Source organism: Parabacteroides sp. PFB2-10 (genome assembly GCF_029893085.1).
GTDB lineage: Bacteria > Bacteroidota > Bacteroidia > Bacteroidales > Tannerellaceae > QVMG01.
Genome location: NZ_JARXWI010000022.1, coordinates 1 through 46,366, shown reverse-complemented (window position 1 = coordinate 46,366; position 46,366 = coordinate 1). Strand labels below are relative to the sequence as shown.

The window sequence follows — 46,366 nt, the reverse complement described above, 5'->3', positions numbered from 1 at the left end:
GGATCAATTTCAATTGGCAAACGGGGGCAATTTCAATTGGCGGAGGGGATCAGTTTCGATTGGCGAACAGGGGTCAACGAGGAGAGGATTTTCCAACTAATCAACAGAAAGGCGAAACACACCCTTTTTTACAATTTGCCCGAAAAAAAATACACCTGCACTTTTTCCTGGGAAACAGGAAGAAATACAGGTTAATTTCGTCTTGATTTTGCTTTATGACAGCAATACCCAGGCTGGGTATAATAATGCGTCAGCGGCTTTATTTTCAGCCATTTTCCAGACAGCCGCAGATACGGTCGGCTGTGTAATGTAACTGTACCACTCCATTACTGTAAATAGTGTGATTTTGAAGCGTCCAGTCCTGTATCTGTTTTACATTGCTGAACATCGGCAGGCCAACGCCGAAGGTTACAGGAAGAATATTTAAGATAATTTCATCTATCAGCCCTTGCGACATAAACCGGGTAATAATACCCTGGTCGCCAGCCAACCAAATATCCCCGTCCGTTCTCTCGCGTAATTGATCGACAACCTTTTTATAGTCATAACCATTATCATCCGTAATGATAAAGTCGGCTTTTACATCCGGGGCAAGGTTGAAACTCCGGGGCGTAAGTATATAACACATTTTATCCCCAAAAGGCCAAACATCCGAAGCCTGTAAAGTTGCATGATATATTCCACTCATTACAGCGCAGCTTACGGAATCCCGGAATTGATGAAAGCCGTAACCGTTCTCAATCGGTTGGCTGCCTTCCGGGAGCCAAGCGGTATAATCTCCTGCCTTTGGCACATACCCATCCAGCGACATAAAGGAGAAGGTCTTAATCTTATTTGTTTTGTTCATTGCATTGTCATTTACCCAAATTATTCCCGATAATAAAAGAGGCGTGGAAATCACGCCGCTTATCGGGAGGTACTGACAATACCTTAAACGAGACAACGCAACTCCACGCCAAAATGCGTGAATATCGCGCTTGTTAATCCTCGTTTATCCGTTAAATGTCAGTTTTCCCGATAAAAAGAAAAAGCGTATATTCATTTCCGGCAGCCCCAAGCGGATAAGATTCGCAAGGTAGCATACCGTATCATATCTTTAATTTACATCATAAAGGCAAATTTTAATTGGTGGTACAAATTTACATTATTTTCTCCATATACGCATTATCTCCTTCTCCTTTCATTACTCCGCTTCATTCTCTGCAATAGTGCATCTTTCAAAGCGTCCAGGAAAGGTGTCGGGTCGTTGCGTGTTCTCATTTCCGCAAAGGCACTCGATACATTACCCAAATCCACACCGAGAAGCCGTTGAATTACTGTAACTACCCTCTTTAGAGGTATGCTGCCAAAAGCCCGAAATGAATCGAGAGCATAAAGAAGTTCGATCAAAAATGTTTTTTTGGTAGTCCAGGATAGTTGTGCCTTATCTTCATGCGGACGCTCCAATTCATCCAGTTGCGATTTTATTAATATCTCCAACCGTTCATTAGCTATCATCTTCGCCATTTTATAATCACAGTTGGTTGAATATTTAGGTTCTCGCTCACTTAAAGAAGGCTCCAAATACTGTAAACCCAAAACAAACTTATCACGGGTAAAATAATTTACATCGTTTTCAGTTGCCCCTAAACGATAATAACTGTAAAATTCCGGCCTCCGGTCAATATAGTCCTGCAAATTCTCCAGTTCTTTGTTAAGGTAATCTCGCTGTATTGACACGCCACCCACAGGACGGTTCATTTCTATATTATATATCTGGCAATAGTAAATCATTTGTGATATTAAGGAGGGTTTAGCGTTCTTGAAAAAGTGAATTTCTTCCTGTTCATCCTTAAAATCATACTCGATGATAAAGGTTTTTAATTCCAAATTAGCCTCGGCAAGAACAAGGGCGCTCGAAAACGCCCTTTTCAAAACATCTTTTTCCACTGTTTCTAATTGACGGATTTTTTGTGCCGTTTCTTTATTCAAATTATGCAGGAAGTCATCTAACATATTATTTACAGGTTATTAGTATGTCCGCTTAAAAGTTTTCTTTCCGGCAAAAACGGAATTGCCTTTAAGTCGTTTTTCAATACGCAGGAATTGATTAAATTTCTCAATCCGTTCTCCTCGGCATCCGCTTCCAGTTTTGATATGTCCGGCGTTCAATCCTACTGTGAGATCAGAAATGAATGTATCGACAGTTTCTCCGCTGCGGTGCGAAACAAAACAGTTATAGCCGTTTTGCCTTGCTAATTCCATAGTTTCCAGCGTTTCGCTAACCGTGCCGATCTGGTTCAGCTTTATAAGGATAGAATTGGCAACGCCTTTGTCTATGCCCTCCTGTAAAATGGCCTTATTAGTGCAGAAAATATCATCCCCGACAAGTTCCACGCGATTACCGAGGGCTTTTGTAAGGTTTTGCCAACCCGTCCAGTCATTTTCTGCCAGTCCGTCCTCTAACAATACTATCGGATATTGGCGCACCCAATCCTCCCACAGTTTTATCATTTCGTCGCTTGTAAGCAGTTTCCCTGTACTTTTGAACAGTTTGTATTTGCCGTTCTCCCATAATTCGCTCGTCGCCGGATCGAGGCAAATACTAACGTCAGTACCAGGCGTGTAGCCTGCTTTTGTAATTGCTTCCAATATTACTTCTACCGCTTCCTCGTTGGATTTAAGATTAGGCGCAAAACCGCCTTCATCACCTACGCCCGTGCTGTAACCTTTGGCGTTCAACACTGACTTTAACGTATGGAAAACCTCTTCGCCCATGCGGATAGCCTCGGCAAAAGACGGGGCATTATGCGGGGCTATCATAAACTCCTGAAAGTCCACATTATTATCGGCGTGTTTACCGCCGTTTATCACGTTCATACACGGCACGGGCAATACATAGGCGTTGCTCCCGCCGAGATACTGATATAGCGGCAGCCTCATACTTTGCGCCTTTGTACGTGCATAGGCCATTGATACCGCAAGAATGGCATTTGCTCCTAATTTCGCCTTGTTAGGCGTTCCGTCCAGTTCGATCATAGCATAATCCAGTTCCCGCTGACTGGCAAAACTTTCTCCAACTATTGCCCTGGCAATGGTTTTGTTTACATTTTCAACGGCTTTTAATACCCCTTTACCGCCATAGCGTTGTTTATCGCCGTCCCGTAATTCTACGGCCTCACGTTCCCCGGTCGATGCACCGCTGGGAACCATTGCCCGTGCTTGTGTTCCATCCTCTAATGTAATGTCCGCCTCAATAGTCGGATTGCCTCTTGAATCGAGTATCTCGATTGCTTCTAAATTCGTAATTTTCATGACATTAATTTTTTAAAAATTATATTTCATTCCGAGCGTTACCACTTGCGTTTCGTAGTAATTCTCTTTCTGCATTGTTAAATTCTGCCCGTTAATTGTCTGTTTGATCTCAAAGGTATTAAGTATGTCTGTAGCCGATAGGGAAAATTCCGCTTTGCCGCCAAAAGCCTTTTTGCGAATACCTAAGTCGAATGAACCTCGTCCGGCAATCTCCCCCTGCGGAATAATATCTTTTGCATAATAGATATAAGAGGCTTGCAAGTCGAAATCTTTAGGGAGTTTTACCGAAGTATTCAGTTTCAAATTCCATGTATTACCTTTGGTTTTCCCGAACGAGAAAGGTTGATCGACAGGGTAAATTATAGTGCCCTCGAAAGCGTCTATAATATTTCTGTACCAATTAAACCCTGCATTGAAATTCCATTTTTTGGTTATCTGCTGTTCAATTATTACCTCTGCCCCATAGTTTTGCCCTTTGTTGAGGTTTTGTGTTACAGCATTTATTATTTCCGGCTGAGACGGGTCGCTGGCATATATTCGAGTAAATATATCGCTGATGTCTTTATAATAACCCGAGACGAACACCGAGCCTCCGTTCCAGGAGGTTTTGTACGCGATTTCAAAAAGCTGGGTAAACTGCGGTTTCAGATATGGGTTGCCCGTTTTCAATATTTCCGGATCATCATATTTAGGAAACGGTCGCAGGTCAAATTCTCCCGGACGATCTACCCGGCGATTATAGAACAAGGATAATTTATGATCTTCGGCCAAACGGAACGAAACGCGAACATTGGGAAACAGCGAAAGTTTATCGTATGACTGATTGCGGTTATAATAGGCGTTGGCGGGGTCGATATGATATTTAATAACCGCTTCTTCCGCCCGTAATCCCGCCTCCACATCAATAAATTTGGACTCGAAAACATAATTGGCGTACAGAGCATAAATATCTTCCTTATATTCAGACCATTTGCCGAGGTCAGGGTCGAGAATGGAATTTGCGCCGGGGAATATATCATAAGTGATAGGGATTGAGCGCAACTGCACTTTCGTTCCGGCTTCGATGCGACCAGCAAATAGTGGCTTAACGTAATCTATATTAAGGCTGGCTATTTTTTCCTTGGCGATAAGCCGGGTTTCATCGGTCGAATTGCGCACGGCGGTCGAATCCGTAAAAGGAAATAACTCATCTTCCACGCCGTGAGTGTAAAGGATCGTGGCTTCGAGTACGTGCCCTGCCTGTGCGAATTTGTGCCTGTAGTTCGCACTGTAATTCATGGCCCAAGTGCGCTCGTCCTCCGCCCACGTCCAAAACCTTTTACGCCCGCTACCGTCCACATAGTCATAAGGTACATGACCCCGATCTATATGGTATTCATCCTCGAACAGTCCGAAAAACGTAAGCTGGTCGTTATCGCCGATGAACCAATCCATACCGAATTTTACGGTATATTGTTGCTGGCTTCGGTTTTCGAGAAACTGGGAGATAACGTCGTCCGTCCCGTCCGTATATTTCCGGGTGGTAAACTCGTTGCAATTCACTTTCCGGCGGAACATTGCGTCCGATTGCAGGAACAGGTTTACTTTATCGGTACGGTAGTTAAGACTGACGGAAGGGTTGTATTTGGGCGTGAGCGAATACTTATCCATTATGCCGGGCAAATTGCTTTTTCTCTTTGTCAGTTCGCCCAACCCGAAATTAAACCCGACCTCGCCATTAAATCCGGTTTTTGTTTCTTCCTTATATATGATATTGACGATGCCAGCCATTCCTTGCGCGTCAAATTTCGCTGACGGGTTATTGACTATCTCTATGCGGGCAATATTGGAGGCCGAAATATTATCAAGCCCTTTTTGATTGCCAAATCCGGTCAGCGACGATTGTCGTCCATCAATCAACACCAATACTTTGTCGCTTCCCCTCAACAATACCTTACCCTCCTGATCAACCGTAACACCCGGTAGGTTGCGCATTGCTTCAAGTACCGAACCGCCGGATTGCGATATATTATCTTGCAAACTATACGTTTTCTTTTCGAGCCTGCCCGAAACAATATCCGCCCGTCCTGTTATGACAACCTCGCCGATTAAAGCGACATTCTCGGCAAGCATTATATCGCCGATGTCATAAATATTGTTTATCTCACCAATCGCTACCGTCAGGCTGTCCGAGTGATAACCAATATAAGAAAACAGGAATGTATAAGTACCTTTTTTAAGGTCAGTTACAGTAAAACGACCGTCAGTTCCGGTAATTACCCCTGTTAACATACTACCATTATTATTAAGAACCGAAACAGAGGTATAATCCATAGGAGTTTTGGATGCTTTATCCATTACCCTGCCGGAAACGACTGATTGCGCATAAAGACCAGAGAACATTCCACAAAACATGAAAAAGAAAATAATTTGGAGTTTCATTTTTTCGATTTTATAAATTTGACAATTCGATTATTTCCTGTTTTTCCACCGCAATTATCCGGGTATTTTCCAGCAGTTGTTTGGCGGTTTTTAGAAATGTACTAATGTTGTCGGCGGTGTCGGTTATTTCAAGGCATTGCGGCTTGCGGGGCGAAGGAATTTCACTAATGCCCCATTGGATTGCTTGCCCATTCAGGTAGCCCGCCTCAACATTAAAGAATATTACCTGTTGTAACCCTGCCTCTTTGCATCGTTTCATTAAGCGATTGGCAAGCCTGTTGTTCCATGCACGTTGCCATCGGGTAAGTCCCCCGGCTTTCGTGCCGTATTCAAAATAAATTCGTATTGTTCTCATACGCTATATGTTTTATTCGTTGCGGTTTTCTTCGCCAAATTCCCCTAAAGTGTCGGACGGTATCGGCTCGTCAGACTCTTTTTTGCTGTTATGGATAAGTAGCTTTTTGTAGGTCATATCTATACCAAATGCACCGAGGGGAGCAGTTATCAATATGGCAAGCACAGCAACGGTAAGTACGATTTTACCACAGGGCAACCCCATCGCCAGCGGGAGCGAACCGATTGCCGCCTGTACGGTGGCTTTGGGAATATAGGCTATCATACAAAATAGCCGTTCTTTCATGTTTAGTTTGGTTTTAAGCATGCACATAAACACCCCGACCATGCGGAACACGAGCGCAAAGAATATCACGGCTACCGCCGCCACACCTGCCGCCGTTGCGAATTTTATATCGACAGTCGCGCCCACCATGACGAAGAGGATTATTTCCGCACCCACCCACAATTTCGAGAATTTGGGCGATATGCGGTTAGCTAATACGGGATAGAATTTTAATATAGTAGCCCCCATAGCCATAACCGACAGCAGACCGGAAACGGCAACCGTTCCTTTCAGCCACCCTTCCACAGCGAGAAACAAAAAAGCGAAACTCATCATTATAAGCACCTTTATCGAATCTCTCATATGGAATCGTTTGAAGAATTTAACCAAGCCCCACCCGGTAGCTATGCCGAGGAAAAGTCCGGTAATAATGGAAACAGGTATTTGAACGAAACTCCCCGCCGAAACCTCGCCGCCCGTTGCAAGCGTTGTAAAGGCCGTAAACATCACAATAACGAAAACATCATCTACCGACCCCCCGGCCATAATCATTTGCGGAATACCTTTTTTTGTCCCGATTTTGTTTTCCATGAGATACAGCATTTTCGGGACTATGATTGCAGGGGAAACGGCGGCAACCACAGCACCCATAATAGCGGCATCCAAAACCGAAATCCCTAATAATTTTGGTGCAATCAGTATCATTCCGGCAATTTCAAAACAGGCCGGAAGGAAACACATCAGGATAGCTGGGCGGCCGACCTTTTTCAGATCCTTAATGTCGAGCGCAAGCCCGGCACGCATAAGTATTATGACGAGAGCAACCTGCCGCAATTCGACCGAAATACCAAGCAGCGAGGGAGAAATTAGATTTAGCACATACGGGCCGAGAACAATACCCGTAATAAGCATCCCCAGCAGGGCGGGTAGCCGCAGTTTATTAAAGATATAACCCAACGACAACCCTAATAGAAATATTAATGCGAGACTTGTTAGCATGATTTTGATTTTAATATGATACGTTGAGAAAAAGGCATAACGGGGCTATCCCGCACAGTATCGCCCGGCGGGTCATTGCCTGTTAAAGAATGTTTAAAAAGTTGTCCGCAAAAGAATGGAAAGCTATAAAAATAAAATATCCTACCGATCATAATCTTCTAAGATTAAGTTTCAGTAGGAACTATCAGCTTTTAAGCGGTTTTAGGGAAGTCCCATTCCCTTTTTGAATTACTGTGCAAAGATATAAAAATTATTGGATTAGTCAATCATATTATTATATTTTATACTATGATAACAGAACAAAATTTCTGTAAGTATAAGAGTTGCATTTTTACTAAAACGTCCTTGCGGGAGGGTAAATATGTAGTTGAGTGTGGAGGATTTTTTTGCAAAGACAAGAATATTGCACAATAAAAGTTTGGTTTAATTATGCAAAGTCGTGCATTTTGACTACCTTTGTAATAAGTTATTTGAAGTAGTGCAAAATATTGTGGTTCATAGTTGCTTAACTGTAACTTATCCATAACCGCCCTGTCAATCCAACTACGCGCACATTCTGATTTTCAATAACCTACTTTTCTATTTCTGATATTATACAAAGATAGTGAATGCTGAGTGCAGAGCCAAACTTGTTTGTTTCACGCTTCGACAATAGAATCCTGTGAATACAAAAAACCAGGGAAACCGCCCCCTCCCTTACTGATATTTTTTTCTTCCTCCCTTGCATAAACCGATTTTATGTCGTAATATTGCACCCGATTTCAGAACAACCTTCTGATCCGGTCCTATAGCTCAGTTGGTTAGAGCACCTGACTCATAATCAGGGAGTCCCTGGTTCAAGCCCAGGTGGGACCACCACCTAAAAGGAAGCACTTACAGTATATATTGTAAGTGCTTTTTGTTTATGGTTAGTGTGATAGAGCTAAATATAAGTTCTTTTATAAAAAGAAAACCCTATCTACATAAAAGTGGATAGGGCTGCTCTCATATTTGTTGTCTCACAAGGATTCGAACCTTGACAGGCAGAACCAAAATCTGCAGTGCTACCATTACACCATGAGACAATCCTCTGCTTTACGAAAAAGCGATGCAAAGGTAAGGTTTTATTCTTATTCTGCAAATATTTTGTTGTTTTTGTGTTTGAAAGGCAAACAGATCGGCTACTTTTAAAAGTCGCCCTCGGTCAACCCAAGTGACAACCTTATTAGGGAATCGTTATCTATGGTGTCAACTTTTATAGTAAACAGTGACAAAAAATGACAACCAATTTCAGGATAAGTCACACTTTTATACGGAGTATTCTATCGTCGATGCGCCTCGACAGTACTGTCCATGCCCTTCGACAGTACTGTTCATGCCCATCGACAGTACTGTCCATGCCCATCGACGATAGAATACTGGCAGAATGATTTGCAAAAACTCCCGGCAATTTTCCACTATTCTCGGGCGATTTTGACAAAATGATATTATATATCGCAACCAAAACAGTATATTTGCCCATTACTATGGGATGAAACTTAGCCGCGAACATCTTCGCTTGGCCGAGCGGGAGAAAGAGAAATTATTTTGTAAAAAACCTAAATAGAGAAAAATGGTATGAAGAAGTTATTTATGTTAGTGATGGTTTCCTGCTTATTGCTGTCATGCGGAAACAAGAAAACAGAACAGGCAAATGGCGCCGAAGCAACTAAATCGGAAGTAACCACCGAAGTGTATAAACTGGACGACCTGTTGGCCAATGCAGACCAGCTGGTTGGAAAAACGGTGAAAGTACGCGGTAGCGTGACACACACCTGCGCCCATTCCGGCAAGAGATGTTTCCTTGTTGGCGACAATGAGAATGTAACCATGCGTGTGGAAGCCACAGGAAAAATCGAAAGCTTCAACAAAGAATTGATAGGCTCTGAGCTGGAGGTAACCGGCATCCTGCAGGAAAACCAATTGAGCAAAGAATACATTGATCAGATGGAGAAGGATACCGAAGCCAAAATGACGGAAGAGGATGGTTCGGCAGAGACTTGTGAAGCGGAACTGAGCAATATCAACGACATGCGGGAGTGGATGAAGGCCAACAACAAAGATCATTACTCTATCTACTACCTGGATGGACAAGAATATGACATCGTCGACTAAAAAAACATTCAACAAACAACTCACCAAGTGGGCGCGTATCCTCCATCGTGACCTGGGCTATCTGATGGTAGGGCTCAGCCTGGTGTATGCTATTTCCGGCATCTTACTGAACCACATGGACGGGAAAGATCCGGCCTTCCGTACGGAAACAGGCTCGATCACCCTTTCGCCTTCGCTCGATAATGAAGGGGTAACGGCTGCCTGGAACGGGCAGGAAGGATTGCCCGCGCTGCGGAAAGTGCAAAAGGTCGACGACGAACACTACCGCCTTCTGTTGGAAAGCGGGATAGGTGTCTACAATAAAAAGAGCGGCGCTGCGGAATATGAGAAGTACACCAAGCGTGAGTTCGTTTATTGGATCAACCGCCTGCACTACAACAAAGTGAAAGGATGGAGCCCGATGGCGGATTTCTTTGCCGGCGCGCTTATTTTCTTCGCCCTCTCCGGACTGATTATGGTCAAAGGAAAGAATGGCCTCGGCGGACGCGGCAAGTGGTACCTGCTGATAGGTATACTGATTCCGATATTGTATATTTTGTTTTCGTGAAAGAAGAAGTTAAGAAGTCAGAGAAGTTAAGAAGTAAGAAGCCAGGCAAATTATGCATTTTGCCTGGCTTCATATTTATATCGACTTAACCTCTCTAACTTCTGACTTCCTCTCACTCCCTCTTATCCAACCGAATGGCAGAAGGGGTAGTGAAGGAGACAATTCCGACAACCATAATAATAACCCCGCAAACAATGAAGCTGGTCGTCACGCCCAGGCTATCGGCAAAGAACCCTATCCCAACAAGCCCTACCAGCGAGGGGATAATACTGAAGGTGTAGAACATAGAGAAGACACGTCCCAGGGCTTCCGGCCGGATATGGGTCTGCACCAGCGCCGTGAAGGAGGAGTTGTAGACCGCACCCGACACGCCGGCAATGGCTGTCAGGATAACAAACAACACAAAGCCATTCGGCGATAAGACCCCCGACAGGGCAAACGTAGCCCCAATCAACAGATACATCAGATTGACTAATACCACCCGGTTCACCTTATAGACCTTCGCCCCCATAACAGCGCCTCCCAATAGGGCACCCACGCCCCAGATCACCTCGATCAGGCTCACCTGGAAGGCGTTTCCCTGGAAATGCTCCAGCGTCATCAAGGGGAACAACACGCTGACCGGCATCAGGAAGAGGGTGACCAGAATAGAAAACAGGAAGATCCAACTCAGACCCCGGCTTCGCAAAACGGTCATAAGCCCCTCTTTCATCTCCTTGAATACATGAGGCGTATGCCCTTCTGCCTTCTCCGGATTGGGGATATGTACGAAAAGCAAAGAGAGACAGGCCACAACGGCGCCAACTACATCCAACAATAAGACATACTCCATATCCCATATCGTAATAAACAAAGCCCCCAAAGCCGGTCCGGCAATATTCCCGACCGAACCGATAATCTGGCTAACCCCCGCAATGCGCGTCAACTGCTCCTGGGGAGCCAACAGGGGAATGGATGCCTGCATCGCCGGCATGTGGAACGCCGAGCCCACCGAACGAAAGGCAAGCAATACGAAGATATGCCACATCTCGGCCACCTCGAGCCAGAAGAGAAGCGACATAATAATCGTACAGAAAGCAATAAAACTATCGGCCAGGATCATAATCGCCTTCCGGTTCCAGCGATCGATAAACACCCCGGTCACAGGACCCAATAACGCCTGTGGCAACATAGCCGCAATAGCCGCCCAGGCCAGCATCTCAGCCGAACCGGTTTCCATACTGATCCAGAGGATCACTGCGAAATTGACAAGAATACTCGTCAGAATGGACAGGAATTGCCCTGTCCATATAATGGCAAAAACTTTTTTCCAATTTTCCATACATACACGAATTTGACCATACGCCCGATGCGTATTTCATCATGAAACAATACGAATAAATACTAACAGAAAGGGACACGTGTAGTAACGGTACACGCATCAGGCCGGAGAGGAAGGTTGTCCGGACACGGTCTTATCTTGTGCGATAAATGCCTGCCATTGGTTTATGGATATAATTCATAAAATAATTTGATGCCACAAATCTATGAAATAAATACAAAATTCCAAATCATTCCGAGAAAAACATTCTGATAACCAGATCATCATGCTCTTGTAATGAAAATAGCGAATGAAACAAATAACAAAGCGGCTGCCTTTCACAAAGACAGCCGCTATTTTGAAGGAGGTACCCTTCGGTTGATTAATATGAATAAGTAGTCTTATCGCAAGACCATCACTTTTTCTCTGCCAACGATGTAAATGCCTGCCGGAAGGCCTTCCGTAGCCTTGCTCTTCAAAACCTGTGAGCGTACTTTTATACCGGTTATGGTGTACACGTCTACCGGCAGGTCTTCCTGTGGAAGAATATCTTTTTCTATTCCGGTGGGGTCTTCGTAATTGTCGGAATTGGTTACATAGGCTTTTTTAAAGTCTATCGGTCTATTGCCATGCGACCAGAAGCAGATATAATACAAATGGGATGGATCGCACACCTGGTTGGCATTTTCGCCTTTACGCATGGCATGGAGGTCGACCACCACGCGCAGATTCCCGTCGAACCGGTAGCTGGCACAGGAGCTCCAGTAGGAGTTTTCGTCGAAAAGACGAAGTTCCGTTCCGCAGTCTTGCACGGCATCGAGTTCTACCACTAAGTATTTGAACGCCGACAAGTCGACGCCATTGCTATAACGCCAGCCTCCCGCTCCCCATTGGCTGGTGATTAAGGTGCGGGTAGCTTGGTCGAACGTGCCGTTGCCAAATATAGACGGATTAAATAAGCCGCTGATAAAGGGGAAGGTATGTACCGCCACCTCGAAAGTAGTACGTTGTGTATTGCCCAACCGGTCGCTGAAGCTGGCGGTAACGGTGGTAGTTCCTTCGCTTATCGAAATCAGTTGACCGTTGGCAATCGAGGCTACCTTTCCTTCGGAGATGGTATAAGTGGCTTGTGTTGTAATGTTTTCCGTATGCCCGTCTTTAAAGCGTGCCGAGAGTTTGAGTGTCTGGCTGGTGCCGATCAACAGGTCGATCACAGAGCTGTCGGTATAAATCTTGTCGATGGTGATCTCGTCTTCGGTATAGCCTGTGAAGGAATCGTCGTAATAGGTCGACTCTTCGAACGTCTCTTCGGTACTGAACCAGTCGACATCCACATAACCGCCTGTTTGAGCAGTGGCGAAATTGAAAATGCCAAACCGGATTCCTACAAAGACAGACAGTTTGAATTGCATGGTGTATTCATCGCCAAAGGGGAGATAGGTCGAGTTGTCGGTGCTGTAATAGAAGCGGGCTTTGCCTGTTCCGTAGTTGGCTACGGCGCGCAGATAGATTTTCGATCCGCAATCGATGGCCTCTGTTTGGGTCACATCGGCAACGGTTTCTGCCTGCTCTATTTCGCATTTCTTCCAGATTAACTTCTTCTGTCCGTTCTCTATCTGAATGCCTATATAGGCATACGGATCCTGAAATACCGTTAATCCGGCGATGTCGCCTTCTTTCATGTGGGATATGTCCAGACTGATGGTTCCGTAGGAGTTCTTTGTCGACGAATGATAGCCGAAGACACGCTGGGTCAGTGTGTTGCGTGCCTCGAGCAGGTTGGAAACAACAGCACCTGTTTTCAATCGGAGATGGCCGGGGTTTTCGAACAACGACCAGTTGGCGTTATCGGGATTGTGGTTCCATCCCCATTGCATGCCCAGTTTGTAGTTGCGGAAGTTGTCGTTGGTTGGCAGCGTTGTGATGGGGTATTCTTTTCCTACGTTGGGCTTCCGGTAGGTTTTTACCGCCGTTCCGTTCACCCCGATTACCGGCCAGTTGTCTGTCCAGCTAACAGGTTGCAGGTTGGGCAGGCGGCCATAAGGTCCTTTGTCGTAGAACAACATGGTCCACCACTCGCCGGTTTGGGTCTCCACAAGCGCACCCTGGTGAATGTTTTCTTCGTCCAACAGCTTTTTCTCTTCGTAAGGACCGAAGATATTGGTCGAACGGAATACGGTTTGCGAAGCAGGCCATCCGCCATAGGTGGCATAGATGTAATAGTAGTCGCCGATCTTATACAGATGACTTCCTTCCAGTCCGGTGTTAGGACGGCTAACTACCTCCTGCTCGTTCAAGGCTTCGAAGTTCTTATCCAGTTCGGTCATGGTCAATGTGTTGATGCCATGTACCACATAGACCTTCCCATTGTCGTCGAAATGCAAGCCCGGATCATAAAAGCCTTTCGTGAGATGGCGCAGATCCCACGGCCCTTCTGGATCGGTAGCCGTAAGCAGATAGCCCCCTTCGGACAGGGTATTGAAGAGGATATAGAATTTCCCGTTGTGATATTTCAGACTCGATGCCCACTGTCCTTGTGAATAGCGATCTTTGCCGTTCAATAGGTTGTAAGCGTCGCTCGATTCGATCAGTTCCAATGGGTTGCTGCAATAACTCCAGTTCACCAGATCGTAGGATTTCAATAAGGTGGCTCCGGGGAATATGTGCATGGTAGTCGACACCATATAATAGACATCGCCTACACGGATCACGTCGGGATCGGGGAAATCGGCATGGATCACCGGATTGGTGAATGTGCCGTCGCCATTATCGCTATGCGACTGATAGCTGAATGCCGGGCGCGGATATTCTGTTTTTGCATACTCCTGATACCAATGCCAGGCAGGCCAGGGACAGGCTTCGGGGTCGTTCAAAAAGGTATAGGGTACACCTTGGGCAGGCGGCGTGGGTGAGAATTGTGCCAATCGGTTGGCATCGGTAAAGATCAGCCAACTCACATTGCCCGAGTCGTCGGTGATCTTCTTGAAATTGGCGCCAAAGCCATCTCCTCCGGCTGTGCCGGTATGTCCTTTTCCCCACGAAGCCTCGTATTTCTCATCGGCCCAGTCCATTTCGGTCACGGTGATGGGAGCGAAGTCGGCCACGGGTTTCACATTCGCATCCCATTCCTTTTTAAACTCGGCATAGCCGTTGGCGCTTCCGAACCATCCCGGATAGATATGTATGGCATAGCCGATGTTCTCCCCTTCGATGGGGTTCACGGCATAACCTTTGTATTGCGACTGATAGCCCGATCCGGGTATCCAGAGCACATTGTGGAAACCATTTGCCCGAATGCGGTCGACGATCGGTTGGAATATCTCTTTCAATACATCAAAGTGGGGCTGTGAGTTAGCGCCGACGGTTCCATCGGCCAACCGGATGCGTATCGGTTCGTTGGCCAACTCAAACATCACCGCCTCCATACTTTTTATCTTAGGGTGTGAAGAGACAATATCCCATACCTTCAACAGATACTCATTGTACACATCGCCTTTCCCCATCTCTTCAGGACAAACCCCCGGCGGGCGCATGATAACATACAATCCTTTCGAGATCGCATATTCGGCCATGGGAATGAACACCTCGTCGAGGTATTTGCGGAAGCGTGTTTCGCTGAAACATTCTTCGCCTTCGTATCGTCCCGAGCAACCCGGTTCGCTGCTCCAGTAGGGATCCATATGCAAGCGCAGAAAACTCATCTTCCAATCGGCCGCCATAATGCCGTCGATCATCGATTTATTATAGCGCAGGCAGCCGGCCACATCGTAGTTGTTCCAATATTGTCCTCTCTCGTTGAAGTAAGGGCTATAGGTCTGGGCAAAGCCATGCAGGTTTACGGTGTTGCCATGTGGGTCTTTCAGGTAACGCCCCTCTACGTGGAGGCGCGGGGTGGGCATTCCGGGCCAGGCATGAATCATCATACTCCACAACAAGAGGAGTCCGGTCAATAGTACTCTGTTTTGTTCCTTCATATTTTATAAGATTTTTTCATTGTAAAGGAACAAATAAATCTTCCGGAAACAGTAGCATCCTATAACAGGCATCTTTGCCTGAATTACATCTTTCCACATATCCCTTTGGCCGATCTTTCCTCATGTTACATAAATCATTGCTCATGTTACACATGTTAAAATGTAGTCTCTTTTTTAACCTAAAAAGTGCTTATCCTGAGACGGGAGGCATGACCCTGGCTTATACGGCTGAAATAAACAATCAAATTTCAGTTCTATTATCTTTTTTATGATGTGAAAAGAGGGCGTTTTTGAGAAAACCTCAAAATAGCGATTGTAAGCAAAAAGGCCCTTTTTGTAACAAATCCATACGTTAAAAAATGTTTCTCCCGGGAGTTTGTCAAAAAAGTCCCGCCTTTTTCCCAAAAAAGTCCTGTCGAAATTACAAATCGTAAAAATGGAAAGTTTTCGAAATAGGCCGTTATTTAGATTGTAATTATTATATTTGCAATAATTACAAACCCAATAATCTCAAACCAATAATTACAAACCTGCTCCATGCCGCCGTCGAATCCTACCGAACTATTTATCAAGGTATGCTTTCGATGCTGCCCGAACGCCAGAAAGAGGTTCTTTTTGCCATTGCCAAAGAAGGGAAAGCGGCGGAGATCACTTCGGGTGACTTTATTAAAAAACATGCACTAAACTCTGCCAGTTCCGTGCAGTCAGCCGTGAAACAATTACTTGAAAAAGAACTGATCACCAAAGAGGGATCCCTCTATCTGGTGTACGACCGCTTTTTTGGCTTATGGATCTCTCAGGCATACGGCACAGGCTATCGCCTTTAGCCAGACTCTATTCGCTTTTATCGGGTGATGACAATTTACAAATGTAACCAATCAAATGGTCGTCGACGAAAAGCTATTGAAAAACCGGGGTGTTTGAGCAGGTAGTGTTGATAGAACTTAGTACATTTGTAACGTCCCTTCACGCCGGGGGCAACCTATTCTAATCGCAGATGGATTATATTGAACAACTGATTATTCTTTGTCCGCTGATATTTATCAGTGGTTTTATCGACAGCATTGCAGGCGGCGGCGGACTTATCTCCCTGCCTTCGTATAATGTAGCGGGACTGACACCTCATTTATCGTTGGGAACCAACAAGTTCAGTAGTTGCATCGGCACTTTTTTCAGCACCATGCGCTTTGTGAAGAATAAGAGCTATAACCTTACCAGTGCTATCCCTTCGGTTATTTTTGCCCTGATCGGCTCGGCTATCGGTGCGAAGATTGCGGTTTATATGGAGGCGAAAATATTGCAGTACGTACTTATTGCCGGGGTACCGGTGATTGCTTTCATTGTGTTTAAGAAAAAGAACCTGGCGGTGATCACACCGAAACAGCTATCAAAAGGGCGGATCATCTTTCTGTCTTCCGTGATCGGCTTTGTGATCGGGGGCTATGATGGCTTCTTCGGGCCGGGAACAGGCACTTTTCTTATTCTGGCTTATACCTCAGTCCTTGGTTTTGACCTATTGACCAGCATGGGGAATGCCAAACTGGTGAACCTGACATCCAACCTTGCCTCCTTAGTGGTGTTTCTCATAGAGGGCAAAATTCTGTTTGTTGTGGGGATTCCCGCTGCCTTGTGTGCCATTGCCGGTCATTATATCGGCAGCGGTCTGGCGATTAAAAATGGGCAAAAGATCGTTCGCCCGATACTGATACTGGTGTTAACTCTTCTGATGATCAAATTGGTGTGGGATATATTTGCCTGATCCCCTCTTTCTCTTAACGCCTCAAAACTACGCTTGGGTTACAACCCATGCTTTAAACTCGGAGGCTTTGTTTTTACTAATGTATATTCTTTCCGGGGTGTCGATACAAAGGTTGACAAGCAGGCGGTTGTCGAACCAGATCGTGATGTTCTGGATGCTATGGCGGGCGACAAGAAATTGTTTGTTGGCCCGGAAGAATTGGTTCGGATCTAAATTGAGTGATATCTGTTCGAGGGGCTTCGTATAGGGGTAGGAGGAACCGTCTTTCATATAGATCTTTGTGTTTTTATCGGATGTATAGAAACAGGCCACCTCTTTGAGGTCAATGGGGATCAGTTTATCCCTCACCTGAATCAACAGGCGGTCTTTGTAGCGGGGCGAGGGATTGACCTGCGTCATTCGTGTAAGGTATTCAACCACTTCGGTTCTTGTCCATTTACTGAATTTACGCAAGGCACGGGTCAACTCATCTGTTTTAATGGGTTTAAGCAGATAGTCCACACTGTTTACTTTGAATGCTTCGATGGCATATTCATCATACGCCGTGGTGAATATGATCGCTGTTTCTACCTGTATGCTGTCGAAGATCGAAAAAGCTGAGCCGTCGGAGAGGTGTATATCCATCAGGATCAGGTCGGGTGCCGGGTTGGTCTGTAGCCAGTGAACGGTCTGGCTGATACTTTCGGTATTGCCCACTACCTCAATATTGTGATCTATCTCGGCAATGATATTGATCAGATTCTCGTATGCAACGGTTTCGTCTTCTACAATCAGGATTTTCATACGATGTTATTTGAGTGGTAAGTAGACTGTATAGGTGTTTCCGTCGTCTTCGATGCGGATCTGTTTGTTCATAAGCAGGGCGAAGCGGTTCTCCAGGTTCTTCAATCCGGTTCCATTGGTCTCCGAGGGAGAAAGTTTGGGGTATATCGGGTTGGTAATCACCAGCTCGTCGTCCTGGTTGAGGTAGATGGAGACCTCCATCTTATGCTCGCTATCGATCGTATTATGTATGACGATATTGTCGATAAGGGGCAGAATAGACAATACCGGCAGCTTGAGATTCTGCTTTTCCGGGCTTACATCGATGTTGAAAACAAGTTTGTTAGCAAAACGAACCTCCATCATATAGCGGAAGGATTGGGCGAATTCCAATTCATCGGCCAATGGCACCAGTCCTTTCTTATCGCTTTGCAGGATGTAACGGAAGACATCGGATAGTTTGTTTACAAAAGCCAGGGTGTTTTCATCCTCTTTCTTGCGCACCAAGGCTGTCAGGCTATTCAATGAATTGAAGAAAAAGTGCGGGTTGATCTGATTGGCCAGCGCGTCACACCGGCTTTGCAGGTTCTCGATTTTCAGTTGTTCGATCTCCTGTTCTTTCTTTCGCTGCACATGATACAACATAAAGACATGCCCCACAAAGGTGCAAACAATAAACACCACAAAGAACTGGAAGAGCAGTATACTTCCAAAGCCACACGCCTTCCCGTGCCAAACACACATGAAAACCACAAACAGGCCGTAGGCTACAGCCGTAATGGCGAACGTCCTCCATGCCCGCTGCTGGAAACAAAGATTTTTGATTTTATTCAGGTTATAGATCAACAACCCCCATATCAATCCGACAAAGAAGAAATAGCGGATAAAGAAAAATGTCCAATGGGTAGCATGTTTCGATTCATCAAGAAAACTAAGCTCCCAGGGAAGGCAGGCAATGTCCGGATAGACAATAAACACCGCACTGACAAAGCTGATCAGACATAATTTGAAAGCACTATAATTATCTAATATTTTCATGACACATCTTGTTTTTACAAAGATAACATCCTAATTAGATTATTGTACCACTTTTACGCAAACCATTTTAGCCTGGTCGCGGATCAATAGTTTGCCGTCGGCCAACGCGATAGGCGCCCAATTCTGTGTGCTACCACCCATGCGTGCCATCCCCTCGCCGGCACCGCCTTCGGTCAGAACGTCAGCTTTTGAGATCATCTTAAAGGCTTCCGGGCTGGGTTCTATCAGATAGAGCGTCTTCAGTCCGTCGGTTGCCAACAGTAGCCCATCGGCCAGGATCATACTACCGCGGTCGAAGTTGGGATTACGTCCGGTCTTCCATTTGATATTTCCCTCCATATCCATACAGACAAGCCCGTCGCGTTTCTGATTTGTACGATACATGGCGTAGAAATGTCCATCGTGGTAGAGGGGTGGCTTTGTCTGGTCGCCGAACTCCAGTGTCGTAAAGAGTTCGGTGGTGTCGAAGCTGCCGTTAGCCTTTTTGTTTATCTGTATCATGGTTGCTCCACGCTCGTATCCTCCGATAATCAGTAGTTTGTTGTCTGCAGTAACCACCGGACAGGCTACGGAGATATGACAATCCCAGTTGCTGTATTGCCAGAGTGTTTTGCCGGTATGCGGATCCAGTCCGACCACATTACCTTTGGTCACTTCCGCGTCGCGGTTCTGAAACGTATTGGTAGAGGAAGTGAGCCATACGACCTGATCTTCCCCATGGATCTTCAGAATTTTCGGACTCACATAGCTTTCATTGCCGAGATTAGGCGTTTTCCATACTACATCCCCCGTTTGTTTGTTGTAGGCCACAACACCCGCTTCGGGAGCTTGTGAAGCCACAATAAGCAGATCGCCGTAAAGCACCGGACATTGCGAAATGGCCCATAAAGGAATCGTTTTGCCACCGAAATCAGTCCATACGTTTTTCTGCCACACCGGCTTCCCGGTTTTGACGTCGAAGCAATAGAGGTCGCCGTAAGGACCACAGGAGTACACATGGCGATCGTCGACTACCGGCACACTCCGTGAACCCGGAAAAGGAATGTCTCCCGGAGCGTCATAGCTGTATCTCCAGAGCTCTTCTCCGGTCTGCAGGTTGAAGCAACGCATAATATCTCCTGTTTCCTCATCCCGGTCGAGCAGATAGGCTTTGCCGTTTTTCACAACAGGACCGCCATATCCTACGCCTACCTCTACGGCCCATAATACTTCCGGACCTTCTTCCGGCCAACTTCTTAACAACCCTTTCTGGGGTGATTTGCTATCTCTGTCGGGGCCGAGGAACTGAGGCCAATCCTGCGCCTTGATAGACGGGCAGAAGAACAAAATAGAAGCAATAACTACTATACAAAGAGACTTCGTTTTCATGTGTTGTTGTTTTATTATGATAAAAATAGGACAAATTCAAATTCAACCCCTTCTCTTTCCCGTTAAAGCGAAAAAAAGAAGGGGCAAAACGAAAAGGGAAGGGATTGATAATCAATCTACCGGCGGCAGATAGCCAAATTCCCTAAGCATATTCCAGGCAGCGGCAGGTGTGAACCCACGGTTTTGTTCGGTGTGGCTGTCGGTATCGTGTGGATTGGCGCCCACTTCGGCATATAATTGGTTGACACCCGCCATAAGAGCGGCCTGGATGGGTTCATGTACGTTCATGGCGCGGGAGGGATCGACCACGAGATTGGTCACGGCAACAATCTTTGTCAGTTCGGGCGCGGATATTTGTCCCTGTTCATACAAGGGAGTCCCTTTCACGGCTGTACGGCGCATGGCGGCCATCACTCCGATATTCAATTCTTTGGCACGAAGGATCTCGGCTGTTATCTCTTCATAGGAATGCTCGGGACCTATCGGCTCGATACAATAATAGAGTTCCAAGCCCGCCTCCTGTATGGCGCGAAGGGTTGCCTCGCGCTCTTGGGGATCGGCCATTGTATCGATGCCTTCGCGCAGGCGGTTGATATGGTAGGCACCGGTAAAGCCGGCCTCTTTCAGTTGGAGAGCCGTTTGCAGATCGAAATCACCAATATTAGCTACTAATCGCTGGTCCTTTCGCAGTAACGGTTTGACGGCTTTGCCTACCGATAGGAATTTATCCTGCGGATAATCAGCGGTGGTCATCAGGAAAAAGTCGTCGAAATAGCCCTCCTGCAACCAGTTCAGTTGTGAACAGATCTCGCCGGCCGTCTTTTCCCATTGAGAGTCCATCGAGTAATGGGCGGCTCCCATAGAGCAAAACTTACAATTAATCGGGCAGGGCTCGGCATTGATTCCGATCTGGGTAAACACATACCCGCGGTTGCCGAATTTCTGCCGGGAGCGATCGTTGGAGACGGCAAGCAATTCAAAGAATTCTTTGCTGAGAACCTCTATACGCAACAGGTCGACTATTTCGTATTCAGACAAATGAAAGTCTGTTGATTTAATTTTTTGTAGTGCATTCATCTTGTAAATATTTAATTTAATCATCCGGAATCGGGTTGGCTCAAAATATCATTTGCTTTACGCTCCGCTAAGCGATTTGACAATTTGCTATTTCCGCGGGAGAATTTTTCCAAAAAGGCAGGACTTTGCGAACAAACTCCCGGGAGTTAGTATTTGTTAACATTTGAAGTGTAAGCAAAAGTGCCTCGTTTTGGGCAAAACGAGCCCTTTTTGCTTACACTTGTGTTTTGGGTTTTTCGTCTCATTCCTGAAGAATTTCCCGGACAGATTTCCGGATAAAGACAATCACCCCTATTACAAAAAAGGCGGTAAAGAGTCCCGCAAGTAGCCACACCCATACGCTTGTATGCATAAAGTTGAGGCTTACGCCAACCAGCGAACTTATCACCCCCGTGGCAATGGCGTACAGCGGAACCAATCGGTTCTCGCGGTAGAGAAGCTCTTCTATCTGTAGGTCGGTAAAACCCAACGTACGGTACAGGTCGATTTCCGGCCGGCGCATGGATAGGTTTTTACGAACGACAATAATGAAACTCATAATGCCCAACAGAAGTCCTAATCCGCCCAAGGTGAGGAAGATGGTCAGGTAGGTGTCAGTTACGGTGTTGAACTGGCGGAGGCGGTCGTTGGTGGTCGAAACCCGCACGCCATATTCGTTTAATGCCTGCGACAGCAGGTTTTTGACCTCTTCTTTTTCCGTTTCATTTACTTTCAACAGAAATACCTCGCTCCCCGTTGTTTCGGGCCAAATATGTGAAAAATGGCGACGGTCAACCAGTAGATGTCCCTGGAAGATGGAATTGGAAAGTGTGCCGGCTAATTGTATGGCGACTGTCTGCCCTTTGTCGTTCTCATAATGGAGGGTATCGCCGAGGTTCATCATCAATCCCCAGGTCAATACGGTTGCATCGATCAGTGCCGGATAGACCGAATCGGTCGCTGTTTGCATGCGTTTGAAAACGGCATCTCTATCACTTGACCAGATGTTTTGTTCGATCTGAAAATCGCTTTCCAGTAAGCCATTCATATCGACACCTAATACGGTCGGGGTGGTGACCCTGTTCAGGTTCAGGCAGCTCGCGTCGTCTGCCCCGTAACGGAGACATTGCAGGATTTGCGCATCCCCCGGCAGTCCGGTCAGCGATAGTTTTTCTTTTCCTGCCGCTGTTGTCATATTATGATATACAGGAACGCTGCTTTCGCACCAGAGGGAATAGCCGCCGGTGCCGGTTCGTATCTGCGAGCTATCGGCAAAACCTTTGCGGTTGAGGCCGACCGAGAAGACAATGAATACGCCGGTCGAAAGGGCAAAGAAGGATAATAACGCCTGTTTGCGGTTAGCCAATAGGGCACTCCAGATCATTTTGCCGGCTTGAAAGTGGGGCGTTGAGGCGGATCCGTTGCGGCGAATCAGGTAGTCGCCCCATAAGGCGGCAGTCCCTATCAGAATAACTCCCGCCACCACAAAAAGAATAACATTGTGCAGGAAGAACAGATTGATCACGATCATGCCAATGGCCAATAAGGAGGCCATGCCTTGCGCCCGTGCATTGGTGGGGGGCAGAGATGTCATGCCTTGCGTCCGAGCGGGAATAATTGATTTCCTGATCCGCCACCACAATAGTCCCAAGGAAAGGGCAACGCCTATAATAAAGCCGATAAGGATAGTCATCGCCCCGGGATACACGGCAAAACCATCCGTATGGGTGGCTCCTTTCCATACATTTCCAAGCAGCCACATGATCAGGGTGGTATAGAGCAACCCGGCGATGACGCCCATCAGGGAGGATAATAAGACAACCGGTGCCGATTCCCTCCAAAGTATCCGGGAAATCCGTTGGCGGCTAAAGCCCAGCGATTGCAACAGGGCTATCTCTTCTCGCCGTTGCCAGAGCATCTCTGAGAGCGGAACAAGCATCAACAGTATGGCCGATACAATGATAAAGAAACCCAGAGCCAGAAACAGACTGGAAAAGTCAACACCGTTCTTCGCGGCGTAAAGCCCCGTTTCACGCGGATGAATCACCTGAATGCCGAACATCTCGGCACGAAGCGCCGAGAATACAGGGTTCCTATCGTTGATCCGCAGGGCAGTTGCATTGCCGTAGCCATTGCTCCAATCGGTCGCTATGGCATCGTAGGCAATAATTGCTTTCGGAGTAGTCCGATAGAGCTCCCAATATTTTTCATCTTCATCGGTGATCCGGTCCATATCGATCGGCAGGTCACTGTCCCAGTCGGTACATCGTTCGACATCCGACAGGCCGGGGAAGTCGGCGCTCAGGGTCTCGTCTTCCTGCAGGACGGCAAGCGGAACGATCTTCTTAACGCGTAATTTTACTTTCTTGGTTACTAAGGTTTTCAGATCTTGTGAAACAAAATAGCTCACCTCGATATGGTCTCCGGGTTTTGCTTGTAAGCGTTTGGCCGTGTAGTCCGAAAGGATGATTTCCTCTTTCCCTAAGGTTTCGCCCTGAAAGCGATCCATCGCCGTCACGAAGGAATAAGGAACAGACACGCCCTCCCGCTCGATGGAATTGGCCAGATAGGAAAACAGGCGGTTCGTTCCGGCGTTGTCCCTCCTGATCGTATGGGTCACCTCTTCGGGCAGGAAGACACGGTCGGAGAGGATTTCCGTGAAGCCTTCCCGGGGGTTGACAGACAATCCGGACATACGGTAATTCCATTCGTGGTTCAGTTCGTCGGATGTAATTTCTTTAGGAGTAAGTATCAGGTTTATTTTTCCGACGGTCTCCATAGCTTCGGCCAGCTCTTCGCGGTTCACGAACAGATTGAATGGGATAGTTTGCTCATTCTTCATACTGAGATTGCCTCCCTGTTCTGCCTCGACAATGCCGCCGAAATCGAGGCGGAGACTGCTGGTATAATTCTCCGTAACAAATAGCGATCCCGAAGGTATCAGCCCCGTAGCCGGCAAGCGGAGAATGATTGTTGAAATAGCCTCTCCGCCCAGCTCTTTTGCCAATGCCTGATTGGGCTTGGCGGTTCCTTTGGCGAGTGAATATTCGTCGGTTCCCCACACAAAAACCGGGATTAGTTTGCCATTTTGAGCGATAAACCCGTTGGTAAGTAGAAAGCCTTTGGCCGACTCTCCCCAAAGCGAGGCATCCAGCCAGGCTTCGTCCATAAATGAATTTCGGGAAAAGATAATGGTTTCCGTATCGCCCAACCGCTCATTTACTCTTTTGACAAGTGTCGTACGCACCGAATCGCCTACCACCAGACTACCGACCATAACGGCAACAGTAATCAACACCGCGATGGCCACCAGCCGGTAATAGCGAGTGAAAAAAGAGATATTGGCTCGTATCAGTCTGGAGAGATTCATTGCAGGATGCCTTCTTTTAATGTAAACGTACGATGGGCAGCGGCCGATGTTTCATCCGAATGGGTCACCATCACAATGGTTGTTTGCAGGCTTTTGTTGATCTCGGTCAACAGAGCGGCCATGTTTCGGGCGTTCTCTATATCGAGTTGCCCGGTCGGTTCGTCGGCTAATAACAGTAAAGGCTTCATCATCAAGGCGCGGCAAACGGCTACACGGCTTGCCTCTCCGCCCGATAAAGTTTGCGGATACTGCCTGGCAACGGATGCGATCCGGGTTATTTCCATCAGTTGGCGGGCATAATCGGTCTCTTCTGCCGTCGCTTTCGCTTTGGTAGCCAACGTAGGTAATAAGATATTTTCCAAGGCGGTGAGCTGTGGCATCAAGCGATGATCCTGAAAGACGAAGCCAATCTGCCTGTTTCTTATTTCCGCATGGTTCACCATGGCTGTCTTCATTTCGAATCCGTTCAATCGGTAACTACCCGAATCGGCCGGCAATAGCGTGCCGAGAATAGACAATAAGGTCGTTTTGCCGGAACCGGAGCGGCCTTTGATAGCAACAAATTCGCCTTTTTCTATCTCCATATTCACGTCACGAAGCACATGGTTCAACCGGTTTTCACCGTCGCGATAGCTTTTCTGTATATTGGATAATTGGACTAATGGCATAGTGTGATAAATTATTTATTTTCTTTTCCAAAGCAAAGTAATGTCCCCTTCGCTGTTAATATCATGAAATGATCCTTGATAACGGCAGGCGATCCGACAATCTGTTCGCCGGTATCGTATTCCCAAAGCAGTTCGCCATTGTCAGCATTCAGGATAGAAACAATGCCTGTCTTGGTGCATACAAGTATCTTATCCTTGCATACCACCGGAGAGCTTTCGCCCACATTCCCTTTCAACATATACTTCCAGTTCAATTTTCCGTTTATGCGACTTTTAGCATGCAGGTATCTCTCGCCGGAAAAGAAGTAGAAGGCATCGCTTGAGATGGCCGGAACAGAGACGAACGACGCGTTTTCACTGTCTTCGGATATCATCTTTTTGTGTCGAATGATCTTTCCGTTTTCAAGCATTAATTTGTAGATGTTTCCGGAGTAATCGCCGATGTAGCAGTAATCGCCCATGATAGCCGGAGAGGCCGGCACGTAGGCTTCCAGTTGCAAGGAGTCGGTCTGAACGCCCGTTTTACAATCGATAATGCGCACCCAGGCATCGCATCCTCCGAATATGACATGATTTTTCCACAAGGCGGCAGCGCCGTTGAGGTAATAGCCAGACTCGAATTTATTTAGTATTTCGCCTGTCTTCGCGTCGAGGCAATAGAGATAATTATCATAGCTGCCAAACACAATCGCTTTCCGGTCGGCAAACTTCAACAGATTGGGCGAAGCGGATATCTGTCCTTCTGTTTCATAACTCCAGAGCATATCTTGACGAGCCAGTGAAATGGCTGTCATAAAGCCATCGATTCGCCCGATATAGAGCGTTGAATCGTAGATCATAGGAGTGGCTTCTACGGCTGTTTTGAGATCGTAATCGAAGCATAATTGCCCATTTATATCAACTCCTTTTATGCGTCCTCTTTTATCGCTCCAATAGGTGGTGCCGTTATCTACGATAGGCGAAGAGACAGTGCGGGCGTCTCCTTTGTAGCTCCATTTCAATACCGGTTTCGAAGGAAGAGATGTCTCGGTATGTCCGCTCAGTGCAGGATCTCCCCGGAAAAGTTTCCAGTCCATACTGCCCGAACCGGAAGAGTCGGTTCCGGACGAACAGGCAACCAACAGGCTGATTATGAATAGGGACACTAACTGTTTCATTTGGGTTGTTGTTTTAAGTAGATAGCTCCGGTGGGACATAAATCTGCCAGTTCCCGACGGATGTTTCCGCGGTTCTCTTCCGGCAAGACGACCTGCATGCCGAATCCCCGATCCTTGAAGGTAAAGCCGTTGTCGCTATTATAAACACAGAGTCCGCAACGAATACATTTTGCCTGCTCAAACCACAGGTCTCCGGCGATATGTTGTTTCTCCATCACCGGAAGGGTAGAAGAGGTATCGTAGCGCGGGCGCTTGATTCCTTCCGCCGTGGCGTAGAGGCGTAGCTTGCATTTGCTTCGTCCGGCACAGGCGCAATGCAGGCAGCGGGATGGAGTGGTGACTGTTTCTTTCAGTTGCTCCTTCTCTTTGGGGGTGAATCTGCCCAGGCGGGAATAGAAGGTGTTTTTGTCGTTCTTCACCGAAGCATCCAACTTTTCCACTGTAGCTTGCGACGGTTTAGCCCCATCTACCACCTCTTTGATAATCGCCCGTATCGACACCGACGTATCGATCGATCCCCTTCGGCATGCTTTTTCACAAGGGACTTTACAGTTGTCACAGCCTATTTCAGGAAGCGTAAAAGCAGATGCAATAAGCAGGAAAGCCTTTTCGTGATCTCCGGCATCGTAATGGCTGAGCATACGTTCCACATCTAATCCTTTCGGGCAAACCATCGAACAGGGCGCTTCGCAATCGGCTTTGTGGTCGCTCAATAAGAGTTCGAGCGAAAGGGTGCGTATCAGTTTCACCTCATCGCTCTCCGTATCTATCTGCATGCCGTCGGTCGGGTAGGTGGTGCAAGAAGGGATTACCTGTCCGTTGGCACTGTTTCTGACAGCACATACCATGCAGGATGATTTGTGGCGTGCCCCGGGAGCATAACAAAGGGATGGAATGGTATATCCTATGCGCCGCGCTGCCTCCAGGATGGTTTCGCCCTCCCGGATCTCTACCGGTATATTGTTTATTGTTATCTGCATAATGGAACCTTTTTAATGGCATCGTAACTGCATTCATCGATACAAAGACCACATAATACACAATCCTGCACGTTTATCGTATGTATCTCATAAGGAGTATAGGGTATGGCGTTTACCGGACAGGCTTTGGCGCATTTGGTGCAGCCAATACAATCATCGGTAACCACATAGTGTACCATCTCTTTGCAGGTGCCTGTTTTGCAAAGGCCGTTCACATGCTCTTCGTATTCATGACGGAAGTATTTCAACGTGGTAAGAACCGGGTTCGGGGCTGTCTTTCCCAGTCCGCAAAGAGATGATTTCTTTACGTTCAAAGCCAATTCCTCCAGTTTGTCAATATCTTCCATGGAGGCTTTTCCGCTACATATCTTGTCCAGCATATCGAGCATCCGGCGGATTCCTACCCGGCAGAAGGTGCATTTGCCGCACGACTGGTCGCAGGTGAAGCTCAGGAAGTAGCGTGCCATATCGACCATGCAATCATTTTCACTTAATACCACCAATCCGCCCGATCCCATCATGGCGCCCATCTGGTTGAAAGCGTCGAAGTCGACCTGCACATCGCAAAGATGAGCCGGGATGCACCCGCCCGACGGGCCTCCGATCTGTACGGCTTTTAGTTTCTCGCCGCCTTCTACGCCACCGCCGATCTCCTCGATGATCTGGTTCAATGTGATACCCATCGGCACTTCAATCAGTCCGCCGTGACGGATCTTTCCGGCCAAGGCAAACACTTTGGTGCCTTTACTGCTTTCAGTACCTATTTTAGTATAGTTATCAATATCGTTACGGATGATATAAGGGATCTGACTCAATGTCTCCACATTATTCACAAGCGTGGGTTTACCATGCAGTCCTTCTACGGCGGGGTAGGGTGGACGCTGTTTGGGAAACCCGCGTTCTCCTTCGATAGAAGCGATCAAGGCCGTCTCTTCCCCGCAGACAAAAGCCCCGGCTCCCTCGAATATGGAGATATCGAACGAGAAATCGCTTTCGGCAATGCGCTCGCCAATCAGGTTCCGCTCGCGGCATAATTCAATAGCTTTGCGGATACGCGTTACCGCCAGCGGATATTCGGCACGGATATAGAAGATACCCTTATTGGCTCCTACCACATAACCTGCGATAAGCATGCCTTCGATGATACGAAACGGATAGGACTCCAGCATCATCCGATCCATAAAGGCACCGGGGTCGCCCTCATCGCCGTTACAAATAACATATTTCTCTTTTTGACCGGAGGCGGCAACGATTTCCCATTTCTTCCCTGTTGCAAATCCGCCACCACCGCGGCCGCGGATACCACTGGCGAGGATATTGTTTATCACCTCTTGTCTGTCGGGAGTCGAAAGCACTTTATGGAGTCCTTTGAAACCACCGTGCCCGATATATTCCTCGATATTCAATGGAGCAAGAAAGCCATAGCCCTCGGTGGAAATATGTTTCTGTCCGTTAAGAAAGCTATCGATCACCCCGGTTCGTTCCTCTTCCGGCTTCCAGATCACATTGTCCCAGGTTATATCCGTATGGAAGGTGTCTATATGATTGAACAAGTTGTTCTTCAATCGCTTTAATCGTCCGGCAGGTTTGAAATGATGGTGCAGTATCTCTTTTATTTCGGTTGCCTTCACGTTGGGATAGCGGGTGATTGTCCCGTCGGGCAATACCACATCGATCAGAGGTACTTTGTTGCATACGCCGACACAACCGACCGGTTTGATATGGATATCGATAGCCAGATCGTTGGAGGCTGTTTGCAGTTCTTTATAAATATCCGCCGATCCGCTTGCCTGACAGCACGAACCCATGCCAAGACGTATCTCACCGGCCACCTGCTGTTTGCTATTTTGCGCTGACGCAACGCTCGCTGTCTCTACGTTTGCCAGGAAATCTTCAATCACCTCGTTGACCTTTCCGGGGAGCACATGACCATATATCTTTTCGTCGATCTGCACCACGGGCGCCAACGTGCAGCAGCCCAGGCAGGCTATCTTTTCGATGGAGAAGAGTTGATCGGAAGTGGTAATGGAATCCTCTTCCATTTTCAGTTCGCGCCGGAAAGAATCATACACATTGCCGGCACCTTTCACATGGCAGGCCGTTCCGGTACATACCTTTATCAGGTGTTTCCCGTAAGGGATATGGCGAAACTGGGAATAGAAGGTAGAGACACTGATGAGTTGCGCCCGGTCGATCTCCGTCCGTTCATAGATGCGATCGATCGCCTCCGCCGGCAGGTAGCTGAATTCATCCTGCAAGGCCTGCAACAAAGGAATAATAACCTGTCGCGATCTGCCGATACGATCGATCAGGGCATCGACCCTGTCGATCATCGCCTCTCTGGATTCTCCTATATTATTTTCGCAATTGCAAGCCATATTAATTTGCTGATACACAATAAATACTCTTTTCAGTCCGTACCACGATCTTGCCATCGGTAAAGGCAGGAGTCGCAAAGGTTCTCTCTCCGGTTTCAAATGAATCGATCAGGTTGAACTCGTCGTTGGCAGCGAATATATGCATCTTCCCATCGTTGCTGAACAGGTATATTTTGCCTTCCGCAATGACCGGAGAAGAATAGAATTCGGTGTTCAGCTCATGTTCCTTACGCAGTTCCCCCGTTTGTGTATCGAAGGAGACGACCACCCCGTAGCTGGTTGCCAGGTAGAGGTTGTCTTTGGTGGCAACGGGACTGGACACTTCCGGCAGGTATTCAACACTTTCCCATAAGAGGCTGCCGTCGGCACCATTGATAGCCACCAGTTTGGAATACTCGCTTGCTCCGAAGATAATGCCGTTGGCACTGCAGGCGCTGGAACCTACCTCGCCGCTAAGGCATTCCACCCGCCAGAGCTGTTCGCCGGTTTGGGGATTATAACCCGTAATAGCCGGATTGCCCATCAGAACTAATTGCGAAGCATTGCCTACAGAAGCTATGATTGGAGAGCTCCAGGTTACTTTCTCCGTACGGCTTTTACTCCACCGTTCCGCCCCCGTAGCCAGGTCGAATGCCATGACTTTCGGGGTGTTTCGGTTGTCGTATTGCACGATAACCGTCTGACCGAAAATAAGGAGGGAGGAGGCATATCCGTAATGATTGTCGGGAACGCCCAAGTTCTTGGCCCAGAGTTGCCGGCCTTCCATATCGGCACAGATGATATCGCCTGTGGCAAAGATGGCGCAGACCTGGTTCCCGTTGGTAGCCACTGTTGAGGCTGCCAGCCCGGTGTCTTCCGTTGTCTGGGGCATCTGTGCCGGCGATCCCGGAATATTGGCAGCAGTCAGCGTCCATAGTTTTTCACCTGTGGTGAGGTCATAACAATAAAGCTCGCGCGCCTCTTCGTCCGCTCCGGAGAAGAATACCCGGTTTCCGCTTATCACGGGGGAGTTATATCCCCTACGCGGCACCTCCTGTCGCCAGGCAATATGGGTTCCATTACTGAGATCCCATCGTGCCGGCAGGCCTTTTGCCGACGAAATGCCGTTGGACTGATTCCCACGGAAGGCATGATGGGTCACTTTGGATACAACAGGCTGCGGAGCCGCTTCGACAGCGGGTGCTTCTACCGCTTCAGCTTCTATATCCTGAGAGGTGGTATCTTCTGTTATGAATTCCTTCTCCTCTTCTTCTGTCGGGGCATCCGGTATCGCCTCTTCCGTTACTGCCTCCTGAGGCATCGCCTGCTCATCGGCATCCACTGCCTGAACGATCATCTCGGTTTCCTTGTTTTCTTCCCCACTTGGTGGTTTCTGAAGATAAGGAGAAGTCATCACTACCATGATAAGTGCGATAGCCGCCAGTCCGACCGCTGCCCAGACAACATATTTCCGGGCTTGCGTTTTAATGGCCCATTCATCGATCGGGTCGATCTCTTTGCCGGGGATCTCTTTCTCATGGGCAAAATAGAAACGGGCAGAAATAATAAATACCGCCAACATACCCAACAGGATATAAACACCTGTCATCAGATGATCCATCCGCACGAAATAGGCTTTCCGCGCCAATAGGTCGAGTTGGCGGATCTGCTCCTGCAGAGCCGGGTTTCCGGCCTGTTGGTCGTTCAATTCCTTTAATGTCTCTACCACCTCCGCTTGCAAAGGGGTGGTGCCTCTCACCTGGAAATAGTTGGTGATCAACATAATCGAGAAGGTGACAATAAAGATGGCCGAAACAATGGCTATATTTCTGAGGATCGCTTTCTTCATGTTCATATTTTATTTTGCGGACAATAGCTGAAACATTTGCCACAGGCTACGCAGGCGGCATGATCTATCTCATAGAGTGTGCGGGTGCGTTTGAGGGAGAGGCTTATCAAGGTTAGACCAATCACCAATCCGATCAATGCCCCGGCAATCGCGGCATAGAGTCTGAAATCAGCCTGCACCGCGTTGTATGCTTCCGTTAGCTCTTCCAATGTGCCTCCCTGCCCGTAAAAAGCTTCGAGCTCTACCGAGAGGATATCCTGCGGATCGGCTTCGTGTTGCATCACCATATCATAGAGTTTCACCTCTTTATGCACCCGGCTAAGCTGGCCACTGAACGACTGCATCAGAAAAGCTCCGGCTACAATGATCAACGGCAGGACGATGCAGTAGTGCATAATTCGTTTCACTCCCTCCAGGCGGGTTTCTTTCACTTTATTGTCGTAGGGCGCCCGGATGGCATCCACCGGACAGGCATGGTGGCAAAGTTCACAATTGATGCAGGGCTTTTGGGTGATCTCCACTTTCCAGATCGATACCCGCGAAAAGAGGCTCAACAGCGCACCATAAGGGCAAAGAAAACGGCAGAACGGCCTTCCGATAAAAACAGAAGTAATCAACAATAAAACGCCGAAAAGGATGAGCCCGATATCTCCGCCCAGGCGGAATATCCCGATAAAGGGGTCAAAGCGGCAGATGATAAAGCTACTACGAGTGATGGCATACAATAGGGCGAAAACAAGGTAGATCCAGGGAATCATGCCCAGTGCCGTTGTAACGGCTTTCGGCAATCGGTAGTTTTTTAGATTGACCAGTTCCTGCAGGGCACCGAACGGACATACGCCGGCACAGAACACCCGGCCGAAAAGAAAGGCAAACACCACCGGAAGCATAAAGAATAAGAAAACGGAAATCGGTAACACATAGCTGTTGTCGACCAATGCCAATGCCACATTCTGAATAGAACCTATGCTACAAACGCATCCGCTGCGAAAAAAACCGAAATAAGCGACCGAGATAATAGACACCCAGATAATGGGTTTGCGGGTGCGCTTTCGGATGACAGCCCATGCCACAAAGCTCATCAATGCGATGAGGAGAAAAATGTCGAGCGCAGTCCACAAGGTCTCATCCGGGATGGGATAGGTCATATCCGGGTATTGGTATCCCGACTCAAAATCGGGTTTGGGAAACCTGTTCTGAGCAAAAGCCATTCCCACAGCCATAAGGAGGGAAGACAATAAGCCTATTTTTCTACAATTCTTCATTATTTATCTCTAAATGTTAAAAAGCAAAATGTAAGCAAAACCGCCTTTTTGCTTTACAATATGATACGTTAAAAAATGTTTCTCCCGGGAGTTTGTAAAAATACTCCTGCCATTTCGGAAAGAAACTCCCGCCAAAATATCAAAATGATATTTTGTATTTCGGCCGAAAACAGTCCGCTTAACGTTCGTTAACTAATCCTTATTCGATCGATTTTCCTACAATAAGTCAAGATCAACCGTTCAATCCTTCAGTTTATAGGCGACGCTCAACGGCACACGCGTGATGGCATTTGATGCGCATACGGTGGCAATTTTACATTCGTTGCAATCGGTACACAGATCACGCTTGATCTGCAGGTAGAGCGAACCGTTTCCGAACGAGCTACAGCCTTTCACACATTTCCCGCAGCCGTTGCAGAGGTCTTCGTTGATCGTATATTCAAAATAGGGATCTTCCACATATTTGCGTGTGATGGCTCCTGTCGGACACATCAGGTTTTCGGCAGCCGTATTGAGTTCCTTGACGTTGGAACGATAATAGCCGCCACACAAATCGCAGTATCCACATACTTTATTGGCATGGATACATTTCACGGCCGATATGGGCAATACGCAATGAGTCTCGCAGCGTCCGCACTGAGTACACTTCTGCGGGTCGATCTGCCAGTAAAGGCTAGCCTCTTCTCCCCGTGCTTTCCCTATCAGCCCGCCGGTAACAGCCAGGATGCTTCCCCCCGCCACCGCCGACCCGAACAGCCGCAGAAACCTCCGGCGCGCTATGGGGCTGTTTTTATGTTCGTTCTTTTGCTTCATAATCACACACAAATAAAAAAACGTGTAAACTTTGGATATGGGTTTACACGTCAGCTAAAGCAGACGGCAATTGATCAATGAATAAAACAAATATATTGCTCAGTGATTAATTGCTGTGATCAATTGCCGTCGGTTTTAACCGACGGACAAAAGATGCCCACTCTTTCGGCTTTAGCCAAAGTCTTAATACTTTTAGCTATTTATTTCGCATGAAGTTGTGTTTATTGATAAACTCTTCACTCTCATCATTGAAGTTCTTCCTTTTGTGATGCTCTTCCTGATTTAGAATATATGCCCGTACTTTTGAAAGTTGACTTTCACTGACCGAAACAACAAAATAATCGTCCTGCCATTCAAGCCTTTGTCCAAATATTTTATTGAACCAATGGGAGGATTCTCCTTTTATTAATTGAATGATTTTTGAGATGTTTTGCTCACAGCCAAGAGATATCAAACAATGGACATGTTCTTTCTCTCCTCCAATATGGTCAATAAAGATGCCTTTCTCCCGTGCATTCGCCAGAATATGTTTGAATAATTCATGCCGGATTGTTTTGTCGGATAAAAAAGGTTCCCTGTTTTTAGTGCTCCAAACACAGTGAAGCATGATTTTAATGAATGGCATAAGGTTTGGTTTATTTAGTTTTTGGTTCTTTTTGAGATTTCTCAGTAATAAATTGCCTTCGGTTTTAACCGACGGACAAAAGATGTTCACTCTTTCGGCTAAAGCCTTCTTTGTTGTTTTTTATCACCGTCAGCTAAAGCAGACGGCAATTGATAGAACAAGCATACATTCGATAAAGATACGAATAAAACGTGTAAACCAATATGTCAAAGAACACTTATCTTCTCTCTGTTACACAGAGTTACATATTAAATTGTTAGTCCTTTTCGCAGCGGGCAGTTACTTACTCCGCAGACGGAACAGGCTGTTTTTGCAGCCAATGTTTTATCGTACCGGAAAGTCGATATCTTATTCTTGCCGGCAACGAAGAGGCGGTCGCCGGATACTTTCACGTCGTAAGCTACATTGCCTCCTCCGAGGGTCTTGCTGTCGAGAAGAACGCTCCGGAACTCTCCGTCGGGGCTGTAACAACTGATGCGCGGGTTCCCTTTTTCGGAAGTGATAAGCTCGCCGGAAGCGGTATAGGCTAAACGAGCCGGATTACAGCATCCGCAGAACATGCCCGCCGCATCTCCTGCCTGCCCGAAGGCGGCGATATATTCACCGTCGACGGTGTAGCTTTCTATCTGATGACGTCCGGAGTTGGAACAATAGATCACGCCATCGGCATAGGTGATATCAAACGAATAGCTGGGAATGATAAAGCGATTAGGGCTTTGAATAAACCTCCGGAAACCGCCTTCCAATGTGTATTGGCAGATATTCTTCGCGGCTGCATCCGTGACGAAAACAGCTTCGGGGGTGACTGCCAAAGAGCAGTAGTCGGACTCATCGCTACAGGCTTCCCAGTTGCGTATAGCGTCACCGGATTCGTTGTACACTTCGATACGGGTAGGAAACAGGAGGTAGATCAATCCGTTTGCCACAGCGATATCGCGCAGGTGACTGTCTATGATAAAGTTATTCAATAAGGCGCCATCCTGTGCATAGATATAGAGCTGACCGGCAGCGGCGGCGATTAATTTGTCGTCATACAACTCAAAGGCTTCAATCGGATCGGGCACCGTGAATGCCGACACCTGTCGATAGGGTGATGTCCCGGTTGTTTCACGCGAGGAGGCTGTCCCCACCTCCGCCAGGTTGGGGTTACCCCTTTTTGCCAGCAACAGCGCCGAGCCGCCCAATATGCTGCCGCCTGCCAGGATCGAGCCACAAACCTGAAAAAACTCTTTTCGTGAGATCGTATTCTTTTTCATCTTATCCGATTTTAAGACATTTAACCACATGGGCATCCCTGACGATCAGCCGTCCATCGGCATAAGCCAAGGGACCCCAGGCGTCGGCGCCGTCCATGATGCGTTGCTTCTTGAGCAATTTTAAATCCCGTTGCCCGACCTCATACACATAGAGTTCGCCATCATCTTTGAAAACGAAGAGATGGTTATTAATCATCAGGTAAGGACCGAGACCGAAACGTTCGTCGGCAGCCGATGTCCAGATGGGCGAGCGTAGGTTGGAAGGAGAATAACAGACTAATTTGCCCCGATGCCCGCCTCCATCCTTTGGCATCACACTGATGATCATATTGTTGTAGAATATCGGTGTCTGTTGCTCGCTGGATAAACCTTCATTGGGTTTATACTGGTCGGTCACCGTGGCTGTCCATGCGTTGCCCGAACGGTCGACCTGCAAAAGTGCGCCCCCGGTGCCGTAGCCGGCCACCAGAAAGAGCTGATTGCTGGAGACCTGGAGAGGAGAAGGAGCCACGACCGAAGGCTGCCATTTGGAGGTGTTCCACAAAAGAGTTCCCCGGTCATTTTCCTCTGCCGACACGCCGCAGACACCGCCTACGCCTATATAAACATAGGTCTTCTTGCCGCCGAGTGTCATCGGCATGACAGAAGAGTGCGACATCTTATAGTTCAATGTGTTGGGCGTAGTCCAAAGCGTTTCTCCCGTTCGGCAGTCGAGCCCGGCCAATAAGACCTCTTCGCCGGCAGGAGCCAGGATAACTACGCCGTTGTCAACCCGTGGGCATTGGCCGGTGTACCAGAAGGGCACTTCCGTTTTGTATTCTTTTTGCATATCGAGCGACCATTTCATATCGCCTGTCACCGGATCGCAACACATCACATGCCCTTCGGGGCCGATGGTGATAATATAATCATCACCAATGGCAGGCACCGTGCGCGAGAAACCATGATTGCGCTTGATCGGTACGCGATACCAACGGCGCCATAACTCCTGTCCCGTTTCTAAGGAGAAACAACGGAGAGCGTCCGAATTGAGCTGTTCGTTGTAATCCAATAGGTAGACCCTGCCGTTATAGATAACGGGAGCGGCATGCCCTTCCCCTGTCTCTATGCTCCACATCTCAGGGTATGCCTCTTCGCCCGTATGAATGATATCGTCTGTCTGAATGATATTGTTGGTTTGCTCTCCCCGGAAACTATTCCATTTTCCTGTCAGGGAACCCACGTCGGCATCCTCTTCATACTTCATAAAGAATTCACCGATCAACACATCGTCGGCCTTCCGGGCGGTTCCTTCGGGACGATTGTCGGCACCGGGGGCTTGGATAGTAAGATCTTCATAAGGGGTATACAGATGCCACCCGATGATAAGACCGGTATATAGAAGAACCGTGAAAACGGTAACGATCACTACTATCCTGTTTTTCTTCATATGGACAAATATGGACAGAATCCTTTTCTCTTCTTTTACTTTCGTCGTGAAATAGAAAAATCAATGGGTGAACACGAAATTGTTATTTGATTTTATAGGCCATCAGCGTATCTCCGTGACGCACATACATGACACCTTGATAGATTACCGTATGCGCCCAATGCTGTCCGGTTCCCATGGTGATAGGGAATTGACTGATGATTTCAAATTTCTCCGGGTTGGGTTTGACCAAAGCCATCTCTCCTTTTTCGGAATAGCAATACAACAGACCGTCGGCGGCAATGATATTACCTACGGCTATATTGTTGTCGGAATACATGACTTTCCCGGTTTTCCAATCCACACAATGCCAGTGTGTACGGTTTCCGGAACCATAGACGTAATCTCCAAACTTCATCGCATGGCCGTAGCCATGTGCCAGTTCTTTTATCTCCCAAACGGTCTCTACTTTCCGACCGCCATCAGTCAGGCGCAGCGTGAGCGCGCCTTGCCCGTATCCACTCATGAAAAACAACTGGTTATCACTGTAGACCGGCGTATTGGGATGTTCGCTGAAGCGGTTCGTGTGATCATACGACCAAAGCATTTTGCCATTCGTTACATCCAATCCCAGAATATGGTCGCCCATCATAATGACAATCTGTGGCACCTCCTGGTCGTCGAGAAAGATCGGCGTTCCATATCCCGATATACCTTTCATGCCTTCGGAACTCCAGATGATATCGCCGGTTGCTTTATGCAATGCCAGGACATTATGTGTGGGGCATCCCGGTGCGATGATCAATTTCTCACCGATGATCAACGGTGGCCCGTTCCAGCCATGCTTGGTGTTTTCGGCGCCATAATCCGCTGCGTAATTCTTTTTCCACAATAGTTTCAGGGTTTGCATATCGAAGCAAAACAATTCGGCAATGCCGCTTACGACATATACTTTCCCTTCGTGAGGAATTGCCGTACTGCGTGTGCCAAGATAGTTGTCGCCGGTAAACTCCGTGCCAAACTCCACCTTGTTCAACAGCTTACCGTTCATATCCAATACATACAGATAACCTTTCGCATCGGTAAATCCGGTGACAAACAACTTCCCCTCGTCTATGGAGACGGAAGAGAATCCGAGATCTAATCCATCGTAATGCCAAAGCAATTTAGGCCCTTCTGCCGGCCAGGACTTCAATAAACCGCTTTCGTTATATACGCCCGTATGGTCATTGCGCCAACTGATCTGTGCTCTTGCACACAGAATAGAGCATGCCAATAAAATCAATAAAAGACTCTTTCTCATATCGCTTGTTTTACTCATTATGCTTATAATCTTGGCTAAGATACTAAACTATTGCTTAATATGGTAAGCCATCAGTGTATCCCCATGACGCACATACAATACGCCCTGGTAGATCACCGTATGTGCCCAATGCTGCTCCGTACCTAAGGTGATAGGAAATTGGCTTACGATGTCGAACTTTTCAGGAGTAGGTCTTACCAACGCCATTTCTCCTTTGTCGGAATAGCAGTACAGCATCCCATCGGCATAGATGACATTACCCATAGCCAATCCTTTTTCTTTATACTTGTTCACACCGGTTTTCCAATCCACACAGAACCAGTACCGGTTGTTATCGCCCGAAGCATATACATAGTCGCCTAACTTCACCGCTCCGCCGAATTTAGAATCAAGCTCTTTGTTTTCCCATACCTGTTCCACTTTACGGCCGCCATCCGTCAAGCGCAGCATCACTGATCCTTTGCCGTAGCCGTAGATACACAACAGCATATTGTCACTGTAGATAGGGGTGTTGGGATGAATATCACGTTGGTTGTTGTAAGGGAACGACCATAGCTTCTCGCCGGTTTTAATATCAATGCCCAATACATGTTTACCCATGATCGTAACTACCTGCGGAACTGCTTGATCACCCAGATACAGCGGCGAACAGTAGGCAGCCAGGTCGCCCTCTCCGGCACAACTCCAGATCACCTCTCCGGTGTTTTTATTCAGAGCGACTACGTTATTCTTTTTGCCCGGGGTGATAATGACTTTGTCGCCGACCACCAAGGGTGATTCATTGATGCCGAAACGCAGGTTCTCTCCTTGGAAATCATTGATAATACTTTTCTTCCAAAGAATATCCAAATTGCTTTCGTTCATACACACCAAATCTCCCTCGCCACTATAATGATAGATCTTCCCTTCGCTGATGGTTGGTGTACACCGGGCGCCGACGTAGTTGGTCGTCCATTCTTTACCATAGACCTTTTTGTTGATGAGCTTCCCGTTCATATCAAATACAAACAGGGTTCCTTGCCCGTCGATCGATCCGGCAATATAGATTTTATTGTTCGCAATAGCCACCGACGAATATCCTTCGCCCAGTTGATCAAACTTCCAAAGCATCCGAGGTCCATCGGCAGGCCATGTTTTCAGGAGTCCGGTCTCGTTGTAGATTCCGGTACGGTCGGTTCCGCGCCATTGGATGTTATCTTGTGCAGACAAGGATAGGGTAAGAAAGGCAAAACATACGACAAATACTCTTTTCATGATCATACTATTTTTAATTTATACTTCTTCAAAGCATTCAATACAAACGTGATATTATACATCTCTTCCGAGTACCACAAACGGGAAAAGTAAAGCCCGATCGGTTCGGCACGGAACAATTCGCCGGCCTGGTACATGCGACAGAGATAAAGGTAAGCGCGATCCATGGCTGTTGCGTCCGCATCCGGAAAGGAGGTAAGCGCACTCAATGCGCGGGCGGTCAGGGTTACTTTGGAAGGCACCTCCCGGGCTCCACCCCAGCCACCGTCGGCATTTTGCGTGGCAAGAAGATACATCATGCCTTTTTGAGCCATTTCATGGGCAACGGGTTCCTGAGATCCTGAAAGATATTCGACGGTCATAGCCGTGGCATATACCGGTGAGCGTTCATCTCCGGCATCCTGATCGCCAAACCATAAAGGTGTCCAGGAACCATCCGCGGCCTGTATTTGCCGCATCCACTTCAGCATTTTCCGCATACTGGCCTTGCACCTTCGTTGCAGCCCGTCGGGTAGAGCCTCCATCCATAATTGATAAGCCAATAGGGCATGGGCTGATATATCGGGGCTACTCCGGTCGAAAGGCAACTTGCCCCAGCCTTTGCAGAAAGTAGGCATACCACCGTCGCTGTTTTGCAGATCCAATAGCCATTCGATTCCTTTCCCGACCTCGGGACAATAAACACCATCGAGCAGTATATGTAAGGCAACCAAAGCACCGGAAGTATCGTCGGCATCGGGAGCCGCCCCCGGCAGGTCGGTCCATCCCCAACCGCCCTCTTTGGCTCCGGTGAACGGATGTTTGTGGGTAAACGCATTATGCCGGATAAGCGTAGCCAGTTCTTCTTTGTTTGGTACATCATCACCCAAGGCACGCACACTTAAGGCGGTCATCCAGTTGGCCAGATCGGTATCGATCGGCCACGATCCATCGTCACGAACCGTATCGGTGAGGAAGCCAACCCCTTTCTGCGTGGCTATATGTTCGCGGTAGCCCGCGCCACTCATGCACATGGCGACAAAAGCAGTAAGTGGAGCCGCTTCCAGGAAACCGCCGTTTATCGGTTGTAGCTTTTCAAGTACCTGTAAAGACTTATGGATAAATGATTCGCGGATAGGGGAGAGTATATTCTTTTTCCCCTTCCTGAAACGAAGAATACCTACGGCAATAAGTGCCGGAATAGCATAACTGACCACGGGTAGTTGCAGGAAACGGAAAAACCTCTGTGGCATCACCGCCAACTCAAAAGGCAGTTGCGGTATTTCGTCCCAGCTCGAGATAATACCTGCCAAGGCGCACATCACTAAGATAGGTGCAGAGAAGGTCAGGTCGGTACCGTAATAATCCAATACACCCCGGATGATATGTTGATCCGTATACCCTCCGAACCGGGCGGTCAGATACTCTTTAGTGACTTGCGGAGCTTCGCCAACGGCACAAAGGGAAGCGTATGTGAGTAAGGTTGCGGTCATATTCGAAGGGCTTTCGACGGTATCACCCCAGGAACCATCCTCCTTCATCGTATCGATCAGCCACGCGCTTCCTTTTTGGATATACGGAGCATATTTCTCCTTATCCACCATCTGCAGCGCAAAGATAGAAACAGACGTCGATATGGCGCTCGACGACAATCGCCCTCTCCATATCTCTCCCGGAGTTCGTTTCGCTAAAAGCTGCTCCCGCAAAACCCCAATCATTTCATCTATTTGCTCTCCCTTCATATGATCTATCAATTATCAATTCCCAATTATCAATTAAAATCTCCATCTGTCCCCAACGCCAACAACCCATAAAAGGCATATTCCACATCACTTGTCTCATCCATCAGGGTAGCAGAGAATCCTCCGCTGTCGAGCCAGTGTGCCTCAATAAAATCCTTTGCTACATACTTCGGCTTCACCCCATAACAGCTTAACATAAAAAGCGCGGTGGCCGTAGATAATAAATCAGGCAAAGGAGATGCCTGGGTGGCAGCAAATCCTCCTGATGGCGCCTGTAAGTTATACAGGAAATGTATATCTGTGTTATCGTTGTAACCTTCAAACTGTCCTTTTATGGCCAAAGCCGCTACGGTAGCATTGGTGGTTGCTGTTATCCCGTCGGTACTATTCATATATCCACCGGCAACGGCCTGATAGGATTCCAATAGATGGAGAACCTCTTTTTTGTCTTTTATACGATTGCCGGTATCTTCCAATAAAGACAACCATATAAACTGTGTATAGGGTGAATGTATATCGTTATGCGGCACACCGGTGAAATCCTCTAAAGGTTTGATCTCCGTTGCGGAAAAAGATCTGAACAACCACTTAACCCTTCCGCCGCTATCCATCAATAACCGGATCATACGACAACGCATAAACGCTGCATAATGTATCAAGTCCATTTCTTTCGTCTCCTGCCGCGACAGATACATATCCATTCGACGACGATCAGAGGGAATATCCAATACATACGATAACATCCAGCCAAATGCCGTATAATAGAGATCGGATTGACCGTTTTTATTCATAAACGATCCGTCTTCCATACGCTGGGATAGTACAAAATCGGCCATCCGCTTCTGTGCCTCTTCCGACAACAATGCTTTTGCTTTCAGAAGCGTTTTGAATAATCGTATGGATATTGTTTTTTTCACATCTTCGACAGATTATTTCAATATGCGTTTGGTCACCCGGAAAAGCAATCGTTTCAGTTCGATATTGGTTACGTCATGCAACACATCCAAGGCTTCCCGGTGATATTGTTCCACCATCTGTCTGACTCTTTCCAACGCCTGATTCAATAAAGGTTTGTTTTCACTCCTATACAGGAACCCTTTTGGCTCTTCGTGATATAAAAGTGTCCGGATAAATTCTTCGTCCGGCTGAAGCTCACAAAGAGCAGCCAGTACCGCCGAAGGGCGTAAAGCCACCGGGTCGTCGGTCTCAAAGTCTTCTATATCATCCTGTAATTGATATGCAATGCCCAGTGCGCGTGAATAACGGTGTAGGATTTCGCGAAGTTCCGGATCGTCGCCGGCACAAATCAACCCCATAATCAATGAGACATCGAATGCAGGAACCGTTTTATGGCAGAAAATATCCAACACAAAATCCATCGTCAGCGGGTGTGGTGAAACACTCCACGCCAACTCTATACCCTGCCCTTTGCAAAGCGCAACATGCGAATCGGCAATCACTTTCACCAACTCCATCTTGCCGCAACCGGTCAACAGGCGATAGCCTTCACCCAACAATATGTCCCCCACATTAATAGCCATTGGAACACCATAAGCCGCATTGACAGTCTGTTTGCCGTAACGCATCGTGTCGTTATCCTGTATATCATCATGCACAAGAGATGCTTTGTGGAAACATTCAACGGCTACGGCAGCCAGCTCTACCTCTTGAGGTATCTCTTTCTCACCGCTTAACGCCATATAGGTAGCTGCCAATAAATAAGGGCGCCAACGCTTGCCCTCTCCGCCTATCCATTCTCTGGCGATAGAGGAGGTCGGGTCGTCGGCATGGGTTAATATCGAGTCCAGGTTTTCGGAAGAAAACCAGCTGTTGAGTGTTGATTTGAGGTGGTCATAGTCTAAGAGATATACCTCCCTGTCCGATTGCATGCTGATCATCTCGTCAACATAATTATAATCCACCTCTGTATCTTTGCAACCTGCTGTGTTCAACGGTATCGCCAGTCCGGGAACCGCATTGTTGATAAGCAAAGGGAAAGCCTTTTCCAGCGAATCGAGGCAACCCACGCCGATCACCGTATCGACCACCCGGTTTTCGATTAGGCTGATCACCGAGGTGAATCCTTCGGCTACGATACTCATCATGCCCAGATCGTCGGCCCTGTCTTGCAGGTTGGGAATGGAACAATGGTTACACCGATGACACAACAGGCCGAACTCGTCGACATCCGCTTGGCAGTTAGCCGAGTGGCTTAGGCATTTGGGCAATAACAGAATTCGTTTGTTATAAGGAATGGATGCTACCGTTTCCCGCCATACGCCATTGTTTATCTCAACCATGATCCAACCCTTGAAACCCGGGTCGAGCGTATGGTCGGCAATCAGCCGGTCGGATAAGTCCGACAAATCCTCCATGGATAACGGAGGGCCGAACGGCTGTGTGTTGACAAAGGCATCAATAAGGCTCCGCAAACACTTCCTTTCCTGATATGTCTGTGGGATCCTGTATATTTCTGTGTTATCCATAAGCTCCAAAACCAAAAAAATACTTTTTCTTCACCATTTTATAGAAAACATTCTCTTCCGGAATTTCATATCCTTCCCGGTTATGTCCGGGCAAAGGAGTCATCTTTTTATATTCTTCGAGAATGGTTGCCCGGCTGGTGGTGTCGATAGCGTTATGTTCTTCCAGAAACGCCACCATCTTTTGCGGGTCTTCCAACAGGATGCAACCCCGTGAACTGTCGGCCGTCATCTTTCGGAAATCAGCCAGAAAGGCAGAGTCCTCAAACAGTTTCACCAGGTTGGAGGCGTCCGCATTGATGAAATCGGTTGCCATCTGAATCGGAGGGCAAAACTCCACCGCTCCCGACGGCGAGATATGGTGGCTCATGCCGGTCGCTCCGGGACAGAGCGCCTTGCCTTTATCATCCCAATAGGTTTCGATAATGAACAGGGGAGCATTCCGTCGTTGCTCTACGATAAACCGGCGCAATTCGGTCACCTCTTCTTTGTCTAATGCGTTTGCCGCATTCGGATCGGCACCCACCGGACGGTAGATATAATACCAGAGGTAGTGTGCCCCCTGTTGGGCGATCCATTCGATATACTCCCTGTTTACCAGGTCGTTGTAATTGCTTTTACATATACTGGCCGACGCACCGAATATCAGTTTTGCTTTCCGGCAGGCACGCACGCCGTCCATTGTTCTTCCGAACACATCATTTTTTCCTCGGCGGGCATCGCTTTCCTCCTGTAATCCTTCGATGCTGATAAGCGGTGTCACGTTTCCCATCTTCCGCAGACGCATAGCCACCTCATCCGTCAATAGGATTCCGTTTGTGAATAGTTGGAAATAACAATCGGAATGTTTTTCCATAATATCCAATAGCCCTTTATACATAAGAGGCTCTCCGCCCAGAATTCCGAAGAAGAAAGAGCCTTTTTGCTTGCTACTGGTAATGATACCGTCTAACTGTTGTGGTGTAAGCGCCTTTTTGCCTCCTCCCGACACCCAGCAACCGCTACACGCCAGATTGCAACTTTCCGTGATGGATATCATCACAAAAGCCGGGAAGAAGGGAGCACCTTTCGCCTGTCTTTTTTCAAACCGGCTGATGTTTCGCATACTCTGCCATCCGAAGTTATACATAAACTTCCATACCAGGCGCGGGGCACACTCCCGTGGCACCCGAAACGCCGCTTTGGCCGTAGCTATATAGTCTTTTGTTTTCATGGTATCTCTTTTTTTACCAACGGAATACCCGCCCGCCGTTGTTGCAGGCGCATCTGCAGTCGCTCCCGATACATATTGTCCATCTCTTCCGGATTGAAGGTCTCCTCTTCGGCTGTTCCCCCATTGATGGGCGATTTCTCGTATTTCGGAAAGATAATTGCTTTACTGGGACACATCCGGGCACAGGCCGGACAGTTGTTCTTGCAGTTTTGAGGTTGGACAACTTTCACCTGTTTGTTTTCTATGGTGTAAACCCCAAAAAGGCAAAAATCATGGCACTTACCGCATTCAATGCACCGTGTTTTATCGAGTACCGGATACCAGGCATCCGTTCCGTTTTCAACAGGGAAAGCCTCGATCTCCCGCAGTATAGTTTCTTTCTCCGGAATCTCTTCGATATCCTGTGCAGAGATAGATAGTTGGGATAGGATTGTTGAGGTGCCATTCCCGCGCAGGTCGAATAGTTGGTCATTGTTCAATCCCAACCAATCGAGATGAGAACGTATTGCCCGCGTATGGCATGCCAGTATCATGCCCGAGGCAATTCGCTCCATATCGGCAGACCTTGTCATCACCTCTTTACAAAGATCGGCCACAACTGTAACCTCATACCCCTTTTTCCGCATGATGGCAGTGACTTCGGCCACTCTCTCTTTATCCATAAACGAACGCGACACACAGGCACAAACCGTCACTTTCTTATGTAGCATTTATTTTATCTATTTTGGTATTACAGAATCGCTTAATAGCATGATAATCCACGCTAATATGCAAATAAATATCCAAATCAGTGTACATTCTACCCTCAAAAGGGAAAAATGAGGGATAAAGGCGAAAAGAGAATATGATTTTTTGTGACGGTAGTGTGAAATAGGAAATTTTTACAGAATAAATTCCTGCATCTTCTTTTTAAGAACTCCTTCGCCATAGCCCATCCAGGTTTCAATGATCTTGCCTTCGGGCGAGATGATGAAGTAGTTGGGTATTCCCTTCACGCCGTAGTGGAGCTTTATGCCGTTATCTCCTTTGAAGTCGTTGAGGGCATACAGCGTGTTGATTTGTTCTCTGAATTCCTGACGTCGTTCGGGCATGACATCTATGGAATCGAAGTAGGCATACGCTTTTGTCATGGCTATTTGTGAGTCGCGACAGTTATACAACAACGATGAATAAGTTAACCTTTTAGACAAGTGAAGCCCCCAATTAATTGACCTATATACATTCTACACATTTGGGTAGTGGAGTAGTTGATTTTTTTTGTGAACCTTTGTACATAAAGAAATATCAGTTTTATGAGGTTAGTATCTATTATAACACTTTTGTTCTACATAATTCATATCAATGGATATGCACAAGCAATAAATGTGGAACGAA

Annotated in this window: 36 protein-coding genes, 1 tRNA gene and 1 riboswitch; of the genes, 6 read left to right on the top strand and 31 right to left on the bottom strand. The window is 47.3% G+C overall.

What is annotated here, in order from left to right; genetic code table 11:
* Positions 1-206: hypothetical protein (locus M2137_RS13815; protein WP_280767032.1), on the top strand; the 206-nt coding region annotated here is incomplete at its 5' end.
* 59 nt (positions 207-265) lie between these two features.
* On the opposite strand, the gene M2137_RS13810 is transcribed toward M2137_RS13815, so the two are convergent.
* From M2137_RS13810 to M2137_RS13785, 6 genes are all read right to left on the bottom strand, one after another.
* On the bottom strand, positions 266-847 hold the full coding sequence (locus M2137_RS13810) for a dihydrofolate reductase family protein (protein ID WP_280745502.1): 582 nt from the start codon (positions 845-847) through the stop codon (positions 266-268).
* 317 nt (positions 848-1,164) lie between these two features.
* On the bottom strand, positions 1,165-1,995 hold the full coding sequence (locus M2137_RS13805) for an RteC domain-containing protein (protein WP_280745503.1): 831 nt from the start codon (positions 1,993-1,995) through the stop codon (positions 1,165-1,167).
* A gap of 15 nt (positions 1,996-2,010) precedes the next feature.
* Entirely contained in the window at positions 2,011-3,294 is a 1,284-nt protein-coding gene (gene eno / locus M2137_RS13800; RefSeq protein WP_280745504.1) for a phosphopyruvate hydratase, read from the bottom strand.
* 12 nt (positions 3,295-3,306) lie between these two features.
* Positions 3,307-5,715, bottom strand: a complete 2,409-nt coding sequence (locus tag M2137_RS13795; protein WP_280745505.1) for a TonB-dependent receptor — start codon at positions 5,713-5,715, stop codon at positions 3,307-3,309.
* A gap of 10 nt (positions 5,716-5,725) precedes the next feature.
* A complete protein-coding gene (locus M2137_RS13790; RefSeq protein ID WP_280745506.1) occupies positions 5,726-6,070 on the bottom strand; it encodes a DUF190 domain-containing protein in 345 nt (114 codons plus the stop codon).
* 12 nt (positions 6,071-6,082) lie between these two features.
* Positions 6,083-7,333: a cation:proton antiporter gene (locus tag M2137_RS13785; RefSeq protein ID WP_280745507.1), complete on the bottom strand. Its 1,251-nt coding sequence runs from the start codon at positions 7,331-7,333 to the stop codon at positions 6,083-6,085.
* 168 nt (positions 7,334-7,501) lie between these two features.
* Positions 7,502-7,562, bottom strand: a riboswitch (Fluoride riboswitch).
* Between the two features lie 552 nt (positions 7,563-8,114).
* Between M2137_RS13785 and M2137_RS13780 the strand changes: the two genes are divergently transcribed.
* From M2137_RS13780 to M2137_RS13770, 3 genes are all read left to right on the top strand, one after another.
* Positions 8,115-8,191: transfer RNA gene (locus M2137_RS13780), tRNA-Ile, on the top strand.
* A 738-nt stretch (positions 8,192-8,929) separates the two neighbouring features.
* Positions 8,930-9,466, top strand: coding sequence for a hypothetical protein (locus M2137_RS13775; RefSeq protein WP_280767031.1), 537 nt, complete (start codon positions 8,930-8,932; stop codon positions 9,464-9,466).
* Entirely contained in the window at positions 9,438-10,013 is a 576-nt protein-coding gene (locus M2137_RS13770) for a PepSY-associated TM helix domain-containing protein (protein ID WP_280767030.1), read from the top strand. Before M2137_RS13775 ends, M2137_RS13770 begins: the two co-directional genes overlap by 29 nt.
* Before the next feature lie 112 nt (positions 10,014-10,125).
* On the opposite strand, the gene M2137_RS13765 is transcribed toward M2137_RS13770, so the two are convergent.
* Positions 10,126-11,334, bottom strand: a complete 1,209-nt coding sequence (locus tag M2137_RS13765) for an MFS transporter (RefSeq protein WP_280767029.1) — start codon at positions 11,332-11,334, stop codon at positions 10,126-10,128.
* 380 nt (positions 11,335-11,714) lie between these two features.
* Positions 11,715-15,287 (bottom strand): family 43 glycosylhydrolase, encoded by a 3,573-nt coding sequence (locus M2137_RS13760; RefSeq protein ID WP_348538036.1) that lies wholly within the window; start codon positions 15,285-15,287, stop codon positions 11,715-11,717.
* A gap of 575 nt (positions 15,288-15,862) precedes the next feature.
* Between M2137_RS13760 and M2137_RS13755 the strand changes: the two genes are divergently transcribed.
* Positions 15,863-16,114, top strand: coding sequence for a hypothetical protein (locus M2137_RS13755; protein WP_280767028.1), 252 nt, complete (start codon positions 15,863-15,865; stop codon positions 16,112-16,114).
* A gap of 170 nt (positions 16,115-16,284) precedes the next feature.
* Positions 16,285-17,046, top strand: coding sequence for a TSUP family transporter (locus M2137_RS13750; RefSeq protein ID WP_280767027.1), 762 nt, complete (start codon positions 16,285-16,287; stop codon positions 17,044-17,046).
* A 27-nt stretch (positions 17,047-17,073) separates the two neighbouring features.
* Here M2137_RS13750 and M2137_RS13745 read toward each other — a convergent pair whose 3' ends face one another.
* The 23 genes from M2137_RS13745 to M2137_RS13635 all read right to left on the bottom strand — a co-directional run bounded on the left by M2137_RS13745 (position 17,074) and on the right by M2137_RS13635 (position 46,122).
* Positions 17,074-17,829, bottom strand: coding sequence for a LytTR family DNA-binding domain-containing protein (locus tag M2137_RS13745; protein ID WP_280767026.1), 756 nt, complete (start codon positions 17,827-17,829; stop codon positions 17,074-17,076).
* Between the two features lie 6 nt (positions 17,830-17,835).
* Positions 17,836-18,846, bottom strand: a complete 1,011-nt coding sequence (locus M2137_RS13740; RefSeq protein ID WP_280767025.1) for a histidine kinase — start codon at positions 18,844-18,846, stop codon at positions 17,836-17,838.
* A gap of 39 nt (positions 18,847-18,885) precedes the next feature.
* Complete coding sequence (locus tag M2137_RS13735) at positions 18,886-20,214, bottom strand: PQQ-like beta-propeller repeat protein (RefSeq protein WP_280767024.1); 1,329 nt, start codon at positions 20,212-20,214, stop codon at positions 18,886-18,888.
* Between the two features lie 111 nt (positions 20,215-20,325).
* Positions 20,326-21,291 carry a radical SAM protein gene (locus M2137_RS13730; protein WP_280767023.1) on the bottom strand — a complete coding sequence of 322 codons (966 nt, stop codon included), beginning with the start codon at positions 21,289-21,291 and terminating at the stop codon, positions 20,326-20,328.
* Positions 21,292-21,532: 241 nt separating this feature from the next.
* On the bottom strand, positions 21,533-24,640 hold the full coding sequence (locus M2137_RS13725; RefSeq protein WP_280767022.1) for an ABC transporter permease: 3,108 nt from the start codon (positions 24,638-24,640) through the stop codon (positions 21,533-21,535).
* Positions 24,637-25,308, bottom strand: a complete 672-nt coding sequence (locus M2137_RS13720) for an ABC transporter ATP-binding protein (protein ID WP_280767021.1) — start codon at positions 25,306-25,308, stop codon at positions 24,637-24,639. The genes M2137_RS13725 and M2137_RS13720 overlap by 4 nt, the downstream gene beginning before the upstream one ends.
* Positions 25,309-25,319: 11 nt before the next feature.
* A complete protein-coding gene (locus tag M2137_RS13715; protein WP_280767020.1) occupies positions 25,320-26,465 on the bottom strand; it encodes a PQQ-binding-like beta-propeller repeat protein in 1,146 nt (381 codons plus the stop codon).
* Complete coding sequence (locus tag M2137_RS13710) at positions 26,462-27,445, bottom strand: 2Fe-2S iron-sulfur cluster-binding protein (RefSeq protein WP_280767019.1); 984 nt, start codon at positions 27,443-27,445, stop codon at positions 26,462-26,464. The genes M2137_RS13715 and M2137_RS13710 overlap by 4 nt, the downstream gene beginning before the upstream one ends.
* A complete protein-coding gene (locus M2137_RS13705) occupies positions 27,436-29,823 on the bottom strand; it encodes an NAD(P)H-dependent oxidoreductase subunit E (RefSeq protein ID WP_280767018.1) in 2,388 nt (795 codons plus the stop codon). Before M2137_RS13705 ends, M2137_RS13710 begins: the two co-directional genes overlap by 10 nt.
* Before the next feature lies 1 nt (position 29,824).
* Positions 29,825-31,651 (bottom strand): PQQ-binding-like beta-propeller repeat protein, encoded by a 1,827-nt coding sequence (locus M2137_RS13700; RefSeq protein WP_280767017.1) that lies wholly within the window; start codon positions 31,649-31,651, stop codon positions 29,825-29,827.
* A 2-nt stretch (positions 31,652-31,653) separates the two neighbouring features.
* Positions 31,654-32,916 carry a 4Fe-4S binding protein gene (locus tag M2137_RS13695; protein ID WP_280767016.1) on the bottom strand — a complete coding sequence of 421 codons (1,263 nt, stop codon included), beginning with the start codon at positions 32,914-32,916 and terminating at the stop codon, positions 31,654-31,656.
* 240 nt (positions 32,917-33,156) lie between these two features.
* Entirely contained in the window at positions 33,157-33,729 is a 573-nt protein-coding gene (locus M2137_RS13690) for a 4Fe-4S dicluster domain-containing protein (RefSeq protein WP_280767015.1), read from the bottom strand.
* A 196-nt stretch (positions 33,730-33,925) separates the two neighbouring features.
* Complete coding sequence (gene tnpA / locus M2137_RS13685) at positions 33,926-34,354, bottom strand: IS200/IS605 family transposase (RefSeq protein WP_280767014.1); 429 nt, start codon at positions 34,352-34,354, stop codon at positions 33,926-33,928.
* A gap of 248 nt (positions 34,355-34,602) precedes the next feature.
* Complete coding sequence (locus tag M2137_RS13680; RefSeq protein WP_280767013.1) at positions 34,603-35,610, bottom strand: hypothetical protein; 1,008 nt, start codon at positions 35,608-35,610, stop codon at positions 34,603-34,605.
* 1 nt (position 35,611) lies between these two features.
* Positions 35,612-37,039, bottom strand: a complete 1,428-nt coding sequence (locus M2137_RS13675) for a PQQ-binding-like beta-propeller repeat protein (RefSeq protein WP_280767012.1) — start codon at positions 37,037-37,039, stop codon at positions 35,612-35,614.
* Between the two features lie 82 nt (positions 37,040-37,121).
* A complete protein-coding gene (locus M2137_RS13670; RefSeq protein ID WP_280767011.1) occupies positions 37,122-38,321 on the bottom strand; it encodes a PQQ-binding-like beta-propeller repeat protein in 1,200 nt (399 codons plus the stop codon).
* A gap of 48 nt (positions 38,322-38,369) precedes the next feature.
* Positions 38,370-39,575: a PQQ-binding-like beta-propeller repeat protein gene (locus M2137_RS13665; RefSeq protein WP_280767010.1), complete on the bottom strand. Its 1,206-nt coding sequence runs from the start codon at positions 39,573-39,575 to the stop codon at positions 38,370-38,372.
* A 2-nt stretch (positions 39,576-39,577) separates the two neighbouring features.
* A complete protein-coding gene (locus tag M2137_RS13660; protein ID WP_280767009.1) occupies positions 39,578-41,296 on the bottom strand; it encodes a prenyltransferase/squalene oxidase repeat-containing protein in 1,719 nt (572 codons plus the stop codon).
* 29 nt (positions 41,297-41,325) lie between these two features.
* Complete coding sequence (locus tag M2137_RS13655; RefSeq protein ID WP_280767008.1) at positions 41,326-42,213, bottom strand: prenyltransferase/squalene oxidase repeat-containing protein; 888 nt, start codon at positions 42,211-42,213, stop codon at positions 41,326-41,328.
* A gap of 12 nt (positions 42,214-42,225) precedes the next feature.
* Positions 42,226-43,728 (bottom strand): polyprenyl synthetase family protein, encoded by a 1,503-nt coding sequence (locus M2137_RS13650; RefSeq protein WP_280767007.1) that lies wholly within the window; start codon positions 43,726-43,728, stop codon positions 42,226-42,228.
* A 46-nt stretch (positions 43,729-43,774) separates the two neighbouring features.
* Positions 43,775-44,992, bottom strand: a complete 1,218-nt coding sequence (locus tag M2137_RS13645) for a radical SAM protein (protein ID WP_280767006.1) — start codon at positions 44,990-44,992, stop codon at positions 43,775-43,777.
* Positions 44,989-45,702 carry a ferredoxin family protein gene (locus M2137_RS13640; RefSeq protein WP_280767005.1) on the bottom strand — a complete coding sequence of 238 codons (714 nt, stop codon included), beginning with the start codon at positions 45,700-45,702 and terminating at the stop codon, positions 44,989-44,991. Before M2137_RS13640 ends, M2137_RS13645 begins: the two co-directional genes overlap by 4 nt.
* Before the next feature lie 171 nt (positions 45,703-45,873).
* Entirely contained in the window at positions 45,874-46,122 is a 249-nt protein-coding gene (locus M2137_RS13635; protein ID WP_280767004.1) for a hypothetical protein, read from the bottom strand.
* Positions 46,123-46,366 lie beyond the last annotated feature (244 nt).

Coding starts and splice junctions, on each gene's coding strand:
- M2137_RS13715 (WP_280767020.1), bottom strand. CDS start 26,465: ATGAAACAGTTAGTGTCCCTATTCATAATCAGCCTGTTGGTTGCCTGT.
- M2137_RS13775 (WP_280767031.1), top strand. CDS start 8,930: ATGAAGAAGTTATTTATGTTAGTGATGGTTTCCTGCTTATTGCTGTCA.
- M2137_RS13770 (WP_280767030.1), top strand. CDS start 9,438: ATGGACAAGAATATGACATCGTCGACTAAAAAAACATTCAACAAACAA.
- M2137_RS13665 (WP_280767010.1), bottom strand. CDS start 39,575: ATGAAAAGAGTATTTGTCGTATGTTTTGCCTTTCTTACCCTATCCTTG.
- tnpA (WP_280767014.1), bottom strand. CDS start 34,354: ATGCCATTCATTAAAATCATGCTTCACTGTGTTTGGAGCACTAAAAAC.
- M2137_RS13760 (WP_348538036.1), bottom strand. CDS start 15,287: ATGAAGGAACAAAACAGAGTACTATTGACCGGACTCCTCTTGTTGTGG.
- M2137_RS13645 (WP_280767006.1), bottom strand. CDS start 44,992: ATGAAAACAAAAGACTATATAGCTACGGCCAAAGCGGCGTTTCGGGTG.
- M2137_RS13765 (WP_280767029.1), bottom strand. CDS start 11,334: ATGGAAAATTGGAAAAAAGTTTTTGCCATTATATGGACAGGGCAATTC.
- M2137_RS13695 (WP_280767016.1), bottom strand. CDS start 32,916: ATGAAGAATTGTAGAAAAATAGGCTTATTGTCTTCCCTCCTTATGGCT.
- M2137_RS13740 (WP_280767025.1), bottom strand. CDS start 18,846: ATGAAAATATTAGATAATTATAGTGCTTTCAAATTATGTCTGATCAGC.
- M2137_RS13790 (WP_280745506.1), bottom strand. CDS start 6,070: ATGAGAACAATACGAATTTATTTTGAATACGGCACGAAAGCCGGGGGA.
- M2137_RS13640 (WP_280767005.1), bottom strand. CDS start 45,702: ATGCTACATAAGAAAGTGACGGTTTGTGCCTGTGTGTCGCGTTCGTTT.
- M2137_RS13755 (WP_280767028.1), top strand. CDS start 15,863: ATGCTTTCGATGCTGCCCGAACGCCAGAAAGAGGTTCTTTTTGCCATT.
- M2137_RS13710 (WP_280767019.1), bottom strand. CDS start 27,445: ATGCAGATAACAATAAACAATATACCGGTAGAGATCCGGGAGGGCGAA.
- M2137_RS13660 (WP_280767009.1), bottom strand. CDS start 41,296: ATGAAGGGAGAGCAAATAGATGAAATGATTGGGGTTTTGCGGGAGCAG.
- M2137_RS13785 (WP_280745507.1), bottom strand. CDS start 7,333: ATGCTAACAAGTCTCGCATTAATATTTCTATTAGGGTTGTCGTTGGGT.
- M2137_RS13720 (WP_280767021.1), bottom strand. CDS start 25,308: ATGCCATTAGTCCAATTATCCAATATACAGAAAAGCTATCGCGACGGT.
- M2137_RS13700 (WP_280767017.1), bottom strand. CDS start 31,651: ATGAAGAAAGCGATCCTCAGAAATATAGCCATTGTTTCGGCCATCTTT.
- M2137_RS13670 (WP_280767011.1), bottom strand. CDS start 38,321: ATGAGAAAGAGTCTTTTATTGATTTTATTGGCATGCTCTATTCTGTGT.
- M2137_RS13635 (WP_280767004.1), bottom strand. CDS start 46,122: ATGACAAAAGCGTATGCCTACTTCGATTCCATAGATGTCATGCCCGAA.
- M2137_RS13745 (WP_280767026.1), bottom strand. CDS start 17,829: ATGAAAATCCTGATTGTAGAAGACGAAACCGTTGCATACGAGAATCTG.
- M2137_RS13795 (WP_280745505.1), bottom strand. CDS start 5,715: ATGAAACTCCAAATTATTTTCTTTTTCATGTTTTGTGGAATGTTCTCT.
- M2137_RS13725 (WP_280767022.1), bottom strand. CDS start 24,640: ATGAATCTCTCCAGACTGATACGAGCCAATATCTCTTTTTTCACTCGC.
- M2137_RS13680 (WP_280767013.1), bottom strand. CDS start 35,610: ATGAAAAAGAATACGATCTCACGAAAAGAGTTTTTTCAGGTTTGTGGC.
- M2137_RS13750 (WP_280767027.1), top strand. CDS start 16,285: ATGGATTATATTGAACAACTGATTATTCTTTGTCCGCTGATATTTATC.
- M2137_RS13810 (WP_280745502.1), bottom strand. CDS start 847: ATGAACAAAACAAATAAGATTAAGACCTTCTCCTTTATGTCGCTGGAT.
- M2137_RS13690 (WP_280767015.1), bottom strand. CDS start 33,729: ATGAAGCAAAAGAACGAACATAAAAACAGCCCCATAGCGCGCCGGAGG.
- M2137_RS13805 (WP_280745503.1), bottom strand. CDS start 1,995: ATGTTAGATGACTTCCTGCATAATTTGAATAAAGAAACGGCACAAAAA.
- M2137_RS13735 (WP_280767024.1), bottom strand. CDS start 20,214: ATGAAAACGAAGTCTCTTTGTATAGTAGTTATTGCTTCTATTTTGTTC.
- M2137_RS13705 (WP_280767018.1), bottom strand. CDS start 29,823: ATGGCTTGCAATTGCGAAAATAATATAGGAGAATCCAGAGAGGCGATG.
- M2137_RS13730 (WP_280767023.1), bottom strand. CDS start 21,291: ATGAATGCACTACAAAAAATTAAATCAACAGACTTTCATTTGTCTGAA.
- M2137_RS13675 (WP_280767012.1), bottom strand. CDS start 37,039: ATGAAGAAAAACAGGATAGTAGTGATCGTTACCGTTTTCACGGTTCTT.
- eno (WP_280745504.1), bottom strand. CDS start 3,294: ATGAAAATTACGAATTTAGAAGCAATCGAGATACTCGATTCAAGAGGC.